Raw genomic sequence first — 57,671 nt, 5'->3', positions numbered from 1 at the left:
AGCGGTGGCGCAACTCAAGGGCGCCGAACGCACCGCCGAAGCGCTGCATGACACGCTCCGTCAGCAGGCCGTGCCAGGCCTCGATGCCAACGAACGACTCGTCGCGCTGCGCGAGGCAGTGGATCCCGATGTCGATGGCGCCTATCGAGGCAACGTGGCCGGGCAGCCCGCGATGAAGCCCGACGGCGGCGGTCGCCAACCCGGAGACGAGCCGGTCGAGCGGTTCGCCGGCGCAAGGCTCATCGCCGAGTCGCCGGAATCGATCGCCCTCGTGACCCCGAAGAGCGCCATCGCCTACGCCGGCGGCACGATGCACATCACCGTGCAGGACGACGCCCACATCGCCGCCGGCCACACCGCGTCATGGGTCAGCGGCCAGCACACCGCGCTGTACGCGCATGCCGGCCCCTTCCGCGCCATCGCCGCCAATGGCCCGGTCAGCCTGCAGGCGCATACCGGCGAACTCGAGCTGCTGGCCGACCAGTCCGTCACCCTCACCGCAACCGACGACCGCATTGATGTCCTCGCGCAGCAGAAGATCGTGCTGCAGGCCGGACAGTCACGCGTGGTGCTCGAAGGCGGCGACATCACGTTCGAATGCCCCGGCGAGTTCACGGTGAAGGCGAGCCAGCATCCGTTCCGCGGGGCTGAAACGAACCCTGCCATCCCTGATCACATGCCACACGAAATCGTCGTACCGCCTGAGATGTTGGCGATTCGGACCCAAACCCAGTACGGCGGTGAATCGCTCGGAGGCAAACCCTATCGGCTTGAGATTGGGGGAAAAACGATTGAAGGGATATTACCGTCCGATGGGACGGTCATGGTGGATGTCCCCAAGGGCGTGAAGAACGGCAAATTCATCGTGTACCCATTCGGCAAAGAACATGGCCCCTGGAGTTGGGATCTGGATCTGAAGCGGCAGCACCAGACCTCAAAGCACGTCGGCATCCAGTCCAGACTGAAGAATTTGGGCTTCTATACCGGCGCGCTAGACGGTGACTTTGGCCCTAGAAGCAAGGCTGCCTGGCGCCGATTCCAAGAAAGCAGGAGCCGTTCAACAGCATCGGGATTGCAAGGGACGTCATTGACCACGCTTGGCTCTGGTCACGACATCTGACGGGAGAATGGACTCAGTGCTGTACGGAAACCATGATCTGCAACGTGGCGACCATGACGGGAGCCCAACCAGTAACAGGCCACCACGTTGGGGAGGTCGCGACAATCCACCACCTTTAGCGCAGAACGTTCAGACACCCATGGGTGCAGGCGGCGCGACCGTCGCAGTTCCAGGACATGTCCAGCAACTCCAACGAGATCTGCGCGAGCTGGGCTTTGCCGTCATTTCGTCGCCGGACGGTGACTTCGGTCGCTATACTCAATGGGCCGTGCGCGAGTTCCAGATCTACTCACGTATGGAACGCGTCGCCGCACTCGACGTGGCTCGGCTGCACGAGCTGACTGGCGATCCTAATGCCGGAGAGGGCGCCTCCGAAGTCGCTGTACTGGGCACTGTCCCAGGAGAGACCCCACCTGTGTCATATTATGTCAGCACCTTGAGACAGGTCGAAAATGCGTCTCCCTATACCGGCCCGATCAGCGGTGTCGTCAATGCGGATACGCGTAATGCAATCCGCCACTGGCTCGATAACAGCTATCGGTGCCCAGTAGTCGTTGAGGCTTGGAACGTCAATCGTGGAGCGCGCACCACGACCTTCAGTAATGGCGTCAACATCTGGCGCCACAACGAAATGACGAGCGGCGCCCCCAGGATCTTCTACCGCGATTTCAGTAATTATTACACCTACCCCGACACCCGAGAAGCGGGCGATTATCACGTCCTCGGAACTTATTCCGCGTTTGGAAATTGGGGTGGCCCTGCAAGCCTGGTACCAGGGCACACATGGCGAGAGGAGGCAGAAATGCTTCCACAGCATCTAATTAACGATGCCACCACAACAACCGCCCTCGCACTGCTGCCTGATAACGCCACTGCCTCAACCTACCGTGTAGTGCGCGCAACAGCTGAACAGGAATGCATGGGCGCATTCGATTCAGTCAATGCCTACGATGACGCTATCGTCTCTCTAGGCCCTTGCCACTGGACACTTGGTGTACTCCCCGATGGCGGTTATGACAATGGAGAGCTTCCAGGGTTCCTTGCCTACGTGATGCATCGAAACTTGGAAGATTACCGACAAGCATACGGAAATTTCGGGCTATATCCTTCAGAGCCATGGGTCGGACAGAACTCGGGACCTCTTTGGCTTAGAGGTCAGTTAAAGTATGCGGGCTGGGCCCGTGTGCATGTAGAAGGCACCGAGCCCAACCGGGCCCATGATAATCTTGCACAGCTTCAGGAGTTTGATCGTTCTGCAGACGAGGCCGCTTACTTCAAAAACTGGCACTGGTTCTTTCGATGGGTCATGGCCGGACGGACGGTTGAAACCGTACGCACTTCTATGTGGGACATGGTCCGCATGCGAATCCGAGACATCCGCTCGTCTAACGTCAACATCAACTCGGGCGGCGTCACCATCAATACTACGATGGGCGAAATTTTTACTTCGGAACGCGCCAACGCCGTCATCTTAAGGTGGCATATCTTTCGCCCCGCACATGTCACCGGCGCTCGCATTCGTACCAGTATCGCCAATGCCATTTCCGGCTCACCACGTATCGAGTGGAATCTCGCCCCAGCACAGTGGACAGATGACCACGAAACAGCGTTGTTGACCCAACTTCTTGTCGATGCCAATCAAGTCAACACTACTCAAACCGCGCTTTCACAATGGCCGAATTATGCTGGTCGGAACGGCAGGGCCTACATTCTCGGCAACGAACTTGGCAACCTACGAACAGAGCGAAACTCGTTCAACCTCGACACGCTTGGGATCTGATGGCATGTCTCGTTCCTATATACCATTAATCGCCCTTTCACTGGTCGCTTGCACTCCCCCCCCTGCCCATACGACCACTCCGGAACCAGCCGTGGCGAACCATCCCTGTGCCACCGCGGCTGCAGAGACTCTGATGGAGATACAAACGCTAGAGAACGATGGTGTGAGCATCTGTCGCCACGATGGCGTCGGGGACTGCCTCTATTCCGCTGAAGCCGGACGGACATTCGAGGTTGGCAGACCAGATCTGAATTATGACGGCCATCCTGACTTTCTGATTCGTGATTTCACGGGTGCATATGGCAACCATGACGTCATCCATTTCCTTGGCTATGCAGCATGTCCCGCTGGTGGATATGTCAAAGTACTCGATTCGTTCATGACTTCAGTTGAGCCTACAGATGACACCTCCTCGGGATGGCGCGAGATCAGCGCTTCTCGTGATTGCTTTGATGATTCGAGACAGGACGTTGTGTCTCGCCGCTACCGATTGACATGGGATGAGAGAGCTCTCACCTACGGCCCTCCTGATAATGACGAAGACCTCGCTCAATACTGCAGCAGCAAGGAAATGGCGCCCCCTCCAAACTGACCTAATTTTTCAAGATAAAAGCGTGAGAGGAATTACATATTTGAATTTTGTTTCACGTCTAGTAATAGGTTGAGAAATTCAGCGTGGTCTGCCGAGCCCAGACCGCCTTTGACCCCACTCACAACTACCATAGCGCGGCCCGATGCCGGCTGGCCTCGAAGGCGACGACACACCCGCGATGTCGCCATTCCGGCCGAGGTGCCGGCGGCCCCCGCGGCCGCAGGATCGCCCGCGCGTGCACGGCCCCAGACCGCCCGCGTGGTCGGCTTGCCTGCCCGAGGCCCCGCCAGCCCCAACCGCGACCACCAGGTGCGCATCCAGTTGGCCTGGGTGAGAGCGCGCGCTTCGCGGGCACTGCCCGCGGCGGGCTCGAACGCCCGGCCAAGGATGGCCGGACCGGTGGATGCGCAAGCCGGCGCGCTGGTCCCGCCATGGATGGCCACGAGGATGCCCCTGAGCAATAGACGGCCTGGGTGCCGGTGGCCGAATGGCTGGCCGGCCCGAACTGGGGCAGCCACTTCCTGCCACGCATCGGCGCGGAAGTGCTGGTCGAGTTCCTGCATGGCGACATCGACCAGCCGCGCATCACCGGCCAGCTCTACAACGGCGATGTCGCACCACCGTTTGCAGCCGGCATCGATGGCGGGGCCAACCATCCGGGCACACTGAGCGGCCTGCATACGCGGGGTCACGACGGCGGCGGGACCCAGCAGTGGGTGATCGATGACACGCCCGGGCAACTGCGCACCCGCCTGCACACCACGGCCTGCGACGCCCCGTGCCGACGCAGGACTGGAAAAGCTATCGGCAGACACCCGACGATCCGAGGCCGTTCTCCTGGGGTGAAGTCACCTACGTGGTTGGTGACGGTGCCTCCGACGCCGACCCCAACCGCAACCCTCACATTCCCGAAGGCACCCGCGCACTGCCCATCAGGCGTTGAGGAAGGTCTGAGCAACTCGACCCAACTGGGCGACAATAGCGCACCACAACGAGGTTGACGATCGATGCAGCTGACGTTCGGTGATGCCGAGGGCCTGGGCAAGCGCAAGCGGACCCGCAAGGAGATCTTCCTGGCGGAGATGGAGCAGGTGGTGCCGTGGTCGGCGCTGCTGAAGCTGATCGAGCCGCACTATCCGAAGATGGGTCGTCCCGGCCGCCAGCCCTATCCGATCGCGACGATGTTGCGCATCCACTTCCTGCAGCAGTGGTACGCGCTCAGTGACCCGGCCATGGAAGAGGCGCTGTACGACACGGCGGTGATGCGCCGCTTCGCCCGCCTCAGCGGGCTGGACAACATCCCGGACGAGACCACGATCCTCAACTTCCGCCGGCTGCTGGAGACGCATGATCTGGCGCCGCAGCTCCTGGAGCGCGTGAACGCTCACCTGGCGCGCAAGGGCCAGAGCCTGAAGGCGGGCACGATCGTGGATGCCACGATCATCGCGGCACCGAGCTCGACCAAGAACAAGGACCGCGAGCGCGATCCGGAAATGCACCAGACGAAGAAGGGCAATCAGTGGCACTTCGGTATGAAGGCGCACATTGGCGTGGATGAAGAGTCGGGTCTGGTGCACCACGTGGAATGCACGGCAGCAAACGTGAGCGACGTAACGCAGGTGCACAAGCTGCTGCACGGCAAGGAGGGCACGGTGTGCGGGGACAGTGGCTACACCGGTGCGGACAAGCGCGAGGAGCTGCAGGGCGTTGAGGCTGCATTCTGGATCGCGGAGAAGCCGTCGAAGCTGCGTACGATCAAGAACAAGCGCGAGCGCAAGTACGCCGAACGCTGGGAGCGCTTCAAGGCGAGCGTGCGGGCGAAGGTCGAACACCCGTTCCGGGTGGTGAAGCGGCAGTTCGGCTACACCAAGGTGAGCTACCGCGGCTTGGCGAAGAACACGGCGCAGGTGCTGACGCTGTTCGCGCTGTCGAACCTGTGGATGACGCGGCGAGCTTTGCTGCAAGCGGCGGGGTAAATCCGCCTGCTGGACGGGGAAATCCGTCGAAAGGTGCCGGAAACGGCATGATTTCGACCGAATCAAGGCCGATCGAGCGTTCGAGGCGGAAATTCAGGTATCAGGGCGCTTTGATCAGACCTTCCTTGACGGCGATCACCGAACACGACGGTACCCGCTGGTGTTCCATGATGTCGGCGTAAGCTTCCCCGACCGGTAGACACCCGATGAGTAGAACTTTCTGGGGTTCTACCCCGAAATCACGGACGGTTGTAAAAGGGCTGAGAACTTCTGGTCTTGCCTGGCGACCCTTCGTCGCATCCTCGGGTTGTGGAACCGCTCGATGTATTCGAACACATCCGCCCTCGCGGCATCGAGCGTTGGGTAGGTCATGCGGTAGACCCGCTCGCGCTTGAGCAGGCCGAAGAAGCCTTCGCACGCGGCGTTGTCACCGCAGTGGCCCACCGCGCTCATCGAGCACACCAAGCCGTTGGCCGCCAGGTAACGCTGGTAGTCGCCGCTTCGGAACTGGCTGCCACGGTCGGAGTGCAGGATCAGCGGATGGCTGCCTTGGCGCTGCCAGACCGCCATCTGCACGGCCCTGATCACCATCTGACGATCCTGACGATGATGCATTGACCACCCCACCACCCGCTGGTCAAACAGGTCCAGCACGATGCACAGGTACAGCTTGCCTTGCCGGGTCTTGAGCTCGGTGATGTCGGTGACCCACCTGGTCTCCGGCTCCAACGCGGTGAAGTCCCGCTCCAGCAGGTTGCGCACACCCGGCGGCGTCAGCGCCGGCTTGCCGCGCTGGCCTCGCCGCTTCGGTCGCGGCCAACCTTGCAGGCCATCGGTCGCCATCAGACGCGCCACCCGGTTCAGGCTCGCCGTCTCGCCTTCCTCGGCAAGGTCTTCATGCATCCGGCCGGCGCCCAATGTGCCCCGGCTGTCCTCATGCAACTCACGGATCCGGCCGAGCAAGCGCTGGTTGTCGCGCTCCCGGGCACTGGGCAAGCGCTTACTCCAGTCGTAGTAACCGCTGGCCGAGACCCGCAGGCAACGACACATCAGTCGCACTGGAAACTCATCGCGGCAACGTTCGATCGCCTGATACCTCAGGACGATCCCTTGGCAAAGAACGTCGCCGCTTCTCGCAAAAAATCGCGTTCCTTCTTCACCCGGGCCAACTCGCGCTTGAGCCCGGCCAGCTCCTCGTCCCGGGGCGTCCCGGTGCCACCGAAGGCCACCTTGCCCTGGCTCTGCGCCTCCCGCTTCCAGCGGGTCAGCAGGGTGTCGCGAATCCCCAGCTCCCGGGCCACCTGGGCGCAGCTGACGCCCGGCTGGCTTGCCTGCTCAACAGCACCGCGCTTGAACTCCGCACTGAACTTCCTTCGCTTCGACATGAACACTCCTCATGGCCTTGATCGGCCTTCTCGTAAGTGTCCGTGAAAACGGGGGTGAACCCCTCCCATCCGCGAGGGCAACAACCATGCATGAGAATGCTCGCCTGACCCCGAAGGGCCGAGAGGTTCCTGTCCATCGCCTGCAAGCTAGCCAGCGGGTGGCCGAGGCCGTCTAAGCGAAGGGCGGGCCTGTTAGAGACCGCCGTGCGCAAGTGGTGGTGACGCCCGTCATTAGGACCGGCTGGAACCGGACGAAATTCAGCTTCGGGTGGGGCAGCAGAACGTGCGGCGAAGTCTGCTGTCGGGGGACGTCTCCGAGCAATGAGTGCGTCCGACCTCGCTTGAGATCACCTCTAACAAAATACGCCGCCCTCTGCAAAGACATGGCTGGCACAGGCGCTATCGCACCTCATCGTCAAGCACGAAAGCGAGTGGTCGGGGCCGATAGGCAGTGGGATGCATCAATGAGTTGATCCCGGAGAATCGGAAGAATGACTGGACGAAGGAAAAGGAGCGGATCGCATCATTGTTGGGGTGGGAAGATGCCAAAGGACAGAACGGCTGACGGGCGAGGAACCATTGATTGCTCACAACATGCGTCCTGACGCTCTGATGCAGCGACGTGTTCGCAGGCTTGGATGCTCGATGCTCCTGGCCGTGCTGGCCGCCTGTGGTGATAGCAACCCGCCGATGTCGATGGACTGGGCTCATTCCGACCGGGATACCACCATGCAGGTCGAGGACATCGACGTGGCGTCCCCCGCGCTGCCGGCGACGGCGAGCAGCGTCGACCGTGCGCTCCGCTACACCGATGCCGCTGGCGACAACACCCTGCTGCTCGGGCAGCACTCCACGACACGTAGCGACGACGACGGCGTCGTGGATCAGTTGACGTTGCACGCTGCCCACCACCTCGCGACCCCGGACGCGCCGCAGCCATTCCGTGAGGCGTGGCGGCACACCGAGGTTGTCGAGTGTGAGGGGCTGGATTTCGACGGACACTTCCTCGATGAGGTCTTGCGTGTCGAGGACCTCGACGGTGACGGCTTCGCCGAGACCCTTGTAGGGTTCAGCACGTTCTGCGGCGGTGGCATCGATCCACGGCAGATCAAACTGGTGCTGCACACGCGCGATCGCGACTTCGTCCTCGAAGGGGAATCCGTCGTCGAACCTCCCGGCGGCTCGCCATTTGGCGGCAGCCATGCCATGACCCCGCACGAAGACACGGTTCCGGCTCCGTTTCGCGAGGCGCTGCTCGCGGCGTGGAAACGCGTTCGCGCCGACTAGAGGCGGCAACCCTCCTTTACCGCGACCGTCGGACCACCACAGCGCGGGTCATCCCGCGCGGCGGCGTGGAAGTGCATCCGCCGGCCAGGGCCACCATCCCTCCCCCGTCATCGCATACCGATCGGCGGCGCGCTCGAAGCGGTTGCGCACGCTGACGCCGCCGCAGGCGAAGTAGATCGGTAGAAACAGCGGGCCGAGTGCCATGTACTGGTAGACGTGGGCGCGCTCGTGGTCGCCGATGCGGACGTGCGGATCCACGCAGAGGCCGGCGCGATGCGCGTAGGTGGTGCAGGCGACGTCGAGGTCATCACCGGTCTGCAGGATGACGTTGCCCAGCGTCATCGCCCCACCCGGGCCCCACGGGTACCGTGCGAACACCAGCGCGAGGTCGTGGTGGGACCACCCGGGACGCGCACCAGCCAGCATCCCCGCCGCACCGGCAATCAGGCCAAGCAGCGTGTTCGGCAGCGTCCAGATCGCTCCGGCAAGCAGCGCGAGCATGCGCAGAAGAGGCGGCAATCGGGTCACGACACGTGTGTCCGGTTGCAACAGCGCGGTACCGGGGGCGACCGGAACCGCATTGCCTCAGTCGCCCTCCGGCATGACCAGCCAGAGCACGAGATACACGATGATGCCGGGGAACGCCGCGGAAAGGACGGACAGCACGATGTAACCCAGCCGCACCGCGGTCGGGTTCCAGCCCATCCTGCGCGCGATGCCTCCCAGGACTCCCGCAAGCACACGGTCGTTGATCGAACGCGACAGCGTCGGCCTGTTGTTTGATGGGTTCATGACATCCGTCCTGTCCTAGCGCGAGCGGGCCGTGAGCCACTCATTGATCGCGGTCGGCACTTCCTTCTGCGCGCGACCGGAGACATAGATGCCGATATGGCCGCCGCGGAACGACAGCTCGGAATAATCATCGGTCCCGACCAGCCCGCGCATCGGCCGTGATGCCGAAGGCGGCACCAGGTGATCCTGCTCTGCGTAGATGTTGAGCACCGGCATCTCCACCAGCCCCAGGTGCACTTCCTGGTCACCGATGGTGACGCCACCGTTGACGAAGCCGTTGCCCTGGTAGAACTGCTTCACGAACTGGCGGAACGCTTCGCCGGCCTGGTCGGGCGAATCGAAGATCCACTTCTCCATGCGCAGGAAGTCCTCCACCGCCTTGCGGTCGTCGAGGATGTCCACCAGCCCGACATACTTCTGCACGAACAGCCGCCACGGCTTCAGCGTGAGGTAGCAGAGGTTCATCATGTCGGCGGGCACGTTGCCGAGCGTGTCCACGAACAGGTCGACATCCATCTCGCGCGTCCAGTTCGACAGCATGTTGTCGTCGGTATGGAAATCCACCGGGGTGACCATGGTGACGAGGTTGCGCACGCGGTCGGGATGCAGCGCGGCATAGCACAGCGAGAAGGTGCCACCCTGGCACACGCCCAGCAGGTTCACCGCATCGAGGCCATGGCTGTCGCGCAGATGGTCGATCGCGCCGCCGAGGAAGCGCTCGATGTAGTCCTCGAGCGTGAGGAACCGGTCGGACCGGTCCGGATAGCCCCAGTCGATGATGTAGACGTCCTGTCCCAGCGCCAGCAGGTTGCGCACCATCGAGCGGTCCGCCTGCAGGTCCACCATGTAGGGGCGATTGACCAGTGCGTAGCAGATCAGCAGCGGCACCCTCGATGTCGGCGCCTGTTCGCCGCGGAAGCGGTACAGCACGACCTTGCCATCGCGCCAGACCTCTTCGCGCGGGGTGACGCCGAAACCGGTGTCGCCCAGCTCGTGCAGGGTGCGCGCGCCGGAGGCGAGCTTCTGCTGGAAGGTCATCGCCTCCTGCATCAGGGTGTTCAGGCCGATGTCGAGTGGGCCGGTCATGTCAGCGCTTCCCCTTCTTCAGTGGCTTCGGTGCAGCGGGCATGGCATGCGTCGCGGAGAACAGCGTGCGTTGCCCCTCCCGCGCAGGGGCCACTGCGACCTCGCGTTTCGGGCGTCTGGTGGCAGCGGCCTTGCGGGCGGCCGGCTTGCTGCGTGCGCCTGTCGTCCTGGTGACCCGGGTTCCGGCAGGCCTGTTGCCCTTCGCCCCCGCGCCGCCCGCGGCGACCTTCGAACCGCGCGGCACGCCACCTCCGGCGGCAGGCCCTGCGGCGGCCTGCGCCTCGCCCCGCGTGGGGGCCGGCGTCGCTGCGCGGCTCGTCTTGCCCGCCTGCTTGCGGCCAGGGCGACGCGACGCAGGCGCGGGCTCGCCGGATCTGCCACGAGACGGGTTGCGCGCACCGGCGTTGCCGGTCTTGCCGGGGGTCGACGCACCTGCTTGCCCACCGTGTCCAACGGCCAGCGCCGCCACGGCATCCCGCAGCCGGCGGACCTGCCGCTCCAGCTCCACGACCTTGCGGTGCGCGCCGTCGAGCTCGGTGCGGGTCGGCATGTCGAACAGCGCGCACACCTGTTCCACCTCACGCTGTACGCCCTGGCGCACGCGCATCTGCGCGTCCACCAGCGCGGCATAGACGTGGCGGAATTCCTCGCCGAGCGCCACCGGTGCATAGGCCTCCTCGGCGGCGTCGATCCAGAGGTCGAACAGCGCGCGCGGGGAATCGATCTGCAGGCCCGGCGCCTCGCGGTCGGCCAGCTTGCGCTCGAAGATCGCGAGCCCGTCCTGCGTCACCCGCGCCATCAGGGCGTTGTACGCCTCCATTTTCTGCTGCAGTTCGATCTGCGCCTGTGCCAGCGCCTGCCAGCGCTCCTGGTGTTCCCGTGCGAAGCCGAACGTCGGGGTCTGCAGCCAGTCGCCGGCGCCGCCCTGCATCCGCTGCAGCCAGGGTGCCGCCTGGGCCAGCCATGCCTGCGGTCCCAGTGAGCCTGCCTGTTGCTGCGCGCTTGCGAGCATCTGGGCGAACGGATTGCCGCCGCTGTTGGCGAGCATCTTCTTCCAGGCGTCCACGACCTCGCCGGCGCTGCTGTCGCGCCCGGCGAACTGCGCGGCCAGCTGCTGCATCTGCGCGAACCATTGCCGTGCCAGTCCATCGAAACGTGATGCGGCGTGCTGTGCAGCGGAGGCCTGCGCCAGGTTCGCCCACCAGCTCGTCGGGTCGGCGCCCGCGACGGCGAAACCCGGAACCCCGGCACCCGCGCCGAAGCCCGGCATGCCAGCCGCACCGGGGCCGAATCCGGATTGACCGAAGCCGTGACCACCCTGCCCCGTCGCGGGCTGCAGGGCCTCGCTCCAGGCGCCCCAGAAGCGGCGTGCGAGGGTGTCGAATTCGGCCGCGGCCGCGGCGAAAGCCTGCTGGGATGCATCGTGGGACATGGGACCTCCGGGCGTCGCGTCGATCATAGCAACGCGGGTGCATCTCCCCGTTACCGCGACGCGGTCGCTCCGGACGCGCCAGCCCGGCGCCGGTCAGGGCTTGGGGATGCGCAGCGTCTTGCTGATCATCAGCGTGCCCGACAGCGCGAACATCAGCACCAGCGGATGCAGCTGCCACGGCCCGAGCTGCAGCTGGCCGAGCCAGATGGACTCACCGATGCGCCCCTGCGACGCGGCCACCGCCAGCACGATCACCAGCGCGAGGCTGGTGGGGATCGGCGTGCCCTCGAAGTAGCGCACCTTGCCCTCGTCACCGGCAAGCTGCTCGGCGGTGACGTTGTAGCGTGCCAGCCGGCTCACACCGCAGGCGACGAAATAGCTCAGCACCACCCAGTCCCAGCCGCCCTGCAATCCGCAGGCGTAGGCGAGCGCCGCGGGGGCCACGCCGAAGGAGATGACGTCGGCCAGCGAATCGAGCTCGCGGCCCAGCGTGGAGGCGACCTTGCGCCAGCGGGCCACCCGCCCGTCGAGCGCGTCGAATACGAACGCCAGCGGGATCAGCGCCATGCCGATCATGAGATCGCGCACCACGCCGTCCTGCAGGAAGCGCATCGCGGCGAAGATCGCGCCGGTGCCGCAGAAGGCGTTGGCGAGGGTGAACCAGTCGGCGAGATGGAACTCGCGCAGCATCGAGAAATGGCGGGATCGGGGCATCGTGGGTCACTCGTGGGATGCCCACAGCCTGCCAGAAACCCCTGTGAAGCGGACGGTGGCGTGGCGCACGCTAACGTCCGGGGATCGCCAGCGCTGCCGCATCCAGCGTGCCGCCCGGTCGGGTCTCGATGACCGCGTCGGCAGGCAGGCCGGCCTGCCCGTCGAGATGTGCCTGCACGCGGTCGAGTGCGGCGTAGACGTAGGGCAGCAAAGGCACGTAGCGGGCAGCGTAATCCGGCAACGCCAGGAACCCATCGAAATGCTGGGCGTTGCGGACTTCCCACAGGCGCACGTCGCGGCCGGCAGCACGCGCGGCGGCGGCATACGGGGCGCTGGTGAACGCGATCGGGATCAGGCCGTCGTCGCGACCATGCACAAGCACCACCGGCAGCCCCGCCCGCGGCGGTGCCGAGGCGAGCTGCTGCACGCCGGTGCGCACGCGTTGCGCATCCACGCCGTCGCCGGTCCACAGCGCGCGCAGGCAGGTGATTCCCGTGCCGGTGAGGTCCGGCGGTGCGAGCGCCGGATCCATGATGCCGACACCGGCTCCCGGCGGGATGCCGCTGGCGTCGCTCCACCAGGCGGCTCGTTCGGCCGCGGTGGCCGCACGCGGGCTGAAATCGGGATTCTGCGCTGCGAACGTATGGCCGCAGGGATGCGCGCCAACGCCGTAGCGACCGTAGGCGGAGGCATAGGTGACCGCCACCGCGCGGTAGAGATCGAAGTCCACCGAGAGTGCGGCCGCGCGGATCGCCTCGTCGGTCCAGCCGGACGCGTTGAGCGCGGCCAGTGCGGAGCGGGCCTGCGCTGCGGTGTCGTCGCCTTCGAGCACGCCCGCCTCACGCAACGCCGCACAGCGCGGCGCGCGCATCGCGGTGGCCAGGGCGGACAACGGCGACTGCGGCAGGTCCTCGAGCGCCGCCAGCGCACACGGCATCAGCATCGAGGCTTCGGTGGTGTAGTCGTACAACGGCCTCGCGCCGGGCGCGTCGATGTGGATGCTGGGCTCGCCGGCAACCACGGCGTCGAGCCAGTCACCATCCTCGGCAGCGCGCAGCACTGCGCCACCACCGTTGGAAATGCCGACCGCGATGAAACGGGTGTTGTCGAAGGTGAAGGGCGCCGCGCCCGGCAGGGCCTCGTTGAGCGCGGCCAGTGCGAACTCGCCGGCCTGGCGCACATGGCGCCCCCAGTCGGCTTCGGGGTTGTCGCCCGAATGGGCGTGCTTGAAGGCGATCCCGTTGGCCGGTGCGTCGTCACCCGGATCGAAGGCGAGCAGCTGGTCGCGCGCCGCGACGCGCCCGTCCATGCCGATACCCAGACGCGCGTCGAGGTCGAAGTAGTCGCTGCCCGCGGCCTTGTCGGTGTAGGCGACCGCGCATCCTCTGGGGAGGCCCCATGCGCCCGCCACCGCGATCGCGCCATAGATGCCGCGCGAGCCGGAAGACGCGGTCACCACCACGCAGGGCCGCCCGGCATCGAAGGCATCCGGGAGTTGCAGCATCACGCGGTGCGGATGGCGCGCCCCGGGCACCGTCGCCAGCGCATGGAACTCGCGCCCCGGGACCGCGGCCACGCTGCCGTACAGGCTGCCATAGCCCCCTTCCGGGCGAAGGTCGGCGATGCCTCGCCAGCTGCTCCACAGCGCGCGCCTGCGCAGTTCGGCGACGGTGGGCGCGGCGGCATCGGCGAACGCCGGTGCTGCCATGTTGCGCAGGCCGTCGAGACCGAGCCCGGCGCTCAGAAGATCGTCGCCGTTGCGATGGACGCTGCTGGACATCGGAGTGAACACGGCCGGATCCATTCGCGATGCCGATGGCGGGGTGGACGCGCAGGCGGCCAGGAGGAGCGCGCCGGCACAGGCCGCGGGATGCAGGAATCTGGGGTTCATGGCCGGACCTTAGCAGCGTGCCGCGAACACGGCATCGTACTTTGGTACCACCGGCGCCGGCGGGTGCGATGGCTACAATCGCGCCATGCCGACCCTGCTGATCGCCGACGACCACCCGCTGTTCCGCGCGGCGCTGCGTGGTGCGGCCGACGAGGCCGCAGATGACATCCAGACCTGCGAGGCGGGCACCCTCGACGACGTGATGGCGACGCTTGAAACGCGCGCCGACATCGACCTCGTGCTGCTGGACCTGCATATGCCCGGCAACCACGGTCTCGCCGGCCTGGCGGCATTGCGCGCGCAGTTTCCCGCCGTCGCGGTGGTGCTGGTGTCGGCCAACGAGGATCCGCAGATCGTGCGTCGTGCACTCGACCATGGCGCGGCGGGCTATATCCCCAAGAGCGCCGGCCTCGACGAGATGCGCGACGCGATCCGGGCCGTGCTCGACTGCCAGCAATGGCTGCCACCGGCATTGCGCGGTGCGGTCTCGCGCGCGGAGTCGGCCCCGGGCGATGCGGATCTCGCCGCGCGCCTGGCCAGCCTCACCCCGCAGCAGTTCCGCGTGCTGGCACTGGTGGCCGAGGGCCTGCTCAACAAGCAGATCGCCGATCGCCTCGACGTGCAGGAACGCACCGTCAAGGCGCATCTGTCGGCGATCTTCGAGAAGCTCGGCGCGCGCAACCGCACCCAGGCCGGGGTGATCCTGCGCGGGCTCGAGATCAGCGACCCCGCGGGCCGGGTCGAAAGCTGAAGGTCAGAACCGCGAGCACGACCACGACAGCATGCGGCCGTCGCGGTAGGGCATCACCATGTGGAAGGCGCGCGGGTCGTCGTCGAACACCAGCGGCACGAAGTGCCGGTCGCCTTCCCACATGGGCAGCTCCAGCACCCGCTCGATCTCCACCCACTCCAGCGTGCCTTCGACGTTGGACGCGTGCGGTGTGCCGCTGTAGCGGGTGACGAGGAACACGAAGCCGAACCAGTCCTCGCCGCCCTTGCCGAAGCCGGGCCAGCTGATCGTGCCGCGCAGCTGCATGGCGTCGCAGGTGATCCCGGCCTCCTCGAGGATCTCGCGGCGCATGCCGGCGGCGATGTCCTCGTCGGCCTCCAGCTTGCCGCCCAGGCCGTTGTACTTGCCGAGGTGCTGGTCGCTGGCGCGTGCGTTGCGGTGGATCAGCAGCACCTGGCGGCCGTCGGCGGACAACACGTAGCCCAGGGTGGCGAGGATCGGGGTATAGGGCATGCGGTGCGCTGGACAGGTGGCGTCGGGTGCCATGGTAGCCGCGGTGGTGGTGCCGGTACCGTGCTCAGTGCGCGCGCATCGCGCACAACCGGTCCAGCGTGGACTTCAGCGCCAGCGGCCGCACCGGCTTCTGCAACAGGCCGAGGCCGAGGTCGGCGACCTCGCGGCGCACCGCATCGGTGGCATCGGCGCTGAGGATCAGCGTCGCGTGCGCACCGTGCCGCTCGCCCAGCCGTTGCGCCACGGCGGTACCGGTCTCGCCGTCATCGAGGTGATAGTCGAACAGCCACAGGTCGGCCGGCCGCTCGTCGAGCGCGACGTCGGCCTCGCGGCCATTGACACGGCGGCCACGCTGCAGCCCCAGCCTTCCAGCAGCCGCGTGAGGGCTTCCAGTGCTGCGGGTTCGTTGTCGAGCAGCAGCACGTGGGCGCCTGCAAGGCCGACGTGCGTCCGGCCGGGCCGGTCGTGCGCCGGCGCCGCGACCTGCGGCAGGTCGAGTGCGAATACGGTTCCCGACCGCTCGCGGCTGCGCAGCGAGATGCGCGCATCCAGCAGGTGGGCGATGCGGTCGGCGATCGCAAGCCCCAGTCCCAGTCCCAGCCCCTGCCCCGCACTGCCCTCGCCACGGCGGAACTCCTCGAAAATAAGCGCCTGCTGCCGAAGCGGAATGCCCGGACCGGTGTCATGCACCTCCACCCGCAGCGCGCCGCCCGTGCGGCGCACGCCCAGCAGCACCCGGCCACGCGGTGTGTAGCGCACCGCATTGGCCAGGAAGTTCTGCAGCACGCGGCGCAGCAGCTGCGGGTCGCTGCGCGTCCATGCCCGGGTGGCCACGAAGTCGAACGCCAGCCCGCGCTCGGCGGCGAGCGCGCGGAACTCCGACGCCAGCGGTTCCAGCACATCCGACAGCGGGAAATCCCGCGGCTGCGGCACCAGCCCACCGGCTTCCAGCCGCGCCATGTCGAACAGGCCGGTGAGCAGGTCGGTGGTGGAATCCAGTGCACCGCGCAGCTGCCCCAGCAGGCGCGGCGCACTGCCCTGCGGGGCCGGACCGAGCTGCTGTTGCAGCGCGTCGGTGAACAGTTGTGCGGCGTGCAGGGGCTGCAGCAGGTCGTGGCCCACGGCTGCGAGGAAGCGGCTCTTGGCCTCGTTCGCACGCTCGGCCTCGCGGCGTGCCTGGTCGAGGCTGCGGGTGCGCTCGTCGACGCGCTGCTCGAGGGTTTCGTTGGAGGTCCGCAACGCATGCTCGGTGTTGCGGAACGCGGTGACGTCGGTGAACGTGGCGACGAAGCCGCCCCCCGGCATCGGGTTGCCGCGGATCTCGATGGTTTCGCCGCCGGGAAAGCGGCGTTCCGCCACATAGGGCGTGCCGGCCCGCATGTGCGCGAGGCGCTTGTCGACTTCGCCCGCCACCGCCACCGCGCCGATCAGGCCGCGGTCGAGGTTGTGGCGCACCAGCCGCGCCACCGGAACGCCCACCCGCAGCAGGTGCGACGGATAGCCGAAAAGCTGTGCATAGCGCGAGTTCCACGCCACCAGCTGCAGGTCGGCATCGACCACGCTGATGCCCTGGCTCATGTTCTCCAGTGCGGCTTCCAGCACGCGCTGGTTGAAGCGCAGGTCCTGCGAGGCCTCGCCGACGATGCTGGCGACGGTATCGAGGTCGGGACCGGATTCGCGACGCGCCGCGTCCAGCAGCAGGCGTGTCGACGCACTGCCCAGCACCGCCGACAGCTCGCGCTCCAGCCGTGCCTCGATCGCTGTCGGCACCGGCCCGCTGCGTGGCGCGCCGCGCAGCACGCGGTCGACCAGGCCCACCGGCAGGAAGCGACGGCCCGCATTGCGCAGCGCATCGAGATCGGCCCGCGCCAGCGGACGGTCGCGCTCGCGGCGATCGATCATGGCCACCACGGTGATCGCCGCGGTACCCACGAACAGCGATGCGCCGAACGCGCGGCCGAGCTGGCTCCAGCTCGTCAGGCCGAACAGTGCCTGTGGGCGGGCCCAAGCCGGCAGCTGTGCGGACCACCCGGACGGCAGCAGCGCGGGTGCAAGCATCACCCAGGCCCAGACCACGAACGCCGCCACGATGCCGGCGATCGCCGCACGCGGCGGGGTCTGCGGACGCCAGATCGCGAACGCCAGTGGCGGTGCCAGCGTCGCCAGCGCCGAGAACGACACCGCACCGATATCGGCCAGCATGCTGGCGTCGCCCACCACCCGGCCGTACGACCATGCGGCCAGCATGATCACCACGATGCCGGCGCGGCGCAGCATCAGCAGGTCGCCGCGATGGTCATTGCGGTCGCGTCGCGCCCATGCGCCACGCAGCAGGCCCGGCGCGAACCAGTGGTTGCCGATCATCAGGCTGAGGGTGAGCGTGCTGATCACCACCATGCCGGTGGCGGCACTCAGGCCGCCCAGGAAGGCCACCAGCGCCACCGACTCGCTGCCCTGCGACAGCGGCACCGCAAGCGCATACATGTCCGACGGCACGTGCGCCCCCAGCAGCCCCAGGCCCACGTAGGCCAGCAGCAGGCCGGGCGCGCCGATCAGCAGCAGGTACAGCGGAAACTGCCAGCGCGCGGCACCGATCTCGCGCTCGTCACGACACTCGACGACGGCGACGTGGAACTGGTGCGGCAGCACGAACATCGCCAGCGCACCGAGCAACACCAGCGGCATGAAGCCATCGAGGTCCTGTGCGGGAAGTGGTGGCAGCGCAGGCATGTCGCGCGCGATGCCCCACACGAACAGGCCCAGCACCAGCATCGCCACCAGCTTGAGCACCGACTCGAACGCCACCGCGAGCACCAGTCCGCGGTTGTGCTCGGCCGCGCTGGTCCGCCGGGTGCCGAACAGCATCGCGAACACCGCCATCGCCAGCGCGACGTACAGGCCGACATCGCGCCACGGCGGAATCTCCGTCAGGTCCGCGAAGCCGGTGGCCGTCAACACCGAGTAGCTCATCGCCACCGCCCTGAGCTGCAGCGCGATGTAGGGCAGCAGGCCCAGCACGGCGACGAGGGTGACCGTGGCGGCCAGCCAGGGGTCCTTGCCCAGCCGCGTGGCGATGAGGTCGGCAAGCGACGTGGCATTGGTCTCGCGTGCCAGCCGCACCAGCCGCGCCATGAAACGCCAGGCGATCAGGTAGAACAGGATGGCGCCGACGAAGGTGGGCGGCAGCGGCCAGCCGTAGCGCGCCGCCTGGGTCACCGTGCCGTAGAAGGTCCACGAGGTGCAATGCACCGCCAGCGACAGCGCGTAGACATGGCGCCAGTGGCGCGCCAGCAGCTGCGGGCGGCGTTCACCGTAGATGCCGGCCAGGAACATCATGCCCAGCCACAGCATCGCCGCCGCCAGTACCGCCCCCACGCTCAACACCGGGGCGTGACCATGGACGAGTGCGCGAAGGAGGTGCGGTCAGGCATGGCGCGCGAGCATAGCGCAGCGCTGCACGACTGCTCACACGACACAGGCCCCGGACATGCCGGGGCCTGTGCGTTGCACGGTGCGATGCGCGTGGTCAGAAGTTGCGGCGGACGGTCAGGTACCAGTTGCGCGGCGGTGCGTAGTACGCGGTCTGGATGTTGGCCACCGAGGAGAACTCCTGCCCCTCGATCTTATACAGCTCGTCGGTGAGGTTGCGCACGCCGGCGCGCACCTGCCACGCGTACTGCGGCGAATCCCACGACGTGAACACACCGGCCGTGGTGTAGGCCTCCTGCATCAGCCCCGGACGGTTGTCCACCGACAGCCAGGTATCGCCACGGTAGGCCACGTCGCCGCCCACGGTGAGGGTACCGTTGCCGCCGAGGTCGAACGCGTGCTGCAGGGCGATGCGCGCGGTCCAGTCCGGCGAGAACGGCACGTGCTCGTGCAGCGACGGGTCGTAGGCCGGGTTGGCCGGATCGGTGGTGCGCAGGTCCTCGAAGGACCTGTAGCTTGCGTCCATCCAGCTGACCTGCCCGCTGAGCTGGGTGGCGTCACCCAGGCGCGCCACGCCCTCGAACTCGAACCCGTTGATCTCCATTTCCGCGGCGTTGAGCACCGGGAACGAGAAGGTCGGCGTCGGGGAATCAGGGTTGAGTACCTCGGAGACACGCGCCTGGAAGTCCTTGTAGCTGCTGTGGAAGGCAGCCACGTTGGCGGTCAGGCGGCCATCATCCGAGCGCATCTTGACGCCAGCTTCGTAGGTCCACACGAACTCGGGGTCGAACACCGCCCGCGTCGTCTCCAGGGCCGCGTTGGCACGGCCGTTGAATCCGCCCGACTTGAAGCCGCGGTTGGCCGAGACATACCCCATCACGTTGTCGCTGAAAGCCTTCTGCAGGCTCAGCGACGGCGTCCACGCATCCCAGCTCCGGTTGCCGTCGAATGCCACCGTCTCGTTGAGCGCGGCCAGGATCGGACCCCAGTAGGTGCTGGTGGTGCGCCAGTAGTCCTTCTCGTCGCGCGAATAGCGCAGGCCGGCGGCCAGCGTCCAGGTCGGCGCGAACTCCCAGTTGACGTGGGCGAAGGCGGCGACGCTGGTGGTCTCGAGGTCGTCGTCGATCGTGCGCAGGAAGTCGATCGGCGTGCCGGCGAAGCCGAAGAAGTCGTCCGCATAGGCTTCCTGGTACGAGGGCAGCGTCTCGTTCATGTAGTACGCGCCAAAGATCGCCTGCAGGTTGCCGCCGTTGTCGTACTGCAGCTGCAGTTCCTGGCTCACCTGCTCCTGGTCCACTTCGACCAGCACGTCGCCCAGCACCCACTCGGATGCATCGATGTCGATGAAGGAGCTGGTATCGAGCTTGCGCCAGGCGCTGATGCTCCTGAGCGACCACTGCTCGCCGAGCTCCCACTGCAGGTTGGCGCTGACACCCTTGTGCGTCATCTCCTGGCCCTGGCTGGGGCGGAACGAGGTACGCGTGCGGAAGTCGTAGTCGTCGGTGGACGGCTGCAGCAGCACCACCTGGCCGAGCGCGAGGTCGGTGCGCAGCAGCGGCGCGGTGGGCTGGCCGAGGGTGAGCGCGTTGTCCTGGCGGGTGTAGTCGGCCGACAGCGTGGCGCTGAAGGTATCGCTGGGGCGCAGCGCGAGCTTGCCGCGCAGCGAGATCGTGTCCTCACCGTTGTAGTCCTCGCCGGTGGCGGGATCCTCGACGTAGCCATCGTTGGTCAGCCACGCACCGGCCAGGCTGAAGGCCGCGGTATCGCTCAGCTGCTCGCCGAGGTAGGCGCGGCCGTCCATGCGGCCGAAGCTGCCGGTCCCGAACTCCACCGCCGCGCCGGTATCGTCGAGCGGGTTCCTGGTGGTGACCTTGATCGCGCCACCGGTGGAATTCTTGCCGTACAGCGTGCCCTGCGGGCCACGCAGCACTTCCACCTGCTGCACGTCGAACAGCGAGAACAGCGCACCGTTGATGCGCGAGTAGTAGACGTCGTCGACGTACATGCCGACGCCGGGGTCGAAGGTCTGCAGCGAGTCGGGCTGGCCGATGCCGCGGATGAACACGTTGACGGTGTTCGACGAGCCCCGCCCCTGCACGATGTTGAGGTTGGGCACCGCGCCCTGCAGGCCATCGATGTTGTTGGCCTGCAGGTCGCGCAGCTGCTCCTCGCCGAACGCACTCACCGCCACCGGCACGTCCTGGATCGACTCCGCGCGGCGGCGCGCGGTCACCACGATCCCGTCGAGGGTGGTCGCGTCCGCCGCACGGGCGGGCGCAGTGCCGGCGGCCTGCGCCGGGTCCTGTGCCTGAGCGGCGAACGTCGACAGGCCGAAGGCGATCGCCAGGCCGAGCCGGCTGCCCGACAGATTCCTGTATTTCATGTGTCCCCTCCCACGGGTTGTCTCTTCGTGGCGCGCGCCGCTGCGCGCACCCTGGCCGCTTGGACCATGCTGGCAAGCCTAGGCAGCCCCCCGATGGCCGGCACTTGTACCTTCGGACAATGGGGCCGCTGCACCGGGCTGACGACACTGGCGATCGTCGTCAATCCGGATCGATCCATGTCCCTGCTGATCGTGCTCGCCGCACTGGGCTTCCTGATGCTGGTCGCCTATCGCGGCCACAGCGTCATCCTGTTCGCGCCGGTGGCGGCGATGGGCGCGGTGCTGCTGACCGACCCGGACCTCGTCGCGCCGATGTTCACCGGGCTCTTCATGGACCGGATGGTCGGCTTCCTGAAACTGTATTTCCCGGTATTCCTGCTGGGCGCCGTGTTCGGCAAGCTGATCGAGCTTTCCGGATTCTCCAAGTCGATCGTGGCGGCCACCATCCGCCTGTTCGGGCCACAGCGGGCGATGCTGTCGATCGTGACCGTGTGCGCGCTGCTGACGTACGGCGGGGTGTCGCTGTTCGTGGTGGTGTTCGCGGTGTATCCGTTCGCGGCCGAGCTGTTCCGCCAGGCCGCGATCCCCAAGCGCCTGATCCCCGGCACCATCGCGCTGGGCGCCTTCACCTTCACCATGATGGCGCTGCCCGGCACGCCGCAGATCCAGAACATCATTCCGACCGCGTTCTTCGGCACCGACTCCTGGGCGGCGCCGGCACTGGGCACGATCGGTTCGATCCTGATCTTCGCCGGCGGCATGGCCTATCTGGAGTGGCGCCGCCGCAAGGCCGCCGTCGCGGGCGAAGGCTACGGCGAGAACCTGCTCAACGAGCCCGAGCCCTTCGTGGGCGAGCGGCTGGCGCATCCGCTGGTGGCGCTGCTGCCGCTGCTGCTGGTCGGCGTGTCCAACAAGCTGTTCACCGACCTGATCCCGCGGGTGTATGGCGCGACCCACAGCTTCAACCCCTCGTCGATGGGCAGCGCCGAACCGGTGGTGCAGGAAGTGTCGCGGGTCGCGGCGATCTGGGCGGTCCAGGGCGCACTGCTGGTGGGCATCCTGGCGGTGCTGCTGCTGGCCTGGAAGCCGGTGAGCGCGAAGTTCGTGGAAGGCAGCAAGGCCGCGATCGGCGGCGCGTTGCTGGCGTCGATGAATACCGCCTCCGAGTACGGCTTCGGCGCGGTGATCGCCGCCCTGCCCGGCTTCCTGCTGGTGGCCAACAGCCTCAACGCCATCTCCGATCCGCTGGTGCACGAGGCGGTGACGGTGACCGCGCTGGCCGGCATCACCGGCTCGGCCTCCGGCGGCATGAGCATCGCCCTGGCGGCGATGTCGGAGACCTTTATCGCAAACGCCCAGGCGGCCGGCATCCCGATGGACGTGCTGCACCGCGTCGCGGCGATGGCTTCCGGCGGCCTGGACACCCTGCCCCACAACGGCGCGGTGATCACCCTGCTGGCGGTGACCGGGCTGACCCACCGCCAGTCCTATGGCGACATCTTCGCGATCACCCTGATCAGCACCTCGGCGGTGTTCGTGGTGATCGCGCTGTTCTACCTCGCCGGAATCGTCTGACCCGCTCCATGTCCCGGCCCTGCGGGCTTCGGCGCCACGTCGGGGCCATCTTCCCGGGTGCACAAAAAGAAAGAGCGGGCCGAAGCCCGCTCTTTCGTCATGCCCGCCGCGCGTCGGTGACGCGCGATGGCGATGGCTCGCTTACTCGGCGGCCGGCGTACCTTCGCCTTCCTCGACGGCCTTGATCGACAGGCGGATGCGGCCCTGCTTGTCGACTTCCAGCACCTTGACCTTGACGATGTCGCCTTCCTTGAGCTTGTCGCCGACCTTCTCCACGCGCTCGCTGGAGATCTGCGAGACGTGCACCAGGCCGTCCTTGCCGGGCGAGATGGTCACGAACGCACCGAAGTCCATGATCTTGACCACCTTGCCCTCGTAGATCCGGCCCGGCTCGACGTCCGAGGTGATCTGCTCGATGCGGTCCTTGGCGGCCTTGCCGGCGGCGGCGTCGACCGAGGCGATGGTGATGGTGCCATCGTCCTGGATGTCGATCTGGGTGCCGGTTTCCTTGGTGATCGCCTGGATGACCGAACCGCCCTTGCCGATCACTTCGCGGATCTTGTCGGGGTGGATCTTGATCGTGATCAGGCGCGGCGCGAACTCGGAGAGCTCCGAGCGCGGCGTGCTGAGCGCGGCCTCCATCTCCTTGAGGATGTGCAGGCGGCCCTGCTTCGCCTGCGCCAGCGCGACCTTCATGATCTCCTCGGTGATGCCCTGGATCTTGATGTCCATCTGCAGGGCGGTGATGCCCTCGCTGGTACCGGCCACCTTGAAGTCCATGTCGCCGAGGTGATCCTCGTCACCGAGGATGTCGGACAGCACGACGAACTCGTCGCCTTCCTTCACCAGGCCCATCGCGATGCCCGCGACCGGTGCCTTGATCGGCACGCCGGCGTCCATCAGCGCCAGCGACGAGCCGCAGACCGATGCCATCGACGACGAACCGTTCGACTCGGTGATCTCCGAGACCACGCGGATCGTGTACGGGAACTCCTCGATCGTCGGCATCACTGCCAGCACGCCGCGCTTGGCGAGGCGGCCATGGCCGATCTCGCGACGCTTCGGGCCCATCATGCGGCCGGCTTCACCCACCGAGTAGGGGGGGAAGTTGTAGTGGAACAGGAAGTGTTCCTTGTACTCGCCGGCCACGGCGTCGATGACCTGGCCATCGCGCGCGGTACCGAGGGTCACGGCAACGATCGCCTGGGTCTCGCCACGGGTGAACAGCGACGAGCCGTGCACGCGCGGCAGGATGCCGACCTTCGAGCTGATCGGGCGCACGGTGTCGAGCGCACGGCCATCGATGCGGACCTTGGTCCGGATGACCGAGTCGCGCATGGTCTGGTATTCCTGCTCGCTGAACTCCTTCGACAGCTCGCTCGACGTCCAGGCATTGGCCTCGGCGTTGGGCGCCAGCGCCTCGAGGATCGCCTTGCGCACGCTGGAGATCGCGTCGCGGCGCTGCAGCTTGTCGCGCACCTGGAACGCGGCCGAGAGCTGCTCGCCCACGGCATTGCGGATGGCCGAGACCACGCCTTCGTTGGCGGCCGGTGCGGTCCACTCCCACTTCGGCTTGCCGGCTTCGGCGACCAGCTCGTTGATCGCCGAGATCGCGACCTGCATCTGCTGGTGGCCGAACATCACCGCGCCCAGCATGACGTCTTCCGACAGCACGTTGGCCTCGGACTCCACCATCAGCACCGCATTGGCGGTACCGGCGACGACGAGCTCGAGATCGGAGTCCTTGAGCTCCGACACGGTCGGGTTGAGCAGGTACTGGCCATCCCTGTAGCCGACCTTGGCGGCACCGATCGGGCCGTCGAACGGCGCGCCCGACAGCGACAGCGCGGCCGAGGCGCCGATCAGCGCGAGGATGTCGCCATCGATTTCCGGGTTCAGCGACATCACCGTGGCGATGATCTGGACCTCGTTGCGGAAGCCATCCGGGAACAACGGGCGGATCGGGCGGTCGATCAGGCGCGAGATCAGCGTTTCCTTCTCGGTCTGACGGCCCTCACGCTTGAAGAAGCCACCGGGGATACGGCCGCCGGCGTAGAACTTTTCCTGGTAATCGACCGTCAGCGGGAAGAAGTCCTGCCCTTCGCGGGCGGTCTTGTTGGCAACGGCGCTGACCAGCAGCACGGTGCCTTCGCACGAGACCATGACCGCACCACCCGCCTGGCGGGCGATCTCACCGGTTTCGAGCGTGACCTGGCGGCTGCCGTACTGGAAGTTCTTGGTAACTTTTGCCACGTTGTTGTGTCCTTGGATGACTCTTTCTTCGATGAACCGCCCGGGGCCCTTGCCCCGGCCGGGCGACCGCGTTGGGGCGGCCTTTTTACGAACCTCAAAACAAACGCGGCGCATCGCTGCGCCGCGTGTGGTGCGATTTACCGACGCAGACCGAGTTTCTCGATCAGTGCCTTGTAGCGGTCCGCGTCCTTGCGGTGCAGGTAGTCCAGCAGGCTACGGCGCTGGTTGACCATCTGCAGCAGGCCGCGGCGGCTGTGGTGATCCTTCTTGTGCGTCTTGAAGTGCTCGGTGAGGTGCACGATGCGCGCGGTCAGCAGCGCGACCTGCACTTCCGGCGAACCGGTGTCGCCTTCGGCCCGCTTGTGTTCGTTGATGATGCTGGTGGTATCGATGGACATGGAAACCTCGTGTCGCAAAGCCCGCAGAAGACGCGACGTGGGGGACTGCGACACGGCCCGGACTGCGGCGTGGAACAGACCACGATCGACGCACCGCCAGGGCCCGCCATGGATGGAAGAATGCGAAATGCAAGCGCTTGAAAAAGCGCGGGAATTCTACCGCGATCAGCACCCTGCCACAACCGCGCTCAGCAGGTGACCACGCGGCCCGGCTGGCTGACCGCCCAGCTGAACAGCCGCTGCGGGCGCAACCGGCCATCGCCATCGACTTCGCCCAGCCCGAGGGCCCGCCCGTTCATGTCGAACACGCCGACCTCGCCCCGCGGTTGGAAGCCGCCGCTGACGGCCTGCCCATAGGACAGCGCCTGCACCTGGCGGGCATCGAGGCGGACTTCCGGCCAGGCGGCCATCCCCGCCTCGATCGGAAGCAGGCAGGCCTCCAGCGCCGGTCGGCCGCGTTCCGCCAGCGCCTGCAGTGCCTCCAGCGTCCACAACCGTGGGTCGCGGAACGGGTCCACCCAGATGCGGCGCAGCTCCGCCACGTGCGCGCCGCATCCCAGCGCTTCGCCGAGGTCGCGGACCAGACTGCGCACATAGGTGCCCGAACCGCACTCGACATGCAGCCGCAGCTGCGGCGGCACGCCCTGCAGGTCGTCGACCAGGTCGGCGGCGGACTGCAGCGCGAACCCGTGCACGTCCACCTCGCGCGGCTCGACCTCGACGTGTTCACCGCGTCGTGCCTTGGCATACAGCGGCTCGCCGCCACGCTTGAGCGCGGAGTAGATCGGCGGGCGCTGGAGGATGCGCCCGGTCAACGCCTGCAAGGCGGCGTCGATTTCGGCCACGCGCAGTGGCGGCACCGGGCGCTCGCGCAGGGGCTGGCCATCGGCGTCGTCGGTATCGGTGACCGTGCCCAGGCGGGCGACGGTGTCATAGGCCTTGCGTGCGCCGAGCAGGCCACCTGCGATCTTGGTCGCCTCGCCCAGGCACACCGGCAACAGGCCGGTCGCGAGCGGATCCAGGCTGCCGGTGTGGCCGCCCTTCTCCGCCTCGAACAGCTTGCGCACCTGCTGCAGGGCCTGGTTGGAGCTCAGGCCACGCGGCTTGTCGAGCAGGAGGATGCCGTCGACCTTGCGGACACGTCTGCGCGGTTTGGACATGGGTTCACGTCAGCGCACGTCGCGGCAAGCAGCGCATGCCGCGCGGTGCGTCAGGCGCCGCGCGCCCCGTCCGCCCCGTCGTCGCCCTCGTCGGCGTCGGCCGGCGCGTCGGGAAGATCGCGCAGCAGGGTGTCGATGCGCTCGCCGCGATCGACCGAATCGTCGTAGTGGAAATGCAGCTCCGGCACGTGGCGCAGCTTGATCAGGCGTGCAAGGCGGAAGCGGATCTCCCCGGCCAGCGCCTTGAGACCGGCCATGGCCTCCTGCGAGCGCTCGGCCTGCAACGCGGTCACGAACACCTTGGCGTGTGCGAGGTCGCGGGTGACCTCGACGTCGGACACGCTGACCGACGGCAGCCCGTACTCGGACACGGCCTGGCGGACCAGGGTGCCGAGTTCGCGGCGCAGCTGCGCGGACACGCGATCGGTGCGATGAAAGGATTTGGTGGGCATGGTGGAACTCCTGGTCGGCAGCGCGCCGACCGGCCCGGAGAGCGCGGGACCGGTGCGGACGGCGTTGCCGTCGCACTTCCCCGCTCCCTCCGGATGCCGGCCGCCGGCCGCCGCATCCGTTACAGCGTGCGCTGGACCTCGATGCGCTCGAAGCACTCGATCTGGTCGCCGGCCTTGACGTCGTTGTACGCCTTCACGCCGATGCCGCACTCGGTATGCACACGGACCTCGTCCACGTTCTCCTTGAAGCGGCGCAGCGATTCCAGCTCGCCCTCGAAGACCACCGTGTTGTCGCGCAGCACGCGGATCGGCTTGGAACGCTTGACCACGCCCTCGACCACCATGCAGCCGGCCACGGCACCGAACTTGGAACTGCGGAACACGTCGCGGACCTCGGCGATACCGATGATCTCCTCGCGGATCTCCATGCCCAGGATGCCCGAGGCCACCTGCTTCACCTGGTCGATCACGTCATAGATGATCGAGAAGTAGCGCAGGTCGAGGCCGTTGGTCTCCACGACCCGGCGGGCCGAGGCATCGGCACGCACGTTGAAGCCGATGATCGTCGCCTTGGCGGTCGCCGCGGCGTTCGCATCGGACTCGGTGATGCCACCCACGCCGGACACGATGATGTTGATGCGGATCTGGTCGTTCGACAGCGCGGTGAGCGCCTGCTTGAGCGCCTCCACCGAACCCTGCACGTCGGCCTTGACCACCAGGTTGAGCGACAGCTGCTGCTCGGCCTGGCCCATCTGCGCCATGATGTCTTCCATGCGGTTGCCCGCGGCCTGCACCAGCCGCGTCTCGCGGCGCTTGGCCTCGCGCTGCTGGGCGACGTCCTTGGCGAGACGCTCGTCGTCGACGACCACGAAGTCGTCGCCGGCATCGGGCACACCCGACAGGCCGAGCACCTGCACCGGGATCGACGGACCGGCGCCGTCCACGGCCTGGCCGTTCTCGTCGAACAGTGCGCGCACGCGGCCGTACTGCACGCCGCACACCAGGTAGTCGCCGCGGTTGAGGCGGCCCTGCTGCACCAGCACCGTGGCGACCGGGCCACGGCCCTTGTCGAGCGAGGATTCGATGACCGTGCCGGTGGCACGCCCGTCCTGCACCGCACGCAGTTCCAGCACTTCGGCCTGCAGCGAGATCGCGTCGAGCAGGTCGTCGACGCCCATTCCGGTCTTCGCCGAAAGCTCGACCATCTGGGTGTCGCCACCGAAGTCCTCGGCCACCACCTGGTGCTCGAGCAGTTCGTTCTTGATGCGGTTCGGATCGGCGGTGGACTTGTCGATCTTGTTGATCGCGACGATCAGCGGCACCTTCGCGGCACGCGCATGCTGGATCGCCTCGACCGTCTGCGGCATGACGCCGTCGTCGGCCGCGACCACCAGCACCACGATGTCGGTCAGCTTCGCGCCGCGCGCTCGCATCGAAGTGAATGCCGCATGGCCCGGGGTGTCGAGGAAGCTGATGACGCCCTTCGCGGTTTCGACGTGGTACGCACCGATGTGCTGGGTGATGCCACCCGCTTCACCGGTGGCGACCTTGGTGGTGCGGATGTAGTCCAGCAGCGAGGTCTTGCCGTGGTCGACGTGACCCATGATGGTGACCACCGGCGGACGCGCGGCCTGCTCGCCCTGCACGTCGGCGACGTGCGCGACCAGCTCGCTCTCGGCGTCGTCGGATTCCGCGCGCACCGCCTTGTGGCCCAGCTCCTCCACCACCAGCACCGCGGTGTCGTGGTCGATGGTCTGGGTGATGGTCGCCATGACGCCCATCTTGAACAGCGCCTTGACCACGTCGCCGCCCTTCAGCGCGAGCTTCTGCGCGAGGTCGGCCACGGTGATCGCTTCGCCCACGGCGATCTCGCGCACGACCGGTGCGGTCGGACGCTCGAAGCCGTGCGGGCCGCCCGAGCCGCCGCGCGACTGCTCGACATTGCGGCGCGGCTTCGGCCGGCCACGTGCGGTGCTGCGACGGGCGCGGTCGGCCGCCGACAGATGCAGCTGGCCGGCGAAACGCGCGGTGCTCTCGTCGTCCTCGACCCCGGCGACCATCGCATGCGACCCACGCTGCGCCTTGCCCTTGTTGGCGGCGCTGCGGTCATCGCGTGCGGGGGCGGCCGGCTTGGCCGGCTGGCCGTGGCTGTGCGGCGCGCGGCGCGCCGGGGGCGCGTCGGCGTCACCGGTCACCACGGCAGCTGCCGCTGCGGCTTCCTTGCGCAGCCGCTCGGCCTCGGCTTCGGCCTGGCGCTTGCGCTCGGCGGCCTCTTCGGCGCGGCGCTTGTCTTCCTCGGCCAGGCGCTGCTGCTCGGAGAGGTTGCGCTGGCGCGACTCCTCCAGCTTGCGCAGGATCTCGGCGCGCTCGGCTTCCTCGCGCGACAGCCCGGACGCAGGATCGACCCCGTCGCCCTTGCCGGTCGGCGGGACCACGGTGACCTTCTTGCGCACCACCACGTCCACGGTCTGGCGGTTCTTGCCACCACCGACGGTGAGTTCCTGCTTGCGGCTGCGGTTGAGGGTGATCTTCTTCGGGCTGACCGCTTCCTCGGCAGCCTTTTCGGACTTGCCGTGGGTGCGGCGCAGGAAGCCGAGAAGCTTCACCTTCTCGGTGCTGGTGACCACCTGGTCGGGGCTGCTGAACTTCATGCCGGCCTCGGCCAGCTGCTCCAGCAGTTTCTCGACCGGTGTGTTCACCAGTGCGGCCAGCTTGCGGATGGTGGTTTGCTGCGACATTCGGTTTCCGTGTCCAATGCGGCGGCTCGGGCCGGCGCGGATATGGGGATTCTAACGGCTCTGGCGCGTGGGGTCGGCGCGGGGCGGCCCGGGTGTCTTCGGGCCCACCTTGCGCGACCTGTCAGCCTTCCCGCTCCAGACGCGCGATCTCCTCGGCGCGCGCGGCCAGGATCAGCACCGAGGCGCGCTCCTGGTCGAGACCTTCGATATCGAATTCCAGCACTTCGTCCACGCCCAGGTCGGAGAGGTCCTCGGCGGTGCGCACGCCGTGCGAGGCCAGCGCATAGGCGATGGTGTCGTCCATGCCCGGCAGCTGCAGCAGGTCCTCTGCCGGCGCATGCTCGTCCAGCTCCTCCTCGACCGCCAGCGCATCGTTGAGCAGCGCGTCGCGGGCGCGGGCGCGCAGTTCCTCGACGATGTCCTCGTCGAAGCCCTCCACGGCCAGCAGCTCGCCCATCGGCACGTAGGCGATCTCCTCGACCGTGCTGAAGCCCTCGGCCACCAGGATGCCGGCGATTTCCTCGTCGACCTCGAGCTTGTCCTGGAACAGCTGGCGGGCGGCGGCCTGTTCGGCCTCGCTCTTGGCCTGCACCTGCTCGGCGGTCATCACGTTGAGCTGCCAGCCGGTCATGCGGCTTGCAAGGCGCACGTTCTGGCCGCCCTTGCCGATCGCCTTGGCGAGGAAGTCCTCGGCCACGGCCAGGTCCATCGAATGCTTGTCCTCGTCGACCACGATCGACTGCACTTCCGCCGGCGCCATCGCGTTGATGACGAACTGCGCCGGGTTGTCCGACCACAGCACGATGTCGACGCGCTCGCCATTGAGCTCGTTGGACACCGCCTGCACGCGCGAACCACGCATGCCGATGCAGGCACCGATCGGATCGGTGCGGTTGTCGTGCGCGAGCACGGCGATCTTGGCGCGGTCACCCGGATCACGGGCACAGGCCATGATCGACACCAGGCCCTGGCCGACTTCCGGCACCTCGAGCTTGAACAGCTCGATCATGAATTCCGGCGCGGCGCGGCTGATGAAGAGCTGCGGGCCGCGCGGCTCGCTGCGCACGTCGTAGAGATACCCGCGGATGCGGTCACCGGCGCGCACGACGTCGCGCGGGATCGCCTTGTCCTTGGGGATGAAGGCCTCGGCGTTGCCGCCGAGGTCGACGTAGACGTTACCGCGCTCGACGCGCTTGACCACGCCGGTGACCAGTTCGCCGACGCGGTCCTTCCACGCATCCACGACCTGCTGGCGCTCGGCCTCGCGCACGCGCTGCACGATCACCTGCTTGGCGGCCTGCGCGGCGATGCGCCCGAACTCGGCGTTGTCGATCTGCTCCTCGATGTAGTCGCCGACCTCGACGCCCTCGGCCTCGTCGATCGCGTCCATCAGGCGGATCTGGCGGTCCGGCGACTCCATCACCACGTCGTCGGCCACCACTTCCCAGCGGCGGAAGGTCTCGTAGGTGCCGTCCTTGGAATCGATCGCAACGCGCGTGAGCACGTCCTGGTCGACGTAGCGCTTCTTGGCCGCAGTGGCCAGTGCTGCTTCGATCGCTTCGAGGATGACGGACTCCGGCACGCCCTTCTCGTTGGCGACCGCGTCGACGACCATCAACAGTTCCTTGCTCATTCTGTTACGCCTCTGGATGTCTTGAGTTGGTCCACTTCGGAGACCGGAGGTCGGGCCCCGAAGCTCCGCCAGTCCATTACGGACTGCCCGCCCCGGTCATCGGGGCCACTGATCTGTCGTGGTGCCGTCGCCTCAGGCGGCGGGACCGTTGCCACGCTTCTTCGCACCGCTCTTGCCGGGGCGTGCGTCGCGTCCGGACGCATCGTCCTTGGCCGGGGCCAGCCCGAGGGCCACCCAGTCCGGCACCAGCCGCGCCTTCTCGATGTTGTCGGCCATCACCTCGAACGGTTGCCCATCGATGTCGAACGTGATCCGCTCGCCATCCACGGACACGATCCGCCCGGTCAGCCGGCGGCGTCCGTCCTGCGGCAGCTTCAGCACGACCTTCGCGCTCTCGCCGTTGAAGCGCGCGAACTGCGCCGGCGCGAACAGCGGACGGTCGATCCCGGGAGACGACACCTCGAGCGTGTAATGGCTGCTGATCGGATCCTCGACGTCGAGCTGCGCGGAGACCTCGCGGCTGACCGCTTCGCAGTCCTCGATCGTCACGCCAGGGCCGACGGCATCGCCTTCGACGCCGGGGCGGTCGATATACAGCCGCAGCAGCGCACTGCCCGGGTTGGGAAGGTATTCCGCGCCCAGCAGTTCCAGCCCGAGGGCTTCCACCGTGGGCGTCAGCAGTTCGATGATGCGGGTTGCATTGTCAGCCACGAATGCGCCGGCTCCTTTCGATCCGGTAAACGAAAATCCGCCCCCTGAAACAGCCAAGGGGCCCGATGGGCCCCTTGTCCGATGACGCTGGATTTCGGTGCCGGCACACGGAGCAACGTGTACCGACTCAGCCCGATCGCGACCGGTACCGCCGGAATGCCTCCCTTGAGGACATTCCACCGACCGCGAAAAGCTGGTAGCGGGGGCAGGATTTGAACCTGCGACCTTCGGGTTATGAGCCCGACGAGCTGCCAGACTGCTCCACCCCGCAGCAGAGAAATGAATTATGACGATCGGCCGGTTTGATTGCAAGCCCGGAATGATCGTTCGATGGATATATCCCGATACATCCATCGCTGCTGCGACGCGCGCCCGGCGCGACGCAGCATGTCGCGCAGTCTACAGAGTGGCGAACGCCTGCTGGCACCAGGTCATGATCGGACTCCATGCCAGCCCCAGCACCAGCAACGCCAGGGCGTTGACGGTGAAGACCGCACGCAACGCGGTACCGCGACGCGGCGACACCGGCTCGCCGACGGGTTCGTCGAAGTACATCACCTTGATCACGCGCAGGTAGTAGAACGCGCCGATCACCGCGAACACGATCGCCACGATCGCAAGCCACAGCATGTCGGCCTCGACCACCGCGCGCAGCACCGCCACCTTCGCCCAGAAGCCGAGGAACGGCGGCACGCCAGCCAGCGAGGCCATCGTGATCAGCACCAGGAAGGCCATCCACGGATTGCGCGCGTTGAGCCCGCGGAAATCCTCGATGCGGTCGGCCTCGAACCCCTTGCGCGACAGCATGACGATGGCGCCGAACGCGGCTGCCGACATGATCGCGTAGCTGATCGTGTAGAAGGTCGCCGCCGCGAATCCGTCGGTACCGCCCGAGGCGACGCCGAGGAACAGGAAGCCGACGTGCGAGACCGTGGAATAGGCCAACATGCGCTTGAGGTTGGTCTGCGCGAGCGCAATCACGTTGCCCACCGCCAGCGATGCTGCCGCGAGCACCCCCACCAGCAGCTGCCAGTAGTCCTGCAGCGGCCCAAGGCCGCCTTCGAACAGGCGGAAGGCCATGCCCAGCGCGGCCAGCTTCGGCGCCGAGCCGATGAAGATCGTGATCGGCGTCGGCGCACCGTGGTAGGTGTCGGGCAGCCACATGTGGAACGGCGCGGCGCCGAACTTGAAGGCGACGCCCACCACCACGAACACCATGCCCGTCAGCAGCAGCGTGCGATCCTCACCGGCCACGCCAGCAGCGGCCTCGCGGATGCCGTCCAGCGCCAGCGTGCCGGTGGCGCCATACACCAGGGACATGCCGTACAGCAGCAGGCCCGACGCAAGCGAGCCGAGCACGAAGTACTTCATGCCCGCTTCGGAGGCCTGCGGGCTGTCGCGGTCGGTGACCACCAGGGCATAGGAACACAACGCCAGCAGCTCGAGGCCGAGGTACACCATGGGCAGGTTGCCGGCGGAGACCAGCAGCATCATGCCGACGGTCGCGAACAGCATCAGGACCATCATCTCGCCGCGGTACAGGCCCCGCTCGCGCATGTACGACCAGCTGTAGGACGCCGCGAGCGCGCCGACCACCAGGATCGTGAACTTGAGGACGTCGGAGACGGTGTCGCGGATGAACACGCCTTCCATCACCTCGCCCTGCCCGCCAATGCCGAACGCGACCGCGGCGGCGGCGATCAGCAGCGTAGCGATGCCAAGCGTCTGGGTGACGATGCGCTGGCGGTCCGACAGGAACAGGTCGAGCATCAGCAGGGCGAAGGCGCCGAACACCACCACCAGCTCGGGAGCCAGTGGCGCGAACTCGGCGAAGGTGCGGACGGGAGGCGTCATGGTGGCGACGGTCATCGCGGGTCTTTCCTCAAAGCTTGGTGGCGGTGAGCAGGTCCGCCAGTTGCGCGATGGACGGCTCCATCAGGTCGGTGAGCGGCTTCGGGTACACGCCGATCGCCAGCACGAAAATGGCGAACACGCCGAGCACCAGTGCCTCGCGCCTGTTGATGTCGGTGAGTGCCGCAACGTGCGCATTCGCGACTTCGCCGTACAGGGTGCGGCGCACGAGCCACAGGCTGTAGGCCGCGCCGATGATCAGGGTGAGCGCGGCCGTGAAGGCGATCAGCGGGTGCGCCTGGAACGAGGCCATGACCACCATGAACTCGCCGACGAAGCCCGACGTGCCCGGCAGGCCGGAGTTGGCCATCGCGAAGAACACCATGAAGGCCGCGAACCATGGCATCACGTTGGCGACGCCACCGTAGTCGCGGATCATGCGCGTGTGCATGCGGTCGTAGACCACGCCCACGCAGGAGAACATCGCGCCTGAAATGAAGCCGTGGGAGATCATCTGCACCATCGCGCCCTGCAGGCCGAGGCGCGCCGCATCCGGGTTGCCGGTGTCGCGGATCAGGGTGAAGGCGATGAAGATGCCCAGCGTCACGAAGCCCATGTGCGAGATCGACGAGTACGCGATCAGCTTCTTCATGTCCGCCTGCACCAGCGCGACCATGCCGACGTAGACGATTGCGATGAGGCTGGCCGCGATCACCAGCCACGCCCACTCGTGACCGGCGTCGGGGGTGATCGGCAGGCTGAAACGCAGGAAGCCGTAGCCGCCGATCTTCAGCATGATCGCCGCCAGGATCACCGAGCCGCCGGTGGGCGCCTCGACGTGCGCATCCGGCAGCCAGGTGTGGACCGGGAACATCGGCACCTTGACCGCGAACGCGATCAGGAACGCGAAGAACAGCCACATCTGCTCGGTGGCGGTGAGCGGCAGTGCATACAGGTCGGGCAGCTGCCAACTCCCGCCCTTCAGGTACAGGTACACCAGGCCGACCAGCATGAAGACCGAGCCCAGGAACGTGTACAGGAAGAACTTCATCGCCGCGTACACCCGGCGCGGCCCGCCCCAGATGCCGATGATGATGAACATCGGGATCAGCATGCCTTCGAAGAACACGTAGAACAGCAGCGCGTCGACGGCGGCGAACACGCCCACCATCATGCCTTCGAGGATCATGAACGCCGCGAAGTAGTGCGCGACGCGCCTGTCGATGGAGCCCCACGCGCCGATCAGCACCAGCACGGTGGTGATCGTGGTCAGCACGATCAACGCAACCGAGATGCCGTCGGCGCCGAGGTGGTAGCGGATGTCGTATGCGGGGATCCATTCCCGGTGCTCGACGAACTGCAATCCCGCGAAGGCGGAATCGAAGCCGGACAGCAGCAGCAGGCTGGCCGCGAGCGTCAGCACCGCGAAGCCGAGCGCCACCCAGCGGGCGGTGTTCGGGCGCGCGTTGCCGCACAGCAGGGTCAACACGCCGCCGAGGATCGGCAGCCAGATCAGGAGGCTGAGGAGGGGCCAGTTCGCCACGTTTCTTTATTCCGTATGGTGTTGCGTCAGCGCCAGTGGAAGATCAGTACGGCCAGCAGTGCAATCAGGCCGATGATCATCGCGAACGCGTAGTGGTAGACATAGCCGGACTGCAGGCGACGGCTGACGCTGGCGACCAGGTCGACCACGCGTGCGGCACCGTTGACGAACAGGCCGTCGATCAGCTTCTCGTCGAACCTGCGTGAGCCCTGGCCGAGCACCAGGCCGCCGCCGGCGAACCCGTCGATCCAGAGATCGTCGGCCCAGTACTTCTTCTCCAGTACGCGGATCGGCAGCGCGAACAGCCGCGCGGCCTTTGCCGGCAAGTCGGTGCGCCACACGTACATCACGGTCGCGAGCAGGAAGCCGGCCAGCATCAGCCAGAAGGTCGGCACCTGGAAACCGTGCACCGCATACGCGACCGGCCCGTGCCACAGGGTGTCCTTGAGCTGCAGCACGGTGTCGCGTGCGGGGGCGAGGTCGATCGCGCCGAGGAAGAACGGCAGCTTCTCGGTATGCCCGGACCAGTCGGTGCCGAACAGCATCGGACCGACGGTGAAGAAACCGATCGCGATCGACGGAATCGCCAGCAGCACCAGCGGCAACGTCACCACCCACGGGGACTCGTGCGGCTCGTGCGGCTCGTGCGGGCCATGATGGTCGTGATGGCCGTGCGCATCGTCGTGCAGCGGCTCGTGCAGTGTCTGCTGGCCGTGCTCGTCCCTGGCGGCAACCGGATGCGACGGCGCGGTGTGGCGGAAACGCTCTTCGCCGAAGAAGGTCATGTACAGCAGGCGGAAGCTGTAGAAGCTGGTGACGAAGGCACCCAGCAGCACCGCCCAGTAGCCGTAGGTGCCGACCCAGCCCATGCGCTCCGCGGCGTGGCCTGCGGCCTCGATGATGGTGTCCTTCGAGTAGAACCCGGACAGGAACGGCGTGCCGACCAGCGCCAGGGTGCCGATGACGCTGGTCCAGAAGGTGACCGGCATGTACTTGCGCAGGCCGCCCATCTTGCGCATGTCCTGCTCGTGGTGCATGCCGATGATCACCGAACCGGCGGCCAGGAACAGCAGCGCCTTGAAGAACGCATGCGTCATCAGGTGGAACACCGCGGCCGAGTACGCCGACACGCCCAGCGCCACCGTCATGTAGCCCAGCTGCGAGAGTGTCGAATAGGCGACCACGCGCTTGATGTCGTTCTGCACGATGCCGATCAGGCCGGTGAAGAACGCCGTGGTCGCACCGATGAACAGGATGAACGCCAGTGCGGTGTCACTGAGTTCGAACAGCGGCGACATGCGCGCCACCATGAAGATGCCGGCCGTGACCATCGTGGCAGCATGGATCAGCGCCGAGATCGGGGTGGGGCCTTCCATCGAATCGGGCAGCCACACATGCAGCGGCACCTGTGCGGACTTGCCCATCGCACCGATGAAGAGGCAGATGCAGATCAGCGTCGCCACGGACCAGGGATAGCCCGCGAAGATCTCCACCACCTGGCCGCCGCCCACGCGGTCGGTCGCGTTGGCGAACACGGTGGCGTAGTCGAGCGTGCCGAACCAGTACAGCACCCCGGCGATGCCGAGCAGGAAGCCGAAGTCGCCGACGCGGTTGACCAGGAACGCCTTCATGTTGGCGAACACCGCGCTCGGCTTCTTGAACCAGAAGCCGATCAGCAGGTACGACACCAGGCCCACCGCTTCCCAGCCGAAGAACAGCTGCAGGAAGTTGTTGCTCATCACCAGCATGAGCATCGAGAAGGTGAACAGCGAGATGTAGCTGAAGAACCGCTGGTAACCCGGATCCTCGTGCATGTAGCCGATGGTGTAGATGTGCACCAGCAGCGATACGAAGGTCACCACCACCATCATCATCGCGGTCAGGCGGTCGACCATGAAGCCCACGTGCGCGGAGTAGCTGGCCACGTCGAACACCGTGTAGATGTTCTCGTTGTACGGCGCAGCTCCCTGCAGCAGCTGCCACAGCACGTAGCACGACAGCACGCAGCTGGTGGCGACGCCGAGGATCGTCACGCTGTGCGCGCCGGCACGGCCGACCTGCCGCCCGAAGAGGCCGGCGATGACCGAGCCGAGCAGCGGCGCAAGCACGATGATCAGCAAGTGGGTTGTCGAAATTGCCATCTGGATATCCATTGACCTGGTCGCGCCGGGGCGGACCGTTACAGCCGTCCGGGTGACATGCGTCGTGTGTCACCGTCGAATCGTTTGTCGTGCGTGCCTACCATGGTGGTACCGCGGGCTCCGGAGAAAGACCGGCCCGGCCTTCCTGGCCGGGCATCCGCAGCAGCGCGGGCGCTGCAGCCTACCCCCTGAGCGTGTCGATATCGGCCACGTTGATCGTGTTGCGGTTGCGGAACAGCGTCACCAGGATCGCCAGGCCGATCGCCGCCTCCGCGGCCGCCACGGTCAGGATGAAGAACACGAAGACCTGGCCGCTGGCGTCGCCGAAGTGCCGCGAGAACCCGATGAAGTTGACGTTGACCGCCAGCAGCATCAGTTCGATCGACATCAGCAGCACGATCACGTTCTTCCGGTTGAGGAAGATGCCGGCCACGCTGATGCAGAACAGCACCGCGCCCAGCGCGAGGTAGTGGCCCAGCGCCAGCCCTTCTCCGAACAGACTCATGCCTGGCCCTCCCCGTCCTGGACCTGCGGTGCCGCGGGTGCCTGAGGACGTACCGCATCCATCTTGATGATCCTCACGCGGTCGGATGCGCGCACTGCCGCCTGCGCAGCCGGATCCTGCCGCTTCACGCCCACACGTGCGCGCAGGGTGAGCATCACCGCAGCCACCACCGCCACGGTGAGGATCAGCGCGGCGATCTCGAACGGAAGCAGGTAGTCGCGGAACAGCGTATGCGCGACCCATGCGGTGTTGCCCAGGCCGGCGGCTTCAGCGGGGTCGGGGCCGAACGGGGTGATCCGCGAACCGATGCCGATCAGCGTGAGCACCTCGGCCAGCATCACCACCGCGACGACGAGCCCGATCGGCAGGTAGCGCACGTAGCCCTGGCGCAGCGTGGTGACGTCGATGTCGAGCATCATCACCACGAACAGGAACAGCACCATCACCGCGCCGACATACACCACGATCAGCGCCACGCCCAGGAACTCGGCACCGGCAAGGATCCAGGTACCGGCAGCACTGAAGAAGGTCAGCACCAGGAACAGTGCCGAGTGCACCGGATTGCGGACACTGATCACCGCTACCGCCGACATCACGGTGATCGCGGCGAAGCCCAGGAATGCGAGAAGAATGAAATCCATGACTTACCTGTAGGCGGCGTCGGCGGCGCGGCGCTGGGCGATTTCCGCCTCGAGCCGGTCGCCCAGTGCGAGCAGCTGCGGCTTGCTGACGATGTTCTCGCCGCGGTTCTCGAAGTGGTACTCGTGGATGTGCGTCTCGACGATGGAATCCACCGGGCAGGACTCCTCGCAGAACCCGCAGTAGATGCACTTGAACAGGTCGATGTCGTAGCGGGTGGTGCGGCGGGTGCCGTCCTCGCGCTGCGCCGAGTCGATGGTGATCGCCAGCGCCGGGCACACCGCTTCGCAGAGCTTGCACGCGATGCAGCGTTCCTCGCCGTTGGGATAGCGACGCAACGCGTGCAGGCCGCGGAAACGCGGTGACTGCGGCGTCTTCTCCATCGGATACATCAGCGTGTACTTGTCACGCCACAGGTACTTGAAGGTCAGCTTCATGCCGCCCATGAGTTCCAGCAGCAGCAGGCTGCGGAAGAAATTGCCGACGCGGCTCATCGCTGTACACCCTCCAGCACCCCGAAATACGCCATCAGCGCGGTGACCACGATCCAGGCGATGCTGACCGGAACAAATACCTTCCAGCCCAACCGCATGATCTGGTCATAGCGGTAACGCGGGAATGACGCGCGGAACCAGATGAAGACGCTGGCGAAGAAGAACATCTTGGCGAACAGCCACCACCAGCCATCGCCGAGGATCGTCGACAGCACCGGCACGCCGGGAATCCACGCCGCCGGGATCGGGGACAGCCAGCCGCCGAGGAAGAACAGCGTCGTCAGGATGCTGATCAGGATCATGTTCGCGTATTCGGCTAGGAAGAACAGCGCGAACGCGGAACCCGAGTACTCCACCATGTGACCGGCGACGATTTCCGACTCGCCCTCGACCACGTCGAACGGTGCACGGTTGGTCTCGGCCACGCCGGACACGAAATAGATCACGAACAGCGGCAGCAGCGGCAGCCAGAACCAGCTGAAGAGACCCGCACCACCCGCCTGCGCCATCACGATGTCGGTGAGATTGAGGCTGCCCGCGGCGATCAGTACGCCGACCAGCGCGAAGCCCATCGCGATCTCGTAGCTCACCATCTGCGCAGCGGCACGCATCGCGCCGAGGAAGGCGTACTTCGAGTTGGTGGCCCAGCCCGCGAGGATGATGCCGTACACGCCCAGCGAGGTCATCGCCAGCAGGTACAGCAGCCCCGCATTGGCGTTCGACAACACCAGCTGGTAGTCGAACGGCACCACTGCCCATGCCGCGAACGCCGGTGCCAGCGTGATCAGCGGTGCGAGCACATACAGCTTCGGATGGGCGTTGGTGGGCTGGATGACTTCCTTGAACAGCAGCTTGAAGACGTCCGCGAAGGCCTGGAACACGCCCATGCCCACGTACATCGGCCCATGGCGCACGTGCATCCAGCCAATCAGCTTGCGCTCCCAGACCACGTAGAAGGCCACCGCAAGAATCACCGGAACGGCGATCGCGAGGATCTTCAGCACGATCCACAACACGGTGCCGATCGCGCCCAGCGAGAACAGCGCATCGCGCATCGGGCCGAACAGCTGCTGGAGAAATTCCGCCGTCGTCATGCCGGCATCACCTGTACGTTGCCGGCTGCCAGCGCCGCGGTGGCGCCGTAGCCGCTTTCGACGAACACCGCACCCACGGCCACCTGGTCGCTGACCATGACCTGCAGGGTCGCGGTGCCGGCGTGGTTGGAGACCTTTGCCATCGCGCCATCCACCACGCCGAGCGTGCCGGCATCGGCCGGATGCACGACGATGCGCGGGCCCAGCGTCAGCGGATGTGCCTGCAGGGCCGGCGAACGCCGGACCATGGCATCGCTGCGATAGATCGCGGGTGCCACCGCAAGCTCAAGACCGGCGTCCGCGTGCAGCGCCTGCCCACCCTGTACGACGACCTCGCGCGGCTGCATCGAAGCACGCAGCGGCGCGATGTCGACGAATCCGAAGCCGTCCAGGCCAAGCTGGGCGCCGAGTGCACGCAGTACGCGCCAGCCGGCACGGGCCTCGCCCGGAAGGCGACCGGCGGCGAGTGCGCGCTGGTCGATACCCTCGAGGTTCGTGAGTGTGGCGTCGATCTCCGGCAGCGCACCGATCGGCAGGATCACGTCGGCGACGGCGCGCGTGGAGGCACAGGCGAACTGGCTGAATGCCACCACCTGCGCGCCCTTGAGCGCCTTCAGTGCGAGCGCCTGGTCGGCGAAGTCCAGCCCCGGCTCGACGCCGTAGAGCACATAGGCCGAACGTGCCTCGCGCAGCATCGCCTGCGCATCGCGCGAGGCCGGCAGCACGCCATGGCGGCTGAGGCCGACCGCATTCGCGCCCTGCGGGATGCGGCACAGCGCCGCACCGCGCGCAGTGGCGAAAGCTTCGGCCGCGGCACGGATCGCACCGGCGTGCACGCCGCTTTCGGCCAGCGCGCCCAGGATCACCACCATCCGCTCGCCCTCGCCCACCGCGGCGGCGAGCTCACCGCTACCCAGGGCGGCGGCGATACGCGACGGCGCGACGATGGCCTTGGAGGCGACATCGAAGGTGAAGTCGAAATCGACGGGATTGACCACGTGCACGCGCGCGCCCTTGCGCCAGGCCTGACGCACGCGGTGGTGCAGCAGCGGCACTTCGTGGCGCAGGTTGGAACCGACGATGACCACGGTACCGGCGTCGGCGATATCCGCCACCGGCATCGCGAACGGCGTGGCGACGGCGTCGCCGGACAGGTCGCGCTGACCGATGCGGTGGTCGAGGTTGCCGGTGCCGAGGCCTTCGGCCAGCCGCGCCAGCAGCGCGCCCTCCTCGTTCGACGTGGACGGGTGCACCAGCATGCCGAGGTCGTCGGCTGCGTTGTCGCGAAGGACCTGCGCGGCACGGGCCAGCGCCTCGTCCCACGACGCCACGCGGAAGTCGTCGCCGTCGCGGATCAGCGGCTGCACCGCGCGGTCGTCCGCGCCCAGGCCCTGGTGCGAGTAGCGGTCACGGTCGGACAGCCAGCACTCGTTGACGGTCTCGTTGTCGCGCGGCACCGCGCGCAGCACTTCGCCGCGGCGCGAGTGCAGGAACAGGTTGCTGCCCAGCGCGTCGTGATAACCCAGCGACTCCTTGGCGATGAGCTCCCACGGGCGTGCACGGAAGCGGAACACCTTGTTGGTCAGTGCGCCGACCGGGCACACGTCGATGACGTTGCCCGACAGCTCGGTGGTCAGCGGCTTGCCGTCGTAGGTGCCGATCTGCAGGTTCTCGCCACGGCTCATGCCACCCAGCTCGTAGGTACCGGCGATCTCCGAGGTGAAGCGCACGCAGCGCGTGCACTGGATGCAGCGCGTCATCTCGGTGGCGACCAGCGGCCCGAGATCCTCGTCGGGCACCACGCGCTTGCGCTCGACGAAACGGCTCACCGAACGGCCGTAGCCCAGCGAGAGGTCCTGCAGCTCGCACTCGCCGCCCTGGTCACAGATCGGGCAGTCGAGCGGATGGTTGATCAGCAGGAATTCCATCACGTTGCGCTGCGACTTCAGCGCCTTCTCGCTGCGGGTGACGACCTTCATGCCGTCCATCACCGGCGTGGCGCAGGCCGGCGCCGGCTTCGGCATCTTCTCCACCTCGACCAGGCACATGCGGCAGTTCGCGGCGATGGCCAGCTTGTCGTGGTAGCAGAAACGCGGGATCGGGATGCCGGCCTTGTCGGCGGCCTGGATGATCATCGAGCCCTTCGGCGCGGCCATCTCGACGCCGTCGATGAAGACGGTGACGTGGTCCGGCGGCAGGTTCGGGTTCACGGGCTGAGCGCTCATGCGGCCACCGCCTTGGGCACCACGGTGCCGTTGCGCTGGTCGTCGACCAGGAAACGCCGGTTGACGATCGCGTACTCGAACTCGTCCCAGTAATGGCGCAGGAAGCCCTGCACCGGCCACGCGGCGGCCTCGCCGAACGCGCAGATGGTGTGGCCCTCGATCTGCCCGGCCGCGGCCCGCAGCATGTGCAGGTCCTCGACGGTGGCGGTGTGCTGGGCGATGCGGGTCAGCATGCGGTACATCCAGCCGGTGCCCTCGCGGCACGGGGTGCACTGGCCGCAGGACTCCTGGTAGTAGAAACGTGCGATGCGCTGGCAGGCGCGCACCATGCAGGTGGTGTCGTCCATCACGATGACCGCGCCCGAACCGAGACCGGAACCGGCCTTCTGGATCGAGTCGTAGTCCATCGTCAGGCCCATCATGATCTCGCCCGGAAGCACCGGCATCGACGAGCCACCCGGGATCACGCCCTTGATGGTGCGACCCGGACGCATGCCGCCGGCGATTTCCAGCAGTTCGGAGAACGGCGTGCCGAGCCGGATCTCATAGTTGCCCGGCCGGGCAACGTGGCCCGACACCGAGAAGATCTTGCAACCGCCGTTGTTGGGCTTGCCGAGGTTCATGAACCACTCGGGGCCGTTGCGGATGATCGCCGGCACCGAGGCATAGGTCTCGGTGTTGTTGATCGTGGTCGGCTTGCCGTACAGGCCGAAGTTGGCCGGGAACGGCGGCTTGTAGCGCGGCTGGCCCTTCTTGCCTTCCAGCGACTCCATCAGTGCGGTTTCCTCGCCGCAGATGTAGGCGCCCGCGCCCAGCGCGTTGTGGATGTCGATGTCGACGCCGGAGCCGAGGATGTCCTTGCCCAGCCAGCCGTTGGCATACGCGTCGGCGGTGGCTTCCTCGAGGTGCTCGAACGGCTCGTGGTGGAACTCGCCGCGCAGGTAGTTGTAGGCGACCGACGAACCCGTGGCATAGCAGGCGATCGCCATGCCCTCGATCACCGAGTGGGGGTTGTAGCGCAGGATGTCGCGGTCCTTGCAGGTGCCGGGCTCGGACTCGTCCGAGTTGCAGAGGATGTACTTCTGCATGTCGCCCTTGGGCATGAAGCTCCACTTCAGGCCGGTCGGGAAGCCTGCGCCGCCACGGCCGCGCAGGCCGGACTGCTTGACCATCTCGATGACATCGGCCGGCGGGATCTTCTCGGTGAGGATCCGGCGCAGGGCCTGGTAACCACCGGTCTTGAGGTAGTTCTCGTACGACCACGGCTTGTCGAAGTGCAGCGTCGTGTAGACGGCCTGGTGTTCCTTCGGTGCCGGGCCGACGGGCCCGTAACCTTCGGAGACGTGGGAGTTGTGATGCGCCATGCCTGCGTCGAGCCTCACTTCAGTCCGTCGAGTAGCGCGTCCACCTTCGTGGTGTCGAGCTTCTCGTGGTAATGGCCGTTGATCACGACCACCGGGGCGCCGCAGCACGCGGCCACGCACTCTTCCTCGCGCTTGAGGTAGACGCGTCCGTCGGCCGTCGACTCGCCCAGCCTGCAACCCAGCTTCTTCTCGGCGTGCGCGACGAGATCCTCGGCGCCGTTGAGCCAGCAGCTGATGTTGGTGCAGAAGGCGACGTTGTTGCGGCCGACCTCCCGCGTCTCGAACATCGAGTAGAACGTCGCCACCTCGTACGCCCACACCGGCGGGATGCCCAGGTACTTGGCGACCGCGGCGATCAGCTCGTCGGTCAGGAAGCCGCCGTTCTGCTGCTGGGTCGCGAACAGCCCCTGGATCACCGCCGAACGCTTGCGGTCGGGCGGGAACTTCGCCACCCAGTGGTCGATGGACGCACGCGTGTCGTCGTTCAACGCCACCATCGGGTCGACGTTGCGCGCGTTCTCGAAATTGCCTGTTGCTTTCATTTCCTCACGCGCCTCAACGGTCGATTTCGCCGAACACGACATCGTAGGTGCCGATCATCGCCACCACGTCGGAGAGCATGTGGCCCTTGACGATGGCGTCCATCGACGACAGGTGCGCGAAGCCCGGGGCGCGCAGGTGCACGCGGAACGGCTTGTTGGCACCGTCGGAGACCAGGTAGCAGCCGAACTCGCCCTTGGGCGCCTCGATGGCCTGGTAGGTCTCGCCGGCCGGAACGCAATAGCCTTCCGAGAACAGCTTGAAGTGGTGGATCAGCGCTTCCATGTCGTCCTTCATCTCCTCGCGGGAGGGAGGCGCGACCTTGTAGTTGTCCACCATCACCGGGCCGGGATTGGCCCGCAGCCATGCCACGCACTGCTTGATGATGCGTGCGGACTGGCGCATTTCGGCGACGCGCACGAGATAGCGGTCGTAGCAGTCGCCTTCCACACCCACGGCGATGTCGAAATCGACTTCGGCGTACTTGGCGTAGGGCTGGGTCTTGCGCAGATCCCAGGCCACGCCCGAGCCGCGCAGCATCGGGCCGCTCATGCCCCAGGCCTTGGCCTGCTCCGGCGGAATCACGCCGATGCCGACGGTGCGCTGCTTCCAGATGCGGTTGTCGGTGAGCAGGGTCTCGTACTCGTCGACGCGGCGTGGGAAGTCGTCGGCGAACTGGTCGAGGAAGTCCAGCATCGAGCCTTCGCGCCATTCGTTGAAGCGCTTGAGCTTGGCACCCTTGCGCCACGGCGAGTCGCGGTACTGCGGCATGTGGTCCGGCAGGTCGCGGTACACGCCACCCGGGCGGTAGTACGCCGCGTGCATGCGCGCGCCCGACACCGCCTCGTAGACGTCCATCAGCTCTTCGCGCTCGCGGAACGTATACAGCATCACCGCCATCGCCCCGAGGTCGAGGCCATTGGAACCGAGCCACATCAGGTGGTTCAGGATCCGGGTGATCTCGTCGAACATCGTGCGGATCCACTGCGCACGTTCCGGCACCTCGATCCCCATCAGGGTCTCGACCGCGCGGACATAGGCGTGTTCGTTGCACATCATCGACACGTAATCCAGCCGGTCCATGTACGGGACCGACTGGTTGTACGGCTTGGACTCGGCGAGCTTCTCGGTGCCGCGATGGAGCAGGCCGACGTGCGGATCGGCACGGACGATGGTCTCGCCGTCCATCTCCAGGATCAGGCGCAGCACGCCATGCGCGGCCGGGTGCTGCGGGCCGAAGTTCATCGTGTAGTTGCGGATCTGCTGGCGCAGCGCGGCCGGGCCGCCCGTCGCCGCCTGATCCGTGGAGTACACCTGGTTCACAGGCGAAGGGGTGCTCATTTCTGCGTCTCCGCGCCCCGCGCCCGCGATTCGCCGGCGGCGGTCAGGTAGCGTGCGTCGTCACGGATCACGCGGGGCACGCCCACGCGCGGCTCGACCGACGTCACGGGCTCGTACACGACACGCTTCTTCTCGGCGTCGTAGCGGACCTCGACATTGCCGATCAGCGGGAAGTCCTTGCGGAACGGATGGCCGACGAAACCGTAGTCGGTCATCAGGCGGCGCAGGTCCGGGTGGCCCGCATAGACGATACCGAACAGGTCGAACGCCTCGCGTTCGAACCAGTTCACGCCTTCCCACACCGGCACCAGCGAATCAACCACCGGCATCGCGTCGTCTTCCGGATACACGGTCACGCGCAGGCGACGGTTTTGCTCGATCGACAGCAGCTGCGCCACCGACGCGAAGCGGTTCACCGGCACCGACAGCGGGCCTTCGCTTTCCGGTGAATCCAGCTGGCGGCTGGGCGCCTGGCCATAGGCGAAACGACCCGGGCCGCGCCCTTCCACACCACGGCTGAAGCCGGCGGACGACACTTCGGTGTCCCACTCGTCACTGCCGTAGCCGAGGTTGTCGACGCCGCACAGATCGATCAGCGACTCGAATGCGAACTCGTCGCGCAGCGCCCGGCAACCGGCGAGGTAGTCCGCCGGGGCGAACACGATGCCGACTTCGCCCCGCGGCTCGGCGACCGTCACCGTCGCATCCGGGAAGCGCGCACGCAGCTGCGCGGCAAAGGCTTCAGCGGTCCCGCTCATTCGCGCAACCCCGTCTTGTTCTCGCCGAAGTTGGTGCCGCGACGGATCTTGCGCTGCAGCTGCAGGATGCCGAACACCAGCGCCTCGGCCGTCGGGGGGCAGCCCGGCACGTAGATGTCCACGGGTACGATCCGGTCACAGCCGCGCACCACCGAGTACGAGTAGTGGTAGTAGCCACCGCCGTTGGCGCAGCTGCCCATCGAGATGACCCACTTCGGGTCGGGCATCTGGTCGTAGACCTTGCGCAGCGCCGGGGCCATCTTGTTGACCAGCGTACCGGCCACGATCATCACGTCGGACTGGCGCGGCGACGGGCGGAAGATCACGCCGAAGCGGTCCATGTCGATGCGCGCGGCACCGGCGTGCATCATCTCCACCGCGCAGCACGCCAGACCGAACGTCATCGGCCACATCGAGCCGGTGCGCGCCCAGTTGAGCAGCACGTCGGAACTGGTGGTCAGGAACCCGCGCTCGAGCAGCGGATTGTCGCCCTCGGGCCGCAGGATGTCCTCGACGCGCCCTTCCGGCAGCGGATTGCTGGCGAAGTCCGCGGCCTTCTGGATGGACTGGATCACTCCCATTCCAGGGCTCCCTTCTTCCACACGTAGATGAAGCCGAGCAGCAGCATGCCGGCGAAGATGCCCATCTCGACCAGGCCCACGACGCCGAGGTCGCGGAACACGGTGGCCCAGGGCACGATGAAGATGATTTCCAGGTCGAAGATCAGGAACTGGATCGCGATGAGGTAGTAGCGCACGTCGAAACGCATGCGCGCGTCCTCGAACGCGTTGAAGCCACTCTCGTAGGGCGACAGCTTCTCGGCCGTCGGACGCTTCGGTCCCAGGACGTTGCCGATCACCAGCAATGCAATGCCGATGCCGGTGGCAACGATCAGGAACAACAGGGTCGGCAAATATTCGGCCAGCACGTGATGTTCTCTCGGCTACTTGCCACCCGCAGGTGGCCGTTGCTCGGCGCTTTGCGCCGCTCGCACATGGCGCCGGAGCGCCGCGTGCGTCGTGTTTACTCAGGGGTGACCGACATTCCGTCGCTTCCGGCCACACCCGGCGCGGGTGCTACGCGGCTGGCCCTTCCTGGGCGGTTCCGGCCGCTGCCGGACACCGTCCTCGAAACCAGCCCATTGTACCGTTTCGTGAACTGACGAGTAAACCAATTCGGGTCCCGCAAACGCATTGCACGCACGCGCCGCGTGCACGCACCGTGTAACGCCGGAAACCCTCGGCGCACACGCCCGGATACGCAAACACCCCGCGCTGGGCGGGGTGCTGGCGCTGGCGGCAGAACCGCCGGTATTGGTGCCCAAGGGGGGACTCGAACCCCCACGACTCTCGTCGCTACCACCTCAAGGTAGTGCGTCTACCAATTCCGCCACCTGGGCAAGGTGTCCGCGGCGATGGTGCCTGCCGCGGGGTGCGCATTGTACGCGCTTTACTGCTCGTTTTGCGGTGCCGGCGCAGGAATTTCCGCATCGGCTGCCGGCTGCGCCGGAGGCGCGGCAGGAACCGCCTGGTCACCCTGCTGGGCAGGCGCCTGCGGCACGCTGGCATCGGCCGCCGGAGCGGCGGGCGCCTGCGGAATTGCCGACATCACACCGAGATCCTGCTGCTGCACCACCGGCTGCGCCTGGCGGGTCGCGTACCAGGCCATGAACAGCGTCAGGGCGAAGAACGAGATCGCCAGCCACTTGGTCGCCTTGGACAGGAAGTTGGACGACCCACGCGCACCGAACACGGTGGACGACGCGCCGCCACCGAAACCGGACCCGGCCTGGGCGCCGGCGCCGCGCTGCATGAGGATCAGCGCGATCATCGAGATCGCGATGAGGACGAAGAGGACGTTCAGGACGAGCAGCAGCATCGTGGCTAGACCGGGTTCAACGCGCGGCGGCTGCCGCGGCGATGGCAAGGAAGTCGGAGGCCACCAGCGAGGCACCCCCGATCAGGCCGCCGTCCACGTCGGGCTGCGCGAACAGCTCGGCCGCATTGGCGGGCTTGACGCTTCCACCGTAGAGGATGGGCAGCGAATCGGCGATCTTAACATCCCGCGCGGCAACCTCGCTACGGATGAACGCGTGCACGGCCTGGGCCTGTTCCGGGCTGGCGGTGCGGCCGGTGCCGATGGCCCAGACCGGCTCGTAGGCGACCACGGCGTTGGCGAACGCGGCGGCGCTGACGAGGTCCAGCACCGGGCGAAGCTGCGAGGCGATGGTGTCCTCGGTCATCCCCGCCTCGCGCTGCTGCAGCGACTCGCCCACGCACAGGATCGGACGCAGGCCGGCGTTGACCGCCGCAAGGAACTTGCGCGCGACATGCTCGCTGCTTTCGTTGTGGTACTGCCGGCGCTCGGAATGCCCGACCAGGCCGAAGCGCGCGCCGACATCGACCAGCATCCGCGCCGACACCTCGCCGGTGTAGGCGCCCTCCTGGTTGCTGCTGACGTCCTGGGCGCCGAACGCGACCGGGCGGCCCTCGAAGTCCTCGACCAGGTCGCCGAGATAGGGCAGTGGCGGCAGCACCACCACCTCCACGCCGGCGGGCACCGCATCGGCAACGCGGGAAACCAGCTCGGTGGCGAAATCGCGGCTGCCGTGCAGCTTCCAGTTGCCGGCGACGATACGTGGACGCATGACCTACCTCGGGATGTGGACAACCGCCCATTCTAGGCGGTGGGCGCCTTGAAGACATGGCCGTACCGGGTTGCGGGGCCGACGCGGCTGCGCCCTGCCCCGCGTGACGCGGCGCTACTTCAGCTTGATCTCGCGCAGGCGCTCCTCGAGGAAGCCGTGCGCGGTGATCGGCTCCGGATAGCGGCTGGGGTTGTCGTCGCTGATGCACGACGGCAGCACGTCGATCAGGTAATCGGGGTTGGGATGCAGGAAGAACGGCACCGAGTAACGCGGCTGGCGCGCCTGCTCGCCCGGCGGGTTGACCACGCGATGGATCGTCGACGGGTACACATGGTTGGTCAGGCGCTGCAGCATGTCGCCGATGTTGACCACGATGGTGTCGGCGTCCGAGGTGAACGGCACCCACTCGCCTTCATGCGACTGCACTTCCAGCCCCGCCGCGCTGGCGCCGACCAGCAGGGTGATGAAGTTGATGTCGCCATGCGCGCCGGCACGCACGTTGGGGATGTCGTCGGCGGTGATCGGCGGGTAGTGGATCGGGCGCAGGATCGAGTTGCCGTTGTCGGTCTTGTCGGCGAAGAACTGCTCCGGCAGGCCGATGTGAAGCGCCAGCGCCGACAGCACCTGCGAGCCCAGCGCATCCAGGCGCTGGTACAGGCGGTAGCCGTGCTCGCGGAACTCCGGCACCTCGTCGGGCCAGAGGTTCGGAGGCATCACCTCGCGGTAGGGCGAGTCGTCCGGGATCTCGCGGCCGATGTGCCAGAACTCCTTGAGGTCGAAATGCTTCGAACCCTTGGCGGTCTCCACCCCGAACGGCGTATAGCCGCGCGCGCCGCCGCCGCCGGGCACGTGGTACTGCTTCTTGACGTCTTCGGGCAGCGCGAAGAACGCCTTGAACGCGGCGTAGGCGGCGTCGATCTCGTCCTGGGCGATGCCATGGCCGTTGATGCCGGCAAAGCCCCACTGCCGGTAGGCCGCGCCGAGTTCGGCAACGAAGGCGTCGCGGTCGGCGGGGCTCTGCGGCCGGGTGAAACGGCGGATGTCGAGGGTCGGGATGCGGGAGGTCATGGGGGTTTACCGTCAGGAAGCGGCCGCCGCGCGCACGGCGTCGGCCAGTGAATCGAGGGTCGTCTGCATCAGCGCGGCGTCGTCGGCCTCGACCGTGACGCGCACCACCGGCTCGGTGCCGGAGGGGCGCAGGAACGCACGCCCCCTGCCCTGCACCTGCGCCTGGGCCTGCGCGAGTGCGGCCAGCACCGTCGGCGCCTCGGCGGGCCTGACGCCCGCAGGACAGGCGACATTGATCGTGCGCTGCGGATAGCGCTGCAGGCCGTCGAGGGCCTGCTGCAGGGTGATGCCACGGCGCTGCAGCACCTCCAGCACCTGCAGCGCGCTGACGATGCCATCGCCGGTGCTGCTGCGATCCAGGCACAGCAGGTGGCCGGAGGCTTCGCCGCCGAGCACGCCGGAATTCTCGACCAGGGCGTGGTGCACGTGGCGATCGCCGACCTTCGTGCGCACGAAGGCGATCCCGTGGCGCTCCAGCGCCTGCTCCAGCCCGTAGTTGGTCATCAGCGTGCCGACCACCGGGCCCTGCAGGCGACCACTCGCCTGCCAGTCCAGCGCGAGGATGTAGATGAGGTCGTCGCCATCGACGACGCGGCCCTCGCCGGTGACGAACATCACCCGGTCGCCGTCACCGTCGAAGGCGATGCCAAGCGCGGCGCCGCAGCTGCGCACATGCGCGGCCAGTGCCTCGGGATGGGTCGAACCGACGCCGGCATTGATGTTGACGCCGTTGGGCTCGATGCCGATCGCATCGACCTGGGCGCCGAGTTCGCGCAGCACCAGCGGCCCGATCTGGTAGGTGGCGCCGTTGGCGCAGTCCATCGCGATGCGCAGGCCGTCGAGGTCGAAGCCGCGCGGCAGCGAGTTCTTGCACGCTTCGAGGTAGCGGCCGACCGCATCGCGCGTGCGCACCGCCTTGCCGAGCTGTTCCGACGCAACCGTGCGGAACGGCTGTTCCAGCGCCGCCTCGATGGCGAGCTCCGTGGCGTCGTCGAGCTTCTCGCCGTCGGCGGAGAAGAACTTGATGCCGTTGTCGTGGTGCGGATTGTGCGAGGCGGAAATGACGATGCCACCATCGGCGCGCAGCGAACGCGTGAGGTGGGCAACCGCCGGCGTCGGCATCGGGCCCATCAGCTGCACGTCGACACCGGCAGCCACCAGGCCCGCTTCCAGCGCGGCCTCGAACATGTAGTTCGAGATGCGCGTGTCCTTGCCGATCACCACCAGCGGCTTGCGCCAGGTGGGATCGCCCTCGCGCAGGGCGTGGCCGTAGGCGTTGCCCAGGCGCAGCACGAAGTCCGCCGAGATCGGACCCTCGCCCACCCTGCCGCGGATACCGTCGGTGCCGAAGTACTTCCGGCTCATGCGGCGGGCTCCGCGGCCGGCGGCGCCTTCATCAGCAGCGCGACCAGCGAGGCGATGCGGTCACGCAATTCGCGACGGTCGCAGATCTGGTCGATGGCGCCATGCTCGAGCAGGAACTCCGAGCGCTGGAAGCCTTCCGGCAGCTTCTCGCGCACGGTCTGCTCGATCACCCGCGGGCCGGCGAAGCCGATCAGTGCTTCCGGCTCGGCGAGGTTGATGTCGCCCAGCATCGCGAACGATGCCGACACTCCGCCCGTGGTCGGGTGCGTCATCACCGAGATGTACGGCAGGCCCGCGGCGCGCAGGCGGCCGAGTGCCGCGGATGTCTTGGCCATCTGCATCAGCGAGAACAGGCTTTCCTGCATGCGTGCGCCACCACTGGCAGCGAAGCACACGAACGGCGAGCCGATCTCCAGCGCACGTTCGGCGCCCAGCGCGAAGCGTTCGCCCACGACCGAGCCCATCGAGCCGCCCATGAAGGCGAAGTCAAACGCCGACGCCACGATCGGCCGGGCCTTGAGCGTGCCTTCCAGGGTCACCAGCGCGTCGCGCTCGCCGGTGGCCTTCTGCACCGCCTTGATGCGGTCCGCGTACTTCTTCTGGTCCCGGAAGCGCAGCACGTCGACCGGACCCAGATCGCCGCCGATCTCGCTGCCGGTATCCGGATCGAGAAAGCCGCGCAGGCGCGCACGCGCCCGGATCGGGCGATGGAAGGCGCACTTCGGGCACACCTCGAGGTTCTCCTCGAGCTCCGGGCGATACAGCGCGGCGCCGCAGCGTTCGCACTTCTCCCAGAGACCTTCGGGCACGCTGCGCTTGCGCGGGGCGCCGGGTTCGGTGCGGATGCTGGATGGCATCACTTTCTTGAGCCAGCTCAAATCGTCGTACTCCGGTGGCGGCCGGCGACTGCGTCGCCCGGCCGGGACAAGGGCGCAAGTCTAGCAGGCGGAGGGCCGGAGCCCGGCACCCGCTTCCCCGCGCAAGTCCATGATTCGAAAGGGTTACCCCGTACGCAGGCGCATGCCGGCCTATGCGTGGGCGGAGGCCTCGTCCAGCGCCGCGCGCAGCGGGGCGAAGAATGCCGCGCCACGTGCGGCGGCGTCGGCGGGATCGCCGGCGTCAGCCATCGCGGTGACCAGCGCGCTGCCGATCACCACGCCGTCGGCGGCAGCGGCCAGCGCGGCGACGCCGGCGGCATCGCGGATTCCGAAGCCCGCCACCACCGGCACCGCGGTGGCGGCACGGATGCCTCGCAGGCGTGCGGCCACCGCGCCGGTGTCGAGCCGGTCGGATGCGCCGGTGACCCCGGCAAAGCTCACGTAGTACAGATAGCCCTGCGCCTCGGCCAGCAGCCGCGCCATCCGCGCATCTCCGGTGGTCGGCGAGACCAGCAGGATCAGCGCCACGCCGTGCGTGGTGAACGCCGCACGGAATTCCGCCGCTTCCTCGGGCGGCAGGTCCACCAGCAACATGCCGTCCACGCCGGCCGCAGCCGCGTCCGCGGCGAAACGCTCCGGCCCGCGGATCTCCACAGGATTCAGATAGCCCATCAGCACCACCGGCGTGTCGCCATCACGCGTGCGGAATTCGCGGACGCAGTCGAGCACATGTCCGAGGCCACCCCCACGCGCCAGCGCGCGTTCGGAACTGCGCTGGATCGTCGGCCCGTCCGCCATCGGGTCGGAGAACGGCACGCCCAGCTCGATCACGTCCGCACCCGCCTGCACCAGCGCATGCATCACCGGCACGGTGGCCTCCAGCGACGGATCGCCCGCGGTGATGAAGGGGATCAGCGCCTTGCGGCCGGTGGCGGCGAGTTCGGCGAATCGGGCATCGATACGGGACATCTGGGCTTTCCTGGTAACGCGTGCTGGCGCGATGTCAGCGGCAAAGCGCGGATCACCGGGAGCCGCCGGCGGGAGATGGATGGCACGCAGGGCGGCGGCCATCGAGGCTCGGTGCTTTCTGGACCCGCACGTGTCCGCGCGGATTCCCCGGCAGCGTCGCTACACCTCGACACCCTCACGCGCGGCGATGGTGTGCACGTCCTTGTCGCCGCGCCCTGAGAGGTTGGCAAGCACCAGCGCGTCCTTTGGCAGTTCGCGGGCAAGCTTGATCGCCTGGGCGATGGCGTGGCTCGACTCGAGGGCGGCGAGGATGCCCTCGGTGCGCGCAAGCAGGTGGAACGCGGCGAGCGCCTCTTCGTCGGTCACGCCGACGTATTCGGCGCGGCCCGCATCGGCCAGGAACGCGTGCTCCGGGCCCACGCCCGGATAGTCGAGACCGGCCGAGACCGAATGCGTCTCGATGATCTGGCCATCGTCGTCGCACAGCACGTAGGTGCGGTTGCCGTGCAGCACGCCCGGTCGGCCGGCGGCGATCGATGCGGCATGGCGGCCGCTGGCGATGCCGTCACCGGCGGCCTCGGCGCCGACGATGCGCACGTCGCGGTCGTTGAGGAACGCGTGGAACAGGCCGATCGCATTGCTGCCGCCGCCGACGCAGGCGGTGATCGCATCCGGCAGGCGCCCGTAGTCCTCCAGCATCTGCGCGCGCGCCTCGCGCCCGGCCACCGCATTGAAGTCACGCACCATGCGCGGATACGGATCCGGGCCGGCGACCGTGCCGATGATGTAGAAGGTCCCGGCGACATTGGTCACCCAGTCGCGCATGGCCTCGTTGAGTGCATCCTTGAGCGTCGCCGAACCGCTGGTCACCGGCACCACCGTGGCGCCGAGCAGCTTCATCCGGTAGACGTTGATCTTCTGCCGCTCGATGTCGGTGGCGCCCATGTAGACCACGCACTCGAGGCCCAGGCGCGCGGCGACCGTCGCGCTGGCCACGCCGTGCTGGCCGGCGCCGGTCTCGGCGATGATCCGCGTCTTGCCCATGCGGCTGGCCAGCAGCGCCTGGCCGATGGTGTTGTTGATCTTGTGCGCGCCGGTGTGGTTGAGGTCCTCGCGCTTGAGCAGGATGCGCGCGCCGCCGACCTCGCGGCTCAGCCGCTCGGCCTCGTAGATCGGGCTCGGCCGCCCCACGTAGTGCTTGAGGTCGCGATCGAACGCCGCCACGAACGGGGGGTCGACGCGCGCCGCGTCGTAGGCGGCGGCAAGTTCCTCCAGCGGGCCCATCAGGGTCTCGGCCACGAAGCGCCCACCGTAGCGGCCAAAGCGGCCCTGTGCATCGGGCCAGGCATGGAAATCCATCATGTCCGGGGTGGTTGCGGACCCATCACGCATCACAGCTCTTTCCAAGTTCGGCGCAATCGGCCCGTCGCACTTCCTCGACGAAACGGCGCATGAGGTCTCCATCCTTGAGCCCGGGCGAACGCTCGATCCCGCTGCTGACATCCACGCCCCAGGGCAGCAGGGCCAGCGCCGCCTCATGGACGTTGTCCGGAGTGAGCCCGCCGGACACGAAGAATAGCGTCTCGATGCCGGGCTTCAGCCGCGCCCAGTCGAAGGTCCGGCCCTGGCCCGGCGATTCGCCGGCCCCGTGGCTGTCGAACAGGAAGCCGGACGCGCCGGCGTAGCGCACGCGCAGGGCGATGAAGTCGACCGCACCCTGTCCGCTGCCGGCACCCATCGCCACCGCCTTGAGGTAGGGCAGGCCGAAACTCCGGCAGAAGGCGTCTTCCTCGTTGCCGTGGAACTGCAGCAGCACCGGGCGCACCCGGCGGACCACGTCGCGCACTTCGTCGGAGGTGTTGTCGCGAAACACCGCCACCGGGCTCACCATCGGTGCCAGCGCCACGCGCATGGCGCGGGCTTCCTCGGCATCCACGCGGCGCGGGCTGTCGGCGGCGAAGATGAAGCCGACGGCGTCCACGCCCAGCTCGCCCGCCAGGCGCACATCGCCGGGGCGCGTCATTCCACAGAACTTGATGCGCGTGCGGAACAGGGTGCGCTTCACTCGGTGACCTCGTCAGGCAGTCCCCATTCGGGGGGATACAGGGGGCCGACGAAGACCAGCCCCGCGGATGGGGCGGTCGGGCCGGCCAGGGTTCGGTCGCGTGCGGCCAGCACCTCGGCGATCCAGGCCTCGGGCCGTTCGCCGGCACCGACTTCCATCAGCGAGCCGACGATGTTGCGCACCATATGATGCAGGAAAGCATTGGCCTGCACATCGATGACGATCTCCGCCTGCTCGCGGCGGACCTCGATGCGCTGCAGGTTGCGCCGGGCATGCGGCGCCTGGCAGTGCACGGTGCGGAAGCTGGAGAAGTCGTTCTCGCCCAGAAGCGCCTGCGCGGCGCGATGCATCGCGTCGGCATCCAGCGGCCGGCGCGACCACGCGAGGTACTGCCGGCCCAGCGCCGGCCGCACCATGCGGTCGAGCAGGCGATAGCGGTAGCGGCGCGCGCGTGCCGAGAACCGGGCATGGAAGTCGTCGCGCACCGGTACGCACCAGCGCACGGCGATACCCTGCGGCATGCGCCCGGTGGTGCCCAGCACCCACGCACGGGGATCGCGCACCACATCGGTGTCGAAATGCACGACCTGGCAGAGACCATGCACGCCGGCATCGGTGCGACCGGCGCAGACGGTGTCCACCGGAACATCCGCCACGCTCGACAGCGCGGCTTCGAGGGCGGCCTGCAGTGTCGGCGGGCCGTCGGTGCCGGGCTGGCTCAGCCGCTGCCAGCCGAGAAACGCGGTGCCGTCGTATTCGACACCCAGGGCAAAACGCATGGAGATCCCGAACGCTGGGGGACCGGCATCCTAGAACGCGGGGCTGCCGGCGTCATCCGCCGGCACCGGTCCGTTCAGGCCAGTTCGCTGAGCAGCTGCGCGGCCTCGCCACGCACCGCCGGCGTGCCGCAGTCCACCACTTCCTGCAGCAGCGTGCGTGCGGTCTCGATGTCGCCAAGTTCCACATAGGCGCGCGCCAGCTCGATGCGCTCCTGGCCCTGCGCGTCCTCCAGCGCGTCGGCAACCGCTTCGCCATCGCCCGTCGGACCGGCAGCGGTGGGCACCGCGGTGGCGATGGCCGGCGGCGTGACCGCGGCGCGGCGACTGGCGGTCATGGCTTCCGCACGTGGATCCACGGCCCCGGGTGGGAGTTCGGCGTCCACCGTGGAGGTCGCAGCCCCGGTCGCGTGCCAGGTCGGCTTGCCTGCGACCGGTACCGGCGCAGGTGCCGCAGGCCCGGCCGGAGCGTCGACGCGCGGCGAGGCGGCGGACGGTGCGCGGAACGCCGGCTGCCGGGCGTTGCGACGGCTGAGCAGCCAGAACACCAGCGCGCCCAGCAGCAGCAGGCCCAGGCCGCCCAGGACCCACGGCAGCGCACCCGCGCCTTCCGCGGCCGCCTGCTGGTTGCTGGTTTCCAGCCGCTGTTGCGCTGCTGCGAGCTCGCTGTCCTTGAGCGCGATCAGTTGCTGTTGCTGCTGCTGCAGGCGTTCGAGCTCCGCCAGCCGCGCCTTGAGTTCCTCGACCTCGGCCTCGCGCGCGGCCACGGTTTCCTGTGCCTGTTGCAGTTCCTGTCGAAACATGTCGCCCTCGCCGCCGGCGGAAATGCCCGACCGGGTTGCTGCCTGTTGGGTGCCGCCCACTCCGGGCGGCACGATCTCCAGCCGCGCGTCCTGCGCTGCCGGCTGTGGTGCTGCCGCGGTACGGCCATCGGCATCGCCATCCGCGGGCGCTGCGGCCAGCTCGGGCTGCGGCGCCGGCTGCGACAGTTCGCGCCAGCGCGCGACCTGCGCACGCACCTCGGCGGTCGCCTCGCGCGTGCTGATGCTCAGCGCCTCGTCGTGTGCCGGAATGCGTAGCACGGCGCCCTGGCGGAGACTGTTGATGTTGCCGCCGATGAACGCCTCGGGATTGCTGCGCAGCAGCGCCAGCATCATCTGGTTGACGCTGACGCCGTCGTCCGGGGCGATGCGCTGGACAATCTGGCTGAGCGTATCGCCGGCCTGCACCGGCCCGTATTCGCCCGGCATGGCGCGCGGCGCGGTGGCCGCGACCGGCGCGGTCGCGGGCTGCGCGGCAGGCGCCGGTACTGGTACTGCTGCGGCATCCGCGGCGGTGGTCGGTTCGACCGGCTCCGGCGTTGCCGCCTGGGCATCCG

50 protein-coding genes and 2 tRNA genes (2 of these 52 running past the window's edge) are annotated in these 57,671 nt (G+C 67.4%); 8 read left to right on the top strand and 44 right to left on the bottom strand.

Features of this window, described 5'->3' with window-relative positions:
* The 5 genes from LDO11_RS05610 to LDO11_RS05590 form a co-directional block, all read left to right on the top strand.
* On the top strand, positions 1 to 1,120 hold part of the coding region annotated (locus LDO11_RS05610; RefSeq protein WP_232140655.1) for a DUF2345 domain-containing protein (this coding region is incomplete at its 5' end). 386 nt of the annotated region lie to the left of the window's left edge; 1,120 of 1,506 annotated nt are visible.
* Between the two features lie 139 nt (positions 1,121 to 1,259).
* A complete protein-coding gene (locus LDO11_RS05605; RefSeq protein ID WP_232140654.1) occupies positions 1,260 to 2,900 on the top strand; it encodes a peptidoglycan-binding domain-containing protein in 1,641 nt (546 codons plus the stop codon).
* A gap of 91 nt (positions 2,901 to 2,991) precedes the next feature.
* Positions 2,992 to 3,492, top strand: coding sequence for a hypothetical protein (locus tag LDO11_RS05600; RefSeq protein ID WP_232140653.1), 501 nt, complete (start codon positions 2,992 to 2,994; stop codon positions 3,490 to 3,492).
* Between the two features lie 473 nt (positions 3,493 to 3,965).
* A complete protein-coding gene (locus tag LDO11_RS15910) occupies positions 3,966 to 4,493 on the top strand; it encodes a phage baseplate assembly protein V (RefSeq protein ID WP_435574604.1) in 528 nt (175 codons plus the stop codon).
* 6 nt (positions 4,494 to 4,499) lie between these two features.
* The gene (locus tag LDO11_RS05590; RefSeq protein WP_232140652.1) at positions 4,500 to 5,468 is read left to right on the top strand and encodes an IS5 family transposase; all 969 of its coding nucleotides are present in this window, start codon (positions 4,500 to 4,502) and stop codon (positions 5,466 to 5,468) included.
* Positions 5,469 to 5,696: 228 nt separating this feature from the next.
* On the opposite strand, the gene LDO11_RS05585 is transcribed toward LDO11_RS05590, so the two are convergent.
* Positions 5,697 to 6,853, bottom strand: a protein-coding gene (locus LDO11_RS05585) for an IS3 family transposase (RefSeq protein WP_232140651.1) whose coding sequence is annotated in 2 segments (ribosomal slippage) — positions 5,697 to 6,613 and positions 6,613 to 6,853 — 1,158 coding nt in all. Because the reading frame shifts where the segments join, the coding sequence is not laid out codon by codon here.
* 645 nt (positions 6,854 to 7,498) lie between these two features.
* Here LDO11_RS05585 and LDO11_RS05580 point away from each other — a divergent pair.
* Positions 7,499 to 8,140 carry a M949_RS01915 family surface polysaccharide biosynthesis protein gene (locus LDO11_RS05580; RefSeq protein ID WP_232140650.1) on the top strand — a complete coding sequence of 214 codons (642 nt, stop codon included), beginning with the start codon at positions 7,499 to 7,501 and terminating at the stop codon, positions 8,138 to 8,140.
* Between the two features lie 48 nt (positions 8,141 to 8,188).
* Here the strand turns inward: LDO11_RS05580 and LDO11_RS05575 are convergent, their stop codons facing one another.
* From LDO11_RS05575 to LDO11_RS05550, 6 genes are all read right to left on the bottom strand, one after another.
* A complete protein-coding gene (locus LDO11_RS05575; protein WP_435574609.1) occupies positions 8,189 to 8,641 on the bottom strand; it encodes a hypothetical protein in 453 nt (150 codons plus the stop codon).
* Positions 8,642 to 8,725: 84 nt separating this feature from the next.
* Entirely contained in the window at positions 8,726 to 8,932 is a 207-nt protein-coding gene (locus LDO11_RS05570) for a PspC domain-containing protein (protein ID WP_232140649.1), read from the bottom strand.
* A 15-nt stretch (positions 8,933 to 8,947) separates the two neighbouring features.
* Positions 8,948 to 10,018 carry a class III poly(R)-hydroxyalkanoic acid synthase subunit PhaC gene (locus LDO11_RS05565; protein ID WP_129136122.1) on the bottom strand — a complete coding sequence of 357 codons (1,071 nt, stop codon included), beginning with the start codon at positions 10,016 to 10,018 and terminating at the stop codon, positions 8,948 to 8,950.
* Between the two features lies 1 nt (position 10,019).
* On the bottom strand, positions 10,020 to 11,450 hold the full coding sequence (gene phaE, locus LDO11_RS05560; RefSeq protein WP_232140648.1) for a class III poly(R)-hydroxyalkanoic acid synthase subunit PhaE: 1,431 nt from the start codon (positions 11,448 to 11,450) through the stop codon (positions 10,020 to 10,022).
* Between the two features lie 93 nt (positions 11,451 to 11,543).
* Positions 11,544 to 12,164 (bottom strand): CDP-diacylglycerol--serine O-phosphatidyltransferase, encoded by a 621-nt coding sequence (gene pssA / locus LDO11_RS05555; RefSeq protein WP_232140647.1) that lies wholly within the window; start codon positions 12,162 to 12,164, stop codon positions 11,544 to 11,546.
* A 70-nt stretch (positions 12,165 to 12,234) separates the two neighbouring features.
* A complete protein-coding gene (locus LDO11_RS05550) occupies positions 12,235 to 14,055 on the bottom strand; it encodes a 3-hydroxybutyrate oligomer hydrolase family protein (protein WP_255683276.1) in 1,821 nt (606 codons plus the stop codon).
* A gap of 85 nt (positions 14,056 to 14,140) precedes the next feature.
* On the opposite strand from LDO11_RS05550, the gene LDO11_RS05545 reads away from it, so the two are divergent.
* Positions 14,141 to 14,806 (top strand): response regulator transcription factor, encoded by a 666-nt coding sequence (locus LDO11_RS05545; protein ID WP_232140645.1) that lies wholly within the window; start codon positions 14,141 to 14,143, stop codon positions 14,804 to 14,806.
* Between the two features lie 3 nt (positions 14,807 to 14,809).
* Here the strand turns inward: LDO11_RS05545 and LDO11_RS05540 are convergent, their stop codons facing one another.
* From LDO11_RS05540 to LDO11_RS05530, 4 genes are all read right to left on the bottom strand, one after another.
* On the bottom strand, positions 14,810 to 15,298 hold the full coding sequence (locus LDO11_RS05540) for an NUDIX hydrolase (protein WP_232140644.1): 489 nt from the start codon (positions 15,296 to 15,298) through the stop codon (positions 14,810 to 14,812).
* 64 nt (positions 15,299 to 15,362) lie between these two features.
* Positions 15,363 to 15,542, bottom strand: coding sequence for a hypothetical protein (locus LDO11_RS15830; RefSeq protein WP_343226098.1), 180 nt, complete (start codon positions 15,540 to 15,542; stop codon positions 15,363 to 15,365).
* Positions 15,497 to 18,673, bottom strand: a complete 3,177-nt coding sequence (locus LDO11_RS05535; RefSeq protein WP_343226099.1) for a sensor histidine kinase — start codon at positions 18,671 to 18,673, stop codon at positions 15,497 to 15,499. Before LDO11_RS05535 ends, LDO11_RS15830 begins: the two co-directional genes overlap by 46 nt.
* Before the next feature lie 151 nt (positions 18,674 to 18,824).
* On the bottom strand, positions 18,825 to 21,110 hold the full coding sequence (locus LDO11_RS05530) for a TonB-dependent receptor (protein WP_232140643.1): 2,286 nt from the start codon (positions 21,108 to 21,110) through the stop codon (positions 18,825 to 18,827).
* A 177-nt stretch (positions 21,111 to 21,287) separates the two neighbouring features.
* Here LDO11_RS05530 and LDO11_RS05525 point away from each other — a divergent pair, with 177 nt between their 5' ends.
* Positions 21,288 to 22,685 (top strand): GntP family permease, encoded by a 1,398-nt coding sequence (locus tag LDO11_RS05525; protein ID WP_232140642.1) that lies wholly within the window; start codon positions 21,288 to 21,290, stop codon positions 22,683 to 22,685.
* Positions 22,686 to 22,826: 141 nt separating this feature from the next.
* On the opposite strand, the gene pnp is transcribed toward LDO11_RS05525, so the two are convergent.
* From pnp to LDO11_RS05360, 33 genes are all read right to left on the bottom strand, one after another.
* Positions 22,827 to 24,938, bottom strand: coding sequence for a polyribonucleotide nucleotidyltransferase (pnp, locus tag LDO11_RS05520; protein ID WP_129136146.1), 2,112 nt, complete (start codon positions 24,936 to 24,938; stop codon positions 22,827 to 22,829).
* A gap of 137 nt (positions 24,939 to 25,075) precedes the next feature.
* Entirely contained in the window at positions 25,076 to 25,336 is a 261-nt protein-coding gene (gene rpsO, locus LDO11_RS05515; RefSeq protein ID WP_100322431.1) for a 30S ribosomal protein S15, read from the bottom strand.
* A gap of 188 nt (positions 25,337 to 25,524) precedes the next feature.
* Positions 25,525 to 26,496 carry a tRNA pseudouridine(55) synthase TruB gene (gene truB / locus LDO11_RS05510; RefSeq protein ID WP_129136147.1) on the bottom strand — a complete coding sequence of 324 codons (972 nt, stop codon included), beginning with the start codon at positions 26,494 to 26,496 and terminating at the stop codon, positions 25,525 to 25,527.
* Between the two features lie 50 nt (positions 26,497 to 26,546).
* The gene (gene rbfA, locus LDO11_RS05505; protein ID WP_129136148.1) at positions 26,547 to 26,948 is read right to left on the bottom strand and encodes a 30S ribosome-binding factor RbfA; all 402 of its coding nucleotides are present in this window, start codon (positions 26,946 to 26,948) and stop codon (positions 26,547 to 26,549) included.
* Positions 26,949 to 27,067: 119 nt separating this feature from the next.
* Positions 27,068 to 29,686 (bottom strand): translation initiation factor IF-2, encoded by a 2,619-nt coding sequence (gene infB / locus LDO11_RS05500; protein ID WP_232140641.1) that lies wholly within the window; start codon positions 29,684 to 29,686, stop codon positions 27,068 to 27,070.
* A gap of 121 nt (positions 29,687 to 29,807) precedes the next feature.
* Entirely contained in the window at positions 29,808 to 31,319 is a 1,512-nt protein-coding gene (gene nusA, locus LDO11_RS05495) for a transcription termination factor NusA (protein WP_129136150.1), read from the bottom strand.
* Between the two features lie 132 nt (positions 31,320 to 31,451).
* Positions 31,452 to 32,030 carry a ribosome maturation factor RimP gene (gene rimP / locus LDO11_RS05490; RefSeq protein WP_164972169.1) on the bottom strand — a complete coding sequence of 193 codons (579 nt, stop codon included), beginning with the start codon at positions 32,028 to 32,030 and terminating at the stop codon, positions 31,452 to 31,454.
* 194 nt (positions 32,031 to 32,224) lie between these two features.
* Positions 32,225 to 32,301: transfer RNA gene (locus LDO11_RS05485), tRNA-Met, on the bottom strand.
* A gap of 128 nt (positions 32,302 to 32,429) precedes the next feature.
* On the bottom strand, positions 32,430 to 33,899 hold the full coding sequence (gene nuoN / locus LDO11_RS05480) for an NADH-quinone oxidoreductase subunit NuoN (RefSeq protein ID WP_232140640.1): 1,470 nt from the start codon (positions 33,897 to 33,899) through the stop codon (positions 32,430 to 32,432).
* Between the two features lie 13 nt (positions 33,900 to 33,912).
* Positions 33,913 to 35,424 carry an NADH-quinone oxidoreductase subunit M gene (locus LDO11_RS05475; RefSeq protein ID WP_232140639.1) on the bottom strand — a complete coding sequence of 504 codons (1,512 nt, stop codon included), beginning with the start codon at positions 35,422 to 35,424 and terminating at the stop codon, positions 33,913 to 33,915.
* Between the two features lie 26 nt (positions 35,425 to 35,450).
* A complete protein-coding gene (gene nuoL, locus LDO11_RS05470; RefSeq protein WP_232140680.1) occupies positions 35,451 to 37,571 on the bottom strand; it encodes an NADH-quinone oxidoreductase subunit L in 2,121 nt (706 codons plus the stop codon).
* A 175-nt stretch (positions 37,572 to 37,746) separates the two neighbouring features.
* A complete protein-coding gene (gene nuoK, locus LDO11_RS05465) occupies positions 37,747 to 38,070 on the bottom strand; it encodes an NADH-quinone oxidoreductase subunit NuoK (protein ID WP_232140638.1) in 324 nt (107 codons plus the stop codon).
* Positions 38,067 to 38,711: an NADH-quinone oxidoreductase subunit J gene (locus tag LDO11_RS05460; protein ID WP_232140637.1), complete on the bottom strand. Its 645-nt coding sequence runs from the start codon at positions 38,709 to 38,711 to the stop codon at positions 38,067 to 38,069. The genes nuoK and LDO11_RS05460 overlap by 4 nt, the downstream gene beginning before the upstream one ends.
* 3 nt (positions 38,712 to 38,714) lie before the next feature.
* Positions 38,715 to 39,203 carry an NADH-quinone oxidoreductase subunit NuoI gene (gene nuoI, locus LDO11_RS05455; protein ID WP_129136155.1) on the bottom strand — a complete coding sequence of 163 codons (489 nt, stop codon included), beginning with the start codon at positions 39,201 to 39,203 and terminating at the stop codon, positions 38,715 to 38,717.
* Positions 39,200 to 40,297 carry an NADH-quinone oxidoreductase subunit NuoH gene (gene nuoH / locus LDO11_RS05450; protein WP_435574603.1) on the bottom strand — a complete coding sequence of 366 codons (1,098 nt, stop codon included), beginning with the start codon at positions 40,295 to 40,297 and terminating at the stop codon, positions 39,200 to 39,202. The genes nuoI and nuoH overlap by 4 nt, the downstream gene beginning before the upstream one ends.
* Positions 40,294 to 42,522, bottom strand: a complete 2,229-nt coding sequence (nuoG, locus tag LDO11_RS05445) for an NADH-quinone oxidoreductase subunit NuoG (protein ID WP_232140636.1) — start codon at positions 42,520 to 42,522, stop codon at positions 40,294 to 40,296. Before nuoG ends, nuoH begins: the two co-directional genes overlap by 4 nt.
* On the bottom strand, positions 42,519 to 43,886 hold the full coding sequence (nuoF, locus tag LDO11_RS05440; protein WP_232140678.1) for an NADH-quinone oxidoreductase subunit NuoF: 1,368 nt from the start codon (positions 43,884 to 43,886) through the stop codon (positions 42,519 to 42,521). Before nuoF ends, nuoG begins: the two co-directional genes overlap by 4 nt.
* Positions 43,887 to 43,900: 14 nt before the next feature.
* Complete coding sequence (gene nuoE, locus LDO11_RS05435; protein ID WP_129136157.1) at positions 43,901 to 44,428, bottom strand: NADH-quinone oxidoreductase subunit NuoE; 528 nt, start codon at positions 44,426 to 44,428, stop codon at positions 43,901 to 43,903.
* A gap of 13 nt (positions 44,429 to 44,441) precedes the next feature.
* Positions 44,442 to 45,671: an NADH-quinone oxidoreductase subunit D gene (locus tag LDO11_RS05430; protein ID WP_232140677.1), complete on the bottom strand. Its 1,230-nt coding sequence runs from the start codon at positions 45,669 to 45,671 to the stop codon at positions 44,442 to 44,444.
* Positions 45,672 to 45,763: 92 nt separating this feature from the next.
* Positions 45,764 to 46,525, bottom strand: coding sequence for an NADH-quinone oxidoreductase subunit C (locus LDO11_RS05425; protein WP_232140635.1), 762 nt, complete (start codon positions 46,523 to 46,525; stop codon positions 45,764 to 45,766).
* On the bottom strand, positions 46,522 to 47,106 hold the full coding sequence (locus LDO11_RS05420) for a NuoB/complex I 20 kDa subunit family protein (protein WP_232140634.1): 585 nt from the start codon (positions 47,104 to 47,106) through the stop codon (positions 46,522 to 46,524). The genes LDO11_RS05425 and LDO11_RS05420 overlap by 4 nt, the downstream gene beginning before the upstream one ends.
* Positions 47,097 to 47,453 (bottom strand): NADH-quinone oxidoreductase subunit A, encoded by a 357-nt coding sequence (locus LDO11_RS05415; RefSeq protein ID WP_100322414.1) that lies wholly within the window; start codon positions 47,451 to 47,453, stop codon positions 47,097 to 47,099. Before LDO11_RS05415 ends, LDO11_RS05420 begins: the two co-directional genes overlap by 10 nt.
* Before the next feature lie 386 nt (positions 47,454 to 47,839).
* Positions 47,840 to 47,924: transfer RNA gene (locus LDO11_RS05410), tRNA-Leu, on the bottom strand.
* Between the two features lie 50 nt (positions 47,925 to 47,974).
* A complete protein-coding gene (secG, locus tag LDO11_RS05405) occupies positions 47,975 to 48,403 on the bottom strand; it encodes a preprotein translocase subunit SecG (protein WP_129136160.1) in 429 nt (142 codons plus the stop codon).
* 16 nt (positions 48,404 to 48,419) lie between these two features.
* Positions 48,420 to 49,172: a triose-phosphate isomerase gene (gene tpiA / locus LDO11_RS05400; protein ID WP_129136161.1), complete on the bottom strand. Its 753-nt coding sequence runs from the start codon at positions 49,170 to 49,172 to the stop codon at positions 48,420 to 48,422.
* A gap of 114 nt (positions 49,173 to 49,286) precedes the next feature.
* On the bottom strand, positions 49,287 to 50,240 hold the full coding sequence (locus LDO11_RS05395) for an isopenicillin N synthase family dioxygenase (protein WP_232140633.1): 954 nt from the start codon (positions 50,238 to 50,240) through the stop codon (positions 49,287 to 49,289).
* 12 nt (positions 50,241 to 50,252) lie between these two features.
* Positions 50,253 to 51,605: a phosphoglucosamine mutase gene (gene glmM, locus LDO11_RS05390; protein ID WP_232140632.1), complete on the bottom strand. Its 1,353-nt coding sequence runs from the start codon at positions 51,603 to 51,605 to the stop codon at positions 50,253 to 50,255.
* Entirely contained in the window at positions 51,602 to 52,483 is an 882-nt protein-coding gene (gene accD, locus LDO11_RS05385) for an acetyl-CoA carboxylase, carboxyltransferase subunit beta (RefSeq protein WP_232140631.1), read from the bottom strand. Before accD ends, glmM begins: the two co-directional genes overlap by 4 nt.
* A gap of 150 nt (positions 52,484 to 52,633) precedes the next feature.
* Complete coding sequence (gene trpA / locus LDO11_RS05380; RefSeq protein ID WP_232140630.1) at positions 52,634 to 53,452, bottom strand: tryptophan synthase subunit alpha; 819 nt, start codon at positions 53,450 to 53,452, stop codon at positions 52,634 to 52,636.
* A 159-nt stretch (positions 53,453 to 53,611) separates the two neighbouring features.
* On the bottom strand, positions 53,612 to 54,814 hold the full coding sequence (trpB, locus tag LDO11_RS05375) for a tryptophan synthase subunit beta (RefSeq protein ID WP_232140676.1): 1,203 nt from the start codon (positions 54,812 to 54,814) through the stop codon (positions 53,612 to 53,614).
* Positions 54,815 to 54,836: 22 nt separating this feature from the next.
* Positions 54,837 to 55,517: a phosphoribosylanthranilate isomerase gene (locus LDO11_RS05370; protein ID WP_232140629.1), complete on the bottom strand. Its 681-nt coding sequence runs from the start codon at positions 55,515 to 55,517 to the stop codon at positions 54,837 to 54,839.
* A complete protein-coding gene (gene truA, locus LDO11_RS05365; RefSeq protein ID WP_232140628.1) occupies positions 55,514 to 56,296 on the bottom strand; it encodes a tRNA pseudouridine(38-40) synthase TruA in 783 nt (260 codons plus the stop codon). The genes LDO11_RS05370 and truA overlap by 4 nt, the downstream gene beginning before the upstream one ends.
* 74 nt (positions 56,297 to 56,370) lie before the next feature.
* A protein-coding gene (locus LDO11_RS05360) for a type IV pilus assembly protein FimV (protein ID WP_232140627.1) crosses the window boundary here: on the bottom strand, positions 56,371 to 57,671 show its 3' portion. 499 nt of this gene lie beyond the right edge of the window; only the last 1,301 of its 1,800 coding nucleotides appear in the window; its start codon lies off the right edge, out of view — the gene reads right to left on this strand; it ends in the stop codon at positions 56,371 to 56,373.

Source organism: Alterluteimonas muca (assembly GCF_021191595.1).
GTDB classification, from domain to species: domain Bacteria; phylum Pseudomonadota; class Gammaproteobacteria; order Xanthomonadales; family Xanthomonadaceae; genus Luteimonas; species Luteimonas muca.
This window is presented reverse-complemented; position numbering and strand designations above follow the sequence as displayed.

Coding starts and splice junctions, on each gene's coding strand:
- LDO11_RS05605 (WP_232140654.1), top strand. CDS start 1,260: ATGGGTGCAGGCGGCGCGACCGTCGCAGTTCCAGGACATGTCCAGCAA.
- trpB (WP_232140676.1), bottom strand. CDS start 54,814: ATGATGGATTTCCATGCCTGGCCCGATGCACAGGGCCGCTTTGGCCGC.
- tpiA (WP_129136161.1), bottom strand. CDS start 49,172: ATGCGTCCACGTATCGTCGCCGGCAACTGGAAGCTGCACGGCAGCCGC.
- nuoN (WP_232140640.1), bottom strand. CDS start 33,899: ATGACCGTCGCCACCATGACGCCTCCCGTCCGCACCTTCGCCGAGTTC.
- nusA (WP_129136150.1), bottom strand. CDS start 31,319: ATGAGCAAGGAACTGTTGATGGTCGTCGACGCGGTCGCCAACGAGAAG.
- LDO11_RS05525 (WP_232140642.1), top strand. CDS start 21,288: ATGTCCCTGCTGATCGTGCTCGCCGCACTGGGCTTCCTGATGCTGGTC.
- LDO11_RS05395 (WP_232140633.1), bottom strand. CDS start 50,240: ATGACCTCCCGCATCCCGACCCTCGACATCCGCCGTTTCACCCGGCCG.
- LDO11_RS05570 (WP_232140649.1), bottom strand. CDS start 8,932: ATGAACCCATCAAACAACAGGCCGACGCTGTCGCGTTCGATCAACGAC.
- truA (WP_232140628.1), bottom strand. CDS start 56,296: ATGCGTTTTGCCCTGGGTGTCGAATACGACGGCACCGCGTTTCTCGGC.
- nuoF (WP_232140678.1), bottom strand. CDS start 43,886: ATGGCGCATCACAACTCCCACGTCTCCGAAGGTTACGGGCCCGTCGGC.
- rpsO (WP_100322431.1), bottom strand. CDS start 25,336: ATGTCCATCGATACCACCAGCATCATCAACGAACACAAGCGGGCCGAA.
- LDO11_RS05575 (WP_435574609.1), bottom strand. CDS start 8,641: ATGCTCGCGCTGCTTGCCGGAGCGATCTGGACGCTGCCGAACACGCTG.
- nuoG (WP_232140636.1), bottom strand. CDS start 42,522: ATGAGCGCTCAGCCCGTGAACCCGAACCTGCCGCCGGACCACGTCACC.
- LDO11_RS05550 (WP_255683276.1), bottom strand. CDS start 14,055: ATGAACCCCAGATTCCTGCATCCCGCGGCCTGTGCCGGCGCGCTCCTC.
- LDO11_RS05545 (WP_232140645.1), top strand. CDS start 14,141: ATGCCGACCCTGCTGATCGCCGACGACCACCCGCTGTTCCGCGCGGCG.
- LDO11_RS05580 (WP_232140650.1), top strand. CDS start 7,499: ATGCTCCTGGCCGTGCTGGCCGCCTGTGGTGATAGCAACCCGCCGATG.
- LDO11_RS05425 (WP_232140635.1), bottom strand. CDS start 46,525: ATGAGCGGGACCGCTGAAGCCTTTGCCGCGCAGCTGCGTGCGCGCTTC.
- LDO11_RS05540 (WP_232140644.1), bottom strand. CDS start 15,298: ATGCCCTATACCCCGATCCTCGCCACCCTGGGCTACGTGTTGTCCGCC.
- secG (WP_129136160.1), bottom strand. CDS start 48,403: ATGCTGCTGCTCGTCCTGAACGTCCTCTTCGTCCTCATCGCGATCTCG.
- nuoH (WP_435574603.1), bottom strand. CDS start 40,297: ATGACGACGGCGGAATTTCTCCAGCAGCTGTTCGGCCCGATGCGCGAT.
- nuoK (WP_232140638.1), bottom strand. CDS start 38,070: ATGAGTCTGTTCGGAGAAGGGCTGGCGCTGGGCCACTACCTCGCGCTG.
- truB (WP_129136147.1), bottom strand. CDS start 26,496: ATGTCCAAACCGCGCAGACGTGTCCGCAAGGTCGACGGCATCCTCCTG.
- pssA (WP_232140647.1), bottom strand. CDS start 12,164: ATGCCCCGATCCCGCCATTTCTCGATGCTGCGCGAGTTCCATCTCGCC.
- nuoI (WP_129136155.1), bottom strand. CDS start 39,203: ATGAGCCGCGTCGGCAATTTCTTCCGCAGCCTGCTGCTGCTGGAACTC.
- infB (WP_232140641.1), bottom strand. CDS start 29,686: ATGTCGCAGCAAACCACCATCCGCAAGCTGGCCGCACTGGTGAACACA.
- LDO11_RS05530 (WP_232140643.1), bottom strand. CDS start 21,110: ATGAAATACAGGAATCTGTCGGGCAGCCGGCTCGGCCTGGCGATCGCC.
- LDO11_RS05565 (WP_129136122.1), bottom strand. CDS start 10,018: ATGACCGGCCCACTCGACATCGGCCTGAACACCCTGATGCAGGAGGCG.
- trpA (WP_232140630.1), bottom strand. CDS start 53,452: ATGTCCCGTATCGATGCCCGATTCGCCGAACTCGCCGCCACCGGCCGC.
- glmM (WP_232140632.1), bottom strand. CDS start 51,605: ATGAGCCGGAAGTACTTCGGCACCGACGGTATCCGCGGCAGGGTGGGC.
- LDO11_RS05590 (WP_232140652.1), top strand. CDS start 4,500: ATGCAGCTGACGTTCGGTGATGCCGAGGGCCTGGGCAAGCGCAAGCGG.
- nuoE (WP_129136157.1), bottom strand. CDS start 44,428: ATGAAAGCAACAGGCAATTTCGAGAACGCGCGCAACGTCGACCCGATG.
- LDO11_RS05460 (WP_232140637.1), bottom strand. CDS start 38,711: ATGGATTTCATTCTTCTCGCATTCCTGGGCTTCGCCGCGATCACCGTG.
- phaE (WP_232140648.1), bottom strand. CDS start 11,450: ATGTCCCACGATGCATCCCAGCAGGCTTTCGCCGCGGCCGCGGCCGAA.
- LDO11_RS05420 (WP_232140634.1), bottom strand. CDS start 47,106: ATGGGAGTGATCCAGTCCATCCAGAAGGCCGCGGACTTCGCCAGCAAT.
- rbfA (WP_129136148.1), bottom strand. CDS start 26,948: ATGCCCACCAAATCCTTTCATCGCACCGATCGCGTGTCCGCGCAGCTG.
- LDO11_RS05430 (WP_232140677.1), bottom strand. CDS start 45,671: ATGAACTTCGGCCCGCAGCACCCGGCCGCGCATGGCGTGCTGCGCCTG.